This window comes from Pseudomonas helleri, from assembly GCF_045830615.1.
GTDB classification, from domain to species: domain Bacteria; phylum Pseudomonadota; class Gammaproteobacteria; order Pseudomonadales; family Pseudomonadaceae; genus Aquipseudomonas; species Aquipseudomonas helleri.
Map to the genome: position 1 here is coordinate 2798780 of NZ_CP174501.1, position 56817 is coordinate 2855596.

The following is a 56817-nucleotide window of genomic DNA, read 5'->3' on the forward strand; positions in this document are numbered from 1 at the left end:
AACCACCAGTAACCGCCGAACAACGCTTCGCAAATGGCCTTTTTGCGCAACGGTGCATCCAGCACCAGCCATGCCTTGCCGCCCTGCTCTTCCATCAACGGCTGGCCCAGCGTGGCCCCATAAACTTCTTCATTACAAAAGCGCTGCCCCGTGCGATTGACCACAATGCCTTTGTGCCAACTGTACGGCGGGTTAAGGAAGCGCCAGGCTGATACCCGTTCCAGCCGTTCGCCCTGGCCGCCGCAGCTTTGGCCCAGACGCAGACCACTGCCATCACAGCCGGTGGCGCCGACTTTGAAATTACGCACAAACTTGGGTGCGTGCTGTTCAAGCAACTGTCGGTTGAAGATGAACCCGCCTGTACTGAGGATGACGCCCTTTCGCGCCTGCACCCGTCGTGGCTGGGCGAAGTCACGTTCCAACTGGCGAACTTTGTGTCGCAGCTTGTTGCAATAACCTGGTGCAAAGTTCTGCAAACGTTCAGCCCGGGCCGCCAGGCGCGCATGCAATAACGCGGGTTTGCTGCCTGCGGGCAAACAATAGAACTCAACCCCCAGCACCCGGCCCTGAGGGTCGGTTACCAGCCGCCGCGCCGCTGCTTGCAACAACGGCCGGGCCCCGGCTCGCAGGCAGGCCGATTTGAGGTGGGCATACAGCACCGCGCCGCCCTGCCCCTTGCCCACCGTGCGGTGCCCCCGTGGCGCGGGTGCCATGGAACCGCCATACGCAGGCACCAACTCGTTGCCGGAGTAATACAGATAGTAGCCGTCAGACGGGTACGAGGTTTTGCCGCCGGGTGGCATCTGGTGAGAGTAAGGCGCGCCGTGGCTTTCCAACCAGGCAAGATTGCCCACGCTGTCAGCACAGAAGCGGCGCAAGGTGTCATCACTGATCACATTGTGCGTTTCGTGCTTGAGGTAATCGAACATGGCCTCGGGGCTGTCATTGAAGCCCGCGGCCAACTGATGCCGCGTCCCCCCACCGGCATAGACCACTCCGCCGCTTTTGGCGCTGGCACCGCCACCCGTAAACCGATCGGCGATCAGTACATCGGCGCCCCGGGCGCGAGCTTCCAGCGCGGCACAAGCTCCCGCCGCGCCCCAACCAACGACCAGCACATCACACTGCTCATCCCAATCGAGGCTGTTGCCATCCGCCACCTGCAAGGGCGGCAGCACCGGGCTAGCGAAACTGCTCTCACGTGTAGACATATCGCCTCCTAGCGCTGGCTGGCCAAGTGATTGGCGGCGATATAAGCAAAGGTCATCGCCGGTCCCAACGTGCCGCCAGCGCCGGGGTAACGGGTACCCATCACCGATGCCGAGCAGTTACCAATGGCGTATAGACCGGCAATGCTCGTGCCGTCCTCACGCACCACTTGCGCATGCTTGTTAGTCAGCAGGCCGCCTTTGGTGCCGATGTCGCCTGCGTCGAGGCGCATGGCGTAAAACGGACCTTTGCGCAGCGGCGCCAGGCAGGGGTTGGGCTTGATGTTGCAGTCACCGTAGTAACGGTCAAACACATTGGCACCGCGACCGAAATCAAGGTCAACACCTGTCACGGCATAGTCGTTGACCTTGCCGACAGTGGCTTGCAGCCCGCTGGCGTCGACGCCAATCTGCCGGGCCAGGTCGTCCAGGGTATCGGCCTTCCAGTACAGTGAGTTCAACCATTCCTTGCGCAAGCGGCTGTCCGGCATGACTTGGCCGGGCATCAACGGCCCCATGGCGTAGTTGAACCGAAAATGCGCGTCAAAGATCACCCAGGCCGGCACCGACTTGCCGTTGGTTTTTGCGTTGTCCTGGTACATCGCATCGACAAACTCCAGGTACGGCGCCGCTTCGTTGACAAAGCGCTGACCCTCGCCGTTGACCACGATGGCTCCAGGGAATGCCCGTTCGGCAAACACCGCACGGGGCTTGTCTTCACCCACCACGGCAATCGTCGGGGCCCACCAGGCCCAGTCCAGCAAGGCGGTGGCAGCACCTTGCTCCATTCCGGCAATCAATGCTGCACCCGTGTTGTTGCCCGGCGGTGTCGCGCACCAGGCCTGGCGGCTCGGGCTTGGCAGATAGCGATCGCGCAGGGCCTGATTTTGCTCGAAGCCACCCGAGGCGAGGATGACGCCGTAACGCGCATACAACTCTCGCTCGGCGCCATCCTGCTGCACGGTGATACCGGTGATGCGCTGGTTATCGTTGATCAGCCCGCTGAAGTCGGTGTTAAGCCACAACGGCACGTTGCGGTCCATCAGCGAACGACGCAGCGAAGCCACCAGCGAACTGCCCAGAGAAGCCCTGCGGTCCATTTTGCTTTTGCGCCGCCATTTAAAATCCAGCTTGTAGCGCAGCATCAGTTTCATGATCAGCAAGCGCCAGCCAAAACTGCGGGCCATGGCTTTGTGCGCATCCCGCGCAGTCCAGGCGATTCGCCCCATCAAGAGGGTTGAAGGCGACGGTTTACGAAGATTGGCCAGTTCGTCACCCAGCAGGCTGGTATCGAACAGCTCCGGGTCCAGGGTCCGGCCCCCGGCCAGGGCTCCCGGCAAATGCGGGTAGTAATCCGGGTATTTGTCCGCGACCGCATAACGCACCCGGCTGCTGCGGGTCAGTTGCTCGATCATCTTCGGCGCATTGTCCAGATAGGCGCGCAGGCGTTCCTCATCGACTGTTTCGCCCACTGCTGCCTTGAGGTAGGTGAGCGCCTTGGCATAGCTGTCGTTATCGCTCAAGCGGGCGAAATAGTGATTGTTGGGGATCCAGATACCGCCCCCGGAAATGGCCGAGGTGCCGCCGTACTGATTGCTTTTTTCCACGATCAGGACGTTAAAACCCTGGTCGGCCAGGAACACTGCCGAGGTCATCGCACCTGCGCCCGAACCGACGACAATCACATCGTAGTGGGTCTTAGACTGAACTTGAGCCGTCATTATTGTTATGCCATTAGCTGAGGTCAGAAAAAACCGCCAACGACGCAGCACCTGCGCTGGCGGAGTGCAACCCATGATCAGCGCTGCACAGGTTCGGCTCATCGTCAAAGCAGACTAGAAGACCGACCTGCGGCACCGCGCAAGGGCGCGCCGGGTCAGACCGGCGCGCGCCTGTCGGCCCAGGGGCTGGTTTGCTCCAGTTGGCTGGCCAGCCGCAGCAGCACGTCTTCGCCGCCCAGGCGGGCGGTGAACATCATGCCCACAGGCAAGCCGTTGTCACTCATGCCCAGAGGCAATGAAATCGCCGGTTGGCCACTGACGTTGGCCAGCACGGTAAAACCGGCACTGCCCATGGCATGGCCGACATAGCTGTCCCAAGGTTGATCAAGGGACAACAAGCCGAGGGTCGGTGTCAGGCTGCCGGTGACCGGCGACAGGATCACGTCGTAGCGGTCGAATTGCTGCTCCATGGTTGCGCCGATGCTCTCAAAGGTCTGCCGCGCCCGATAAAGGTCTTCACCGCGGGTGCCCTGTGAGCGCTCCAGGTTGACCCGCGTGATTTGCTCCAGGTCCTGCGCAGTGGCGGCGCGCCCGAGCACTTGCTCGCGGTCCTGAATCTGCGCCCGTACGGCGGTCCCTATGACCGTGCCGTGGGCACCGAACAACTGGCGCGGGTCGATGTTGAGGGTCAACTCGTCAAGCTCGTGCCCCAGCGCCGACAAATGCTTGATGGTCTGTTCCAGCGTGGCGGCAATTGCCGATTCCAGAGGTGCTTCGGTCAGCGACCGGCGCACAACAGCCACCCGCAGTTTGCCCGGATCACGCTGTAATTCGTCGACATAGGGACGCTCTAGCGGAGCGCACCAATAGGCACTTCCGGCCTCATGGCCTTGACCGGCATCAAGGAACAACGCGCTGTCGCGCACGGTGCGCGACACCACATTGGCCACGCTGGCACCAAACAAGCCTTCGAAATGCTGAGGCCCGCTGGGGGTGCGATAGCGGCTGGGCTTAAGCCCGATCACGCCACAATACGACGCCGGTATGCGGATCGAACCGCCGCCATCGGTGGCGTGGGCCACAGGCACGATGCCCGCGGCCACTGCAGCAGCCGAACCACCCGAAGAACCGCCCGCACTCATGGCCAGGTTCCACGGGTTATGGGTCTGGCCCCAGGCCAGGGATTCAGTGGTGGTGGTCAAGCCAAATTCAGGTGCCGCTGTCTTGCCAAACGGCACCGCCCCGGCCTGCTGGTAACGGGCTATTAGCGTGCTGGTGCGCTCGGCAGGCGGCGAATCCTTGAACAGCCGGCTACCGTTGCTGGTGATCGTGCCTTGCAGCGTGGTGTTGAGGTCTTTGAACAGCAACGGCACACCGGCCAAAGCGCCCTGGCTGCTGGTGCCCGCCACACGACGCTGGGCAAGTAAATTGCGTGCGTAAGTTTCGTGCAGCATGTTCACGGCCTGGATTTTCGGGTTAACCGCGTTATAGCGAGCCAGTGCGGCCGTCAGCAGGTCTTCGGGGCTTAGTTCGCCACTGCGGATCGCCTCGCTCATGGCCCAGGCATCCATGTGCTGGTAGTCGCTGGCAGCAAGCCCTTGAGCACGCGCATCGGCAAAGCGCCCCAGCAAGCCAACGCCAACAGCCACTGCACCGGCCTTGAGCACGCTGCGCCGAGGCCAGTCAGTGGCGGTGTTGTGTGGTGTGTTTTTAGGGTTGTCCATTGTCGTTATCACGCCCTGATTAATCATTTATTGGGAGTGGCCTGAAGACCACCTGTACGGTCATCAGTCGGCGGTGACACCGGCCAGCATGGTGGCGAGGTAGTGTTCGCCATAGGGCGGCAACAACCCCCATTCACGGCGCGGATCATGGGCCGAAGCCTTGAATACCGTGCGCATGTGGCTGAATTCAAGGAACCCTTCACGGCCGTGATAATGGCCCATCCCTGAAGCCCCGACGCCCCCAAAAGGAGCGTCGTGCAACGCAGCGTGCATCATCACATCGTTGATCGTGACCCCGCCGGACACGGTGTGCTCGAGCACCTGGCGCTGCTCATCCAAATCATCGCCGAAGTAGTACAACGCCAGTGGCCGGGGCCTGGCGTTGATATCGGCGATAACCTCAGCAACTTCGTCATAACTCAACACGACCATGGCCGGGCCGAAGATTTCCTCTTGCAGGATCTGGCTGTCCGCAGGCGGATTGACCACGACCCGCAGCGGTCGGCGGCGGTCGTCGACATCCACGGCCAATGGCTCAGGTAAACATTCGACCCGCGCACCGCGTGATTCGGCGTCTTGCACCAAACCTTCGACCCGCTCCAGGTGGCGCTGGTTAACCACTGCCACCACATCCGGGTTGCCCGCCACACTGGGGTTGAGTTCGCGATAAGCACTGCGCAGCGCATCCAGAAACCCTTCGAGATGCTGCCGAGGCACGTAGACCACGTCCGGGTTGATGCAGATCTGCCCGCCGTTGCTGGACTTGCCCGCGGCAAGGCTGAAGGCGGTCTTATTCAAGTCCGCCGAGCGAGAAACGATCACTGGCGACTTGCCGCCGAGCTCCAGGGTCACCGGGACCAGGTTTTTCGCCGCATTGCTCATCACCCGTCGACCAATCGCCGTGCTGCCCGTGAACACCAAATGATCAAAGGGCTGGCTGCTGAAGGCTTCGCCCAGTTCCGGCCCGCCGTTGAACATCGCTACGACCAGTGGGTCCAGGTGCTCGGTACAAAGCCGGGTCAGCAGTTCAGCAGTACGCGGCAGCACTTCTGAAGGCTTGAGAATCGCCCGATTGCCGGCTGCCAAGGCCGAGGCCAGCGGGCTGAACAGGGTATACAGCGGAGCATTCCAGGTGCCGAGTATGCCCACCGTGCCTTTTGCCTGGTACATCACCCACGCCCGGGCACCGAGTTGGTCGTAAGGCGAAAACACCTCGCGGGGCTCGTCTTGCATCCAGCCCTGCAAGTGGTCGCGGGCATATTTCAGTGAAGCCAGTGCACCCAGTACGTCGTTCATCAGGGAAAACCCGGCGGGCCGCCCGCCAAAGTCCTGGTCGATGGCTCGGGTCAATGCCTCGTGGTGATTGACCAGCAAGTCGATCACGTGCTGAAGACGCTGACGACGGGTGTCGGCACTGACGCTTCCAGCACGCGCAAAGGCGCTTTTCTGTTGCGCCAGCAGGCTGACGAGGTCCGGGACAGAAGCCGTGGCTGAACTCATTGTTATCCCCTTGCAGGTTGGCTCGATGGCCGGTGAGCGCCCTATGCGCCTGGCGCCACCCTAACCGCGCAAGCCCTTGCCGCGCCTCGTCCAATCGAACTAGGGCCCTTCATTAGTGTTAGTCCGTTGAGACGATGTTCGAGGCGGGTAAACCCTCAATACTGGCCATACGAAAACTCCACTCCATGAGGCCAGTCATGGCAATGCAAAACATCAGCTTCGACCCCCAGGCGTTTCGTGCCGCGCTTGGCACATTCACCACCGGGGTCACGATCATCACCACCCAGACCGAAGAAGGCGCGCCGGTAGGTATTACCGCCAACAGCTTCAACTCGGTGTCGCTCAACCCGCCCCTGGTGCTCTGGAGCTTGTCCAAGCAAGCCCGCAGCCTGCCGGTCTTCAGCAGTGGCAAACACTGGAACGTGCATGTGTTGTCCACTGAGCAAGAAACGCTTTCAGGGCGTTTTGCCACCCAGGGCGAGGACAAATTTGCCGAGATCGAACTCGATAATGGCGTCAGCGCGGCCCCGCTGCTGCAGAATTGCACCGCACGTTTCCAGTGCCGCACGGCCTTTCAGTACGAAGGCGGCGATCACGTCATTTTTGTTGGTGAAGTTCTTGCCTTCGATCACAGCGACCGCGCACCGCTGGCGTTCCAGAGCGGTCAATATGCGCTGGCTACGCGTAAGCCGCGCAGCGAGTTACGTCTGGCGACCACCCCGCCGCCACCGGAATGCAGCTACACCGAAGACCTGCTCGGTTACCTGCTGGGCCGCGCCCACTACCAGGTGCTCAACACCCTGCGCCAGTTGCTCAACAGCAAACAACTGGACGAACAGACATTTTTCATCCTGTCGATCCTGTGCATTCGCGACAACCTCACCCTAGAAGAAATCAACACCTTCGTGAGCTACACCGGGCGTGAGGTGACGCTGGCCAGCATGCGTTTTCTTGAGCGTCAGCGTCTGGTGGCTTTCGAAGGGTCAGCAGAAGCATTGCGCTTTGTGCTCACCGCTCAAGGCCGCGAAATGTCCTTGCACCAACTGGCGCTGGCCAAGGCCGTGGAAGAGGATCTGTCGAGCACGCTGGGCGCCGCGGATGCGCAAGCCCTGAAGGTATTGCTCAAGCGCTTGATCGTGGTCAGTGACCCGGGCTTGCCCGATTTGTGGGCCCCGCGATGACTGCTCGCGCAGGTGTACTACCCCCCGCCACGCTTGGCTGGGGCAGTCATGGCTTGCTGATGCTGTTGGCCCTGGTGTTTGCCGATAACTTTGTCGGCCGGCAAATTCTTGCGGTGATGGTCGAACCGATCAAAGCTGAGTTTGGCGTCAGCGACACCGCCATCGGGGTGATTTCGGGCCTGGCGTTTGCCGGGGTCTATGCCCTCACCGGTTTGCCTGCCGGGCGTCTGGTAGACCGCATGCCGCGTGTCCGCCTGCTGGCCATGTCATGCCTGTTGTGGGCGTTGGCGACAATGGCCTGCGGGTTGGCGGGCAGTTTCCTGGCGCTGGCCGTTGCCCGCATGCTGGTCGCTGTCAGTGAGTCACCCACGACCTCAGCATCGCTGTCGCTGATCGCAGACCTGTACCCGCCCCAACGGCGTTCGTTTGCAATCAGTTGTTTTACCGCAGCCCCCACCTTCTCTTCGATCATCGGCTTGAGCATCGGTGCCTGGGTAGTCGAGGTGTACGGCTGGCGCAGCGGCTTTATTGCACTCGGCATCCCGGCCTTGGTGTTTTGCGCGATCCTGGCCTTTTTTGTGCGTGAACCGCAGCGTGGCCGCTGGGACGTAGTGGCTCCCTCGCACACGGCGCCTGCATTGCTCGGCATGGGCGCCGAGGCGCGCAAACTATGGGCCATACCCGCTTATCGCTGCCTCGTGCTCGCCGGCGGCCTGACCACGCTCAGCTCTTACGCAATCGGCATGTGGAACACCAGCTTTCTGGTGCGCTCCCACGGTTTGTCGCTGCAACATGCCGGCTTGCTGGCCGGGGTGATTTGCGGGTCTTCGGCCGGATTTGGCGGCCTATTCAGTGGCTGGTTGAGTGATCGCCTGTGTCGCCGCCAGGCGCATTGGCAACTGACCATTCCGATCCTCGGCCACTTGATCGCGCTCTGTGCCCTGATCCCCTACCTGCTGTGGTCCGACAGCTTGCTAGTGCAGGTCGGCACTGTACCAATCCCGACCGCGATGCTCTGGTGTGCGCTGTATTCGTTCTTTGCCGTGTGGTGGGTTGCCCCCTCCTACAACCTCGTGACCCAACTGGTGCCGACAGGTCGTCGCGGCACCGCCATGGCGCTGCAAACCATCATCAGCACCTTGTTTGGGGTCGGTATCGGCCCATTGATCACCGGCCTGTTCAGCGATTTATTGCACCCGGTATTCGGATACGAGTCGCTGCGCTACGCCTTGCTGCTGGTGAACCTGCCAGTGATTTGGGCCGTGTTGCTGCTGATGCGCGCCATGCGTCATGCCTCCAGGACAGGTTATCGCTATGTCGAGACACCACTCGGCGCAGAGAGGTGAATAATTTGCCCTGATGCAGGCATGGCCTGCGTTCTTACTCCGTCATTAAAAGGCAGCTTTATGAACGATCTGATCCATAGCCACCAGCAAGGCGCCGTTCTCACCCTGAGCATCAACCGCCCAGACAAGCTCAACGCCCTCACCAATGCCATGTACACCCGCTTGGCCGACCTGCTGTATGCGGCAGACGAAGACCCGGCGATCACCGCCGTCATCATCACCGGGGGCGAGCACTGCTTTACCAGTGGCAACGACCTGCGGGATTTTCTCGAGTCGCCGCCCACCCACTTGAACAGCCCGGCGTTCCGCTTTATGGACGCGGTTATCCAGCTGGACAAACCCTTGATCGCGGCCGTCTGCGGCGCGGCCATTGGCATCGGTACCACCTTGTTGCTGCATTGCGATCAGGTGCTGGTCACCCGCCACGCAAAACTGCGCATGCCCTTCGTCAACCTCGGCCTGTGCCCGGAATTCGGCGCCAGCCTGCTGCTCCCCCGCCTGCTCGGCCATGCCAGAGCCGCCCGGCTGTTGCTGTGGGGGGACGGCCTGGACGGGACGCAAGCGGTCGCCCTGGGATTGGCCAACGAAGCTTTTGAAGACGGCGAGCAATGCCTGGCCGCAGCACAAAAAATGGCACAGCGCTTACTCACCCTGCCCCGTGAATCCGTGTTGCACACCAAGCGTCTGTTGAAACAGCCGCTGCTGGAAGCACTGAAAGACACCCTGCGCCGGGAAAACCTGCTGTTTATGGAACGCCTGAAAAGCGCCGAGGCCAAGGCTGTGCTGGAAGGCATGTTGCAGCGCAGTGCCGAGAAAGGCTGAAGCCGGTTTCATGACTGCCTACGCCATTAAATCTAGCCTTGCGCCAGCCCCAACACCCACTCGCGAAAAATCACCGCACAGGGCGACAACGGCCGATGCTTGACTGACACCAGATACTCGGCGCGCCCTGTCACGCATTCAAACCCGGTGACGCGCTGCAGCTCGCCTTTGGCGAAGGCTTCGTCGCCCATGAAGGTCCACGCCAGGCCAATGCCCATGCCTTGTTGCACCGCGCGAAAAGCCAAGGTCAGTTGGTTGAACACCGGGGCTTTTTCCGGGGCGAGGTAGTCGATGCCGAAATGCTCAAACCACTGCTCCCAGTCCAGGCAATGCCAGGCCGAGGTGTCAATCTGCACCAAATTGGTGCTGGCCAGTTGTTCCAGGGTTTCAATGCCGGTGACGTCCAATGAGGTATGAGCCACCGGAAAGACGATTTCCGGCATCAAAAAATCGCTGTTCAGCGCACCCCACTCGCCTTGGCCGTAGAGGATGCCCAGGTCGTAATCCTTGAGGCTGGCTTCATCGAATTCATTCATTGCGTGCACGTGCACGGCGATGTCGGGATAGGCCTTGTTGAATTCGATCAGTTTGGGGAACAGCCAAAACTGCGCCAGAGCGTGGGTCGCCAAAATTGAGACGGTGTTGGGTTGATGCACATTGCGGATCCGCGTCACGCTTTGGTGCAGGGTGGTCAGGAGTGTATTGACCGTTATCAGCAGTTCCTGCGCGGCAGGCGTGAGCATGACGCCGCGCGGTTTTCTTTCGAACAGCGGCACGCCAATGCAGTCTTCCAGCTGACGCATTTGTTTGCTCACGGCGCTTTGGGTCAGGAACAACTCTCTGGAAGCGCCGGTAAAGCTTGAGTGGCGGCCGACTGCTTCAAAGGTGATCAGGGTTTCCAAAGGCGGCAAGGCACGCAGGTAACGGTTGATGATGCAGTTCCTTGTGGCGATAAACAGCAAGATATTCCGCAGCGGAATGGATGACTGATTTTTTATCGCAGGTGGCGTTCAATTGCTACCGATAGAATCTCGCCAAAGTCATTATTTGAGTAGGCGTGATGAAAAGCGGGATTGTGTTTGCGTTGCTGGCCGGAGCCATTTGGGGCGGAGTCATTCTTGGGCCCTCCTTGCTGCCGGAATTTAATGCGGTACTGATCAGCAGCGTCCGCTTTGCGATGTATGGCCTGATTTCCCTGGCCGTTGCACTGCCCATGGCAGCACGCCTGCTGGCCAAAATCAGCCGCGCCGATGTCAGCATGCTGCTGCGTCTGTCACTCACCGGTAACGTGTTGAACTATGCGCTGCTGGGGGCCTCTGTGCAGCTCAGCGGGGTGACAGCGGCCTCGTTGATCAACGGCATCATGCCGGTGGCTATCACGTTTTTGGGCCGCGCCGATGCGGGCTCGTTGCCGATCAGCAAACTCAAGCTGCCTTTATTGATGGTATTCCTCGGAATCGTATCGATCAGCCTGGAACACACTGGCGCCCATTCATCGGGCACAGAGTTGACCACGCAACTGCTGGGCATCGCTTGCGGGTTCTGCGGTGTGATCAGTTGGTCGTGGTACGCCACCCACAATGCCCGTTACCTCAAGCACAGCGCATTCAACAGCAGCGAATGGTCTACCCTGCTGGGCATCGCTACCGGGACCGTCGCCGTGGTGTTTGGCCTGGTGGCCTGGTGGCTGTTCCCCAACCTCATGCCTGCCAACATCGACAGCAGCCGCTGGATGAACTTTTTGTGGGTTTGCCTGTTCCTGGCGTTCTGCGGCTCGTGGATTGCCAATGGGCTATGGAATGCCTGCTCACGGCGTATGGCAGCGTCGCTCAGCGCGCAATTGATTGTCTTTGAAACGCTGTTCGCCTGTATTTATGGCTTCTTTTACGCCCAACGCCTGCCCAGCCTCATCGAGTTGGTGTCGATTGCTTTGTTGGTGGGCGGCGTGGTCTGGGCGGCGAGGCGCCATCGACTGCCGGGCGTTAAGCTACCAAGCCCGGCCTGTCAGGGCTAAAGCGCTGTTACGCGTGCCAGCAGCGATACCAGCCGTTGTTTTCCGAAACTTGCAGTTCAGTTTGATACAGCGCCGAAAGCTTCTCGCTGGTGAGGATTTCGCGCTTGGGCCCGTCGGCAATCAATTTGCCCTGGCTGATAAGAATCACCCGGTCGATTTCCGGAATGATCTCGTCGATGTGGTGAGTGGTGATGATCATGGCGCGATCTTCGCCACAGAAATTACGCATCAGCGACAACAAACCAAGGCTGGCGCCCATGTCCAGGCCGCTGGTGGGTTCGTCAAGAATCAGCGCTTGCGGGTGATGAACCAGGGCGCGGGCCAGCAGCAAGCGGCGCTTTTGCCCGGTGGACAGGCGCTGGAACATACGCTGTTCTTCAATATCGCTGCCCAATTGCTGCATCAGGTTGCGGGCCAAGGTGATGTGTTCTTCATTGGGCTGCAAGTGAGCGTGGGCGCCCATGGCGCCAAAGAAACCGGACACCACCACATCCAGCGCCGAGGTGTACGGGGTGTAATCCTCTTGCATGTCCTGGGACACAAAGCCGATCTTGCTGCGCAGGGCCCACAGGTTAACGGTTTCATCGCCGAACAGCTTCAGGTAGCTGCCTTCACGCTCAACCGGGTAGATCTCGCGGTTGATTAGCTTTAACAGAGTGCTTTTGCCAGCGCCGTTAGGGCCAAGGATGGCCACGCGTTCGTTGTAGCCAATGTGCAGCGAGACGCGGTCGAAGACCTGTGTTTGCTGTTGAAAAGCGCTGACCTGGTTCAAATCGATCATGGTTATGCCTTGGTTGACCGTGGGTTCGTGCCGTAGCGACTAGCGTTTTGCCGCGCGAGACTGTACGACGCATTCTTGGGTTTTGAAACCCTTTTGCGGCCGGTAAATCCTCCACCCATGAGCGCAAGCACGCTGTGGCAATCTTCACTATGAATGGAAACATTTCTCATTTATATTTGCTGCCGCTCTGCACCCGCTCAGGCCGATCATGCCCTTCGACCCCGTCAAACCCTCACTGCTCAGTACACTGGTACGTCACTACGACGAGCTGGTTGATCATGTGCGTCGGCGTTTTGGCGATCGTGGCTTTGCCCGCGAAGTGGTCCATGACGTCTGCGTGCAATTGCTTGAAAAACGCGAAAAGGATAACGTCCACACGCCGTTGGCGTTGTTGCGCAAGATCTCCCACGATCAAGCGGTCAACCGCTACCGCAGTGAGCGACGCAGCCAGGCCTGGCTCATTGAGATGCCCGAACCGCTGGATGCTGTCTGCCCGGCGCCGTCACCTGCGCGCCAGTATGAGGCGGCACGGGAGCTGGAGTTGCTCACCCAGGCCATCAGCCAATTGCCGGAGCGTTGCCAGATGGTCTTTGTCATGCACAAGATTCACGAGTTGCCCCAGGCTGAAGTGGCCGCACGTATGGGCATTTCACTAAAAACCGTCGAAAAACACTTGCGTCTGGGCATCGCTGCCTGCCGCGCACACCTGAATCGTCCGCCCGGCCCTTTATGAACACGCCCTCTTCACCCGAGCAACCGCTGTCCGCCGAAGACCAAACCCTGGCCCGCCATCGCGAAGAGCTGCGCAAGCGCTTTCCGATGCCCACCCCCAAGCCGCGCAAACCGCGCACGCCGCTGGTGGTTGGAGCCCTGGTCGCGCTGGTGGGTGCAGGCCTGTTCTGGACAGACCCCAGCTATCGCATCGAGCAGTACAGCAGTGCACTGGGTGAGCGTCGCGTGCTCGATCTGGCAGACGGCAGCCGGGTGGTGCTAGACAGCGGCACCCAGGTTGAAGTCAGTTGGCACTTGCGTTCGCGTCGCGTGGCACTCAACAGCGGACAGGCCTTGTTCGATGTCAGCAAGACGCTGTGGCGCCCGTTCCAGGTGGATGCCGGTGCTGCCCGTGTGACCGTGTTGGGCACCCTGTTCAATGTGGCCCGCGAAGCGAATGCCGTGCACGTGGCATTGGTGCGCGGAAGCGTCAACGTGCAGTCAATTACCGATCCGGCACAGCAACAGCGGCTGATTCCGGGGCAGCAGTTGGCGGTCCTTGACGGTCAGCTACAGCCAACCCGTAACGCCGACCTGCCCGGCGTGCTGGCCTGGCAAGAACGCAAGCTGGTGTTCTCGCGCACCCCGCTGGCACAGGCCATTGCGCAGATCCAGCGTTATCGTCAGGCGCCGATCCGCCTCGAAGACCCAGCCCTGGCGCAATTGCCCATCAGCGGCGTATTTAACACCGACAACGTTGAAGACCTGCTCGACCTGTTTCCGCATATCTTGCCGCTGACGATGGCGCGGGATGCGGACGGTACGTTGCACATCACCCACAAGCCTGCAAAAAAATAATTCAGTGACGAGGTAGGGTTTTGCCGTGCGGGTGACGGCAATAGAACTAACCCTAACGTTCTCAGGAGCCCCGTCCATGAAACAACGCTTGCCGGCGCGTCAGTATCTGTCGCTGTCTGTACTCGCCACCAGCCTTCTGTTCGCCCTCTCGGCCAATGCCCAGGACAAGGACAAGGACACCTTCGACGTCGACTTGCCGAGCAGCAACCTGGAGCAAGCGCTGAATACGCTGGCCCAACAGTCCCGCGTGCAAATCATTTTCGCCAGCGACGTGGTCGGCAACAGCACCACCCCGGCGCTCAAAGGGCGCTATACCGCCGAAGAAGCTCTGTACCGACTGCTCGATAAACATGGCCTTAACGTGCAAAAGCGCGACGACCAGACGTTTTTTATCGTCGCGCAAGACACCCAGGCCAATACCCTCACCCCGCTACAGCCTGCTGAGCCGGTGGCTTTGGGCACCATGGTGATCAAAGGCGATGTGTTGGGTAGCGCCACCGACCCGCAAGTTCGCACCTACGCGGGCAGCCGTACGGTGATCGGCAACGAGCAACTGCAAAAAGCCAGCGTGCGCGGGGTCGATGAAGCCTTGCAACGTGTACCGGGGGTCAAGGTGTTTGACGAAACCGGCACCGGCGCGCTGCCACAAATCGCCGTGCGCGGCCTCTATGAAAGCCGCAGCGGCCGGGTTCAGGCTTTGTCCGACGGGATTCCGCTGGCATTGGCGCCCTATGGCCAGACCGGACTGTCATTGTTCCCGGTGACCATGGCGACGGTGGATCGTATCGACGTGGTGCGCGGGGGCGCGGCGGTGCAATACGGCCCGAACAACGTCGGCGGCGTGATCAACTTCATCAGCAAACCCATCCCCCGCGAGTGGCAAAACACGGTTCAAGAGCGCACCACCTTCAACCCCGGCGGCCGCCAGCTATGGGACACCTACGTGGGCACCGGCGGTTACCTGACCGACAATTTCGGCCTGCAACTGGACCTCAACAGCATCAACGGTGAAACCGGTCGTGAACACTCCGACACGGATATCCAGAACTACCGCCTGCGTGGCCAATGGAACATCGACGATGACCGTGACCTGAGCTTCGGCATTCAGCACTACCGCGCCGACATGGACCTGCCGGGCGCCCTCAGCGTGCGCGACTATAAAGACAACCCGCGCCAGTCGACCCGCCCGCTGGACAACTTCGAAGGCAATACAGACCGCGTCTGGGGCACCTACACCCAACAATTGGGCGCTATTGGCCCGTTCGACTCGGTGCAGTTCAGTTGGACCAACTTCGCCCACAAGAGCTACCGCAACTTTGTCGTGGGCCTGCCTTTCACCCCGGATGGCACCGCCGTCACCAAGCAGGATGGCCCGCGAGACTTCAAGGTCTGGGGCAGCGAGCCGCGCCTGAGCATGAACATCGACGGCGACCAGGTCAGCCAGACTTGGTTACTGGGTGCCCGCTACGTCAAGGAAGACATCGACTACAAGGTCGATCGCCAAAGCGTTGCCACGGGCAAAACCACGCCGTTCCGTGACTGGCAGTTCAATGACTCGGCCAAGGCGTTCTACATCAGCAACGCCATCGGCCTGTTCGACAACCGCCTGACCATCACCCCCGGTGCGCGTTATGAAAATGCGCGCATGGATTACGACGACGGCATCACTGGCTTTACCAACGAGAACACCTCCCGGGAGTGGTTGCCGGGCCTGACCGTCGGCTTCCAGGCCAGTGACGACTGGTACGTGTACGCCAACGCGCAGAAATCCCTGCGGCCGCCGCAAGTCACGCAGATCGTCAAGGAAGGTCAGGTCGGTGCTGAACTGGCGTGGAACTACGAAACGGGCGTGCGCTATACACCTTGGGACGGCCTGCGCGTCGATATGGGCCTGTACCGCATCGATTTTGAGGATCAGATCGTCTACAACGGCACCACCGACCGCTTTGTCAACCTGGGCAGCACCCGTCACCAGGGCATCGAAAGTGAAATCTTCTGGACCCCGCAAGCCCTGCCCGCCCTTGACTTGCACGCCAGTTATGCCTACCTCGATGCCAAGCAGCGTAACGGTATCTACAAAGGCAATGACGTGCCCTTCGCCTCGCGCAACCAATTCAGCGTCGACGGTCATTACCGTTTTGCCGAACACTGGAGCTACAGCCTCGATGGCCTGTACGTGAGCAGCGCTTACACCGACGCCGCCAACAGCGTAGACGAAGATGCCATAGCCTCGGTCGGCCGGCTGCCCGCCTACTGGTTGTGGAATACCGCCATCGAGCGCCAGTTCAAGTTGCAAGACCACAGCGTACTGACCGCCTCTGCGGGCATCAGCAACCTGTTCAACCGCGAGTATTACTTTCGCGGCATCGACACCAGCCCGTGGGGCCGCCAAACTGCACCGCAACGCTCGTTGACGTTGGGGCTGAACTATCAGTTCTGATTAACAGGCCCCCTCTCCTTCGGGAGAGGGGGCTTTTGATTTGCCCGCCCCCCATTCCCGTAGTAGCTGTCGAGCTTTGCGAGGCGACGTCCGTACGCACAGCAACCGCAAGGGGCAGAAACGCTTCAGCCTCAATGGAGCCTCCGATTGATGAAACTTTCTTCATAAAGGCATCTCGCCACACTTAAGGTATGCAGTTGCGGCATAGCCCATTCTGAAACGTCATAAACCTGTGTTTTGCTGCGTGGTAGTCTCGCTGAACCATGAACAGGCATAGATCGTAATTCGATGATGGCCAGAAACAGGAAAGATCATGCCCAAAAAGTCCCACACCGCCCTGCGCAATAACTTCCGCCAATTGCTTGCCACCCCTGCGTGTTTCGAAACGGCTTCGGTTTTTGACCCGATGTCCGCACGCATCGCCGCTGACCTGGGTTTTGAGGTCGGTATCCTCGGTGGCTCGGTAGCGTCGCTGCAAGTCCTGGCAGCCCCTGATTTTGCCTTGATCACCCTGAGTGAATTCGTCGAGCAGGCGACCCGTATCGGCCGCGTCGCTCAACTGCCTTTCATTGCCGATGCTGACCACGGCTATGGCAATGCCCTCAATGTGATGCGCACCGTCGAAGAACTCGAGCGTGCCGGTGTTGCCGCACTGACCATTGAAGACACCTTGCTGCCCGCACAATTTGGCCGTAAATCCACCGACCTGATTTCTATCGATGAAGGCATCGGCAAAATCAAGGCCGCCCTGGAAGCCCGTGTAGACCCGGCGCTCTCGATCATCGCGCGGACCAACGCTGGCGTGTTGTCTACCGAAGACGTGATCAAACGCACCCAAGCTTACGAAAAAGCGGGTGCAGACGGCATCTGCATCGTGGGGATCGATGACTTTGCACAGCTTGAACAAATCAGCGCGAAGCTCACAGTGCCGTTGATGCTGGTGACTTATGGCAACCCGAAACTCAATGACAGCCAGCGTCTGGCCAGCTTGGGTGTACGCATTGTCGTCGCCGGTCACGCCGCTTACTTTGCATCGATCAAGGCCACCTACGACAGCCTGCGTGCCCAGCGTCACCTGACCAACAGCACCAATAACCTCAGCGCTACCGAACTGACCCACACCTACACCCAGCCGGAAGACTACGTGGCCTGGGCCAAAGAGTTCATGGACGTAAAAGAGTGATTTACCCCCCGGTTGGATAACACGGCCGTTATCTCACCACCTTAATAGACCTGTGGTTGGACAACGACCGCATGGAGAGCGTTACGTCAGACGATGTCATCTACCACACCGCCGTCTACCCGCAGTGCCGCCCCTGTCGTCGCCGACGCCTGAGGTGAACACACGTAGACGACCATGTTGGCGACTTCTTCAACCGTTGCTGCGCGCTGAATGATCGAGCTGGGCCGATTGTGTAAAACAAATGCAGTCGCCACTGACTCCAGGGTTTTACCCGTACGCTCAACCTCGTCTTTCAGCATGTTTGCAACCCCTTCAGACAAAGTCGGTCCCGGCAATACGCTGTTAACGGTCACGCCGCTACCTGCAACCCGCTTGGCCAACCCTCGCGCCAACGCCAATAGCGCTGTCTTGGACACGCCGTAATGGATCATGTCAGCCGGAATATTGCGTGCCGACTCCGACGACATAAACACCACCCGCCCCCAACCTTTATTGACCATGGCCGGCAGCAACGCCCGGCTCAAACGAACCCCGGACATCACATTGGTTTGCCAATAGCTGTCCCAGACCTCGTCATCGGTTTCGTATAAGTCCTGAGGCCCATAGATACCGGCATTGTTCACCAGAATATCGACCTCACCCGCCTCGCGAACCAGCGCCGCAACACCCTCGGCGGTGCTCAAGTCAGCAGCAATACCCTGCACCGACGTACCCGGCACCGCTTTCGTCAACCTGGCGACGGCCTCAGCCACAGACTCCGTACTGCGACCATTGAGAACGATCTGCGCGCCCGCCTCTGCCAGGCCCTGGGCGATGGCAAAGCCGATACCGCCGGTGGAAGCCGTTACCAGTGCGCGTTTGTCATTGAATTGGATGTTCATCGCTTCTCCTTGTCATACGTGATCGTGCGGATGTGTGATGGGTACACCCAGTACGACCTTCAGCAAAGCGAATTGACTCCCGGACCATTCTAAAAACAAACTTTACCGCACAGTGGAAACTTATCGCTGGCTGCCATCAATTAACCAATTTGACAGTGTTGCGCGTAGAACCCGGCGATCCGGCTCCACATTTCGGTCGGGTTGGAGTACATAGGGAAGTGGCCGCAGGCCGGTATCTGCGCCAGTTGCACGCCCGCACGTTGAATGGATGACAGGTACGACAACGAGGCGTTCTGTTCGCCATACATAAACAGGCGCGGGCAACTCAGACTGAGGAATTTGCCCATCAGGTCGGCGTTATCAGACAAATCGACTATCGACTCGAATATCCCGCGCACCGCCTCAGCTCGTACCTTGTGGCGCAAGCTTGCTGAATACAGCGCGCTGGCAAATGCCGGAGCATGGCGGGTGCGTTCGATAAAGGCATTGAAAAACGCCTGCGGGTCCTGGGCCGGGTAATCCACGATCTGGCGGCTGAGAAAACAGTCTTCGGGGGCAATATTGCCTTCGATATCGACAAAGCTCAGCACCCGCTCAGGGTACTGGTGGGCCAGTAACAGCGCATTCAGCCCGCCCATGGAATGGCCGACCACGTGAAAGCGCTCAATACCGAAATGCTCCAATACCTGAAGGGCGGTTTGTAACTGGAATGGAATGCTGACCCGCGACAGGTCATCGCAGCGGGTTTCACCACACCCCGGTGCATCGAAGGCCAGGAATGGATGCCCGGCGAATGCTGGCTGCAGGGCAATGTCTGCGTAGTCTTCTTTGGTCGAGCCAAAACCATGCATGAACACAATCGGGGCCAAATGGCCTTCGCGGTGGATGGCGGCGACATTCATCGGCACGCCCTCGACACTGAGCGGCAACTGGTGGTGGGTAAAGCTGGTAAGGATTGGCACGTAAAACCTCTGGTACAAAAAACAAAGCGCCAATGTCGGGGCAATTGCTGCGGCTGTACATTCCTTATTCCGTTAGGTTTTTATAGGCCAAACCTATCAAAACCACAGACCCGGACTCATACCTTGTCGCGGAACCTGGCAATGATTTCATCGATCAGCGGGTTGGCACGCTCGGCATTCCAGGCCACCGCGGTGGTCACCACATTGAGCTTCTGGCTCAACGGGCGAAACACCACGTTGGCGGGGGCCAGCTTTTTCAAGGACGCCGGAACCAGCGCAATGCCCTGCCCATAACTGACAAAGGCAATCTGTGACGCCACCGAGCGTACTTCGTGCAACACCCGTGGCGAAAAACCGCTGGCCTTGCAGGTGGCGATCAGGTTGTCGAAATACACCGGGCTGACTTTGCGCGAGAACATCACCAACGGCTCATTGGCCAGGCTGGACAGGTTTATCCGGCTGCGCGAAGCCAAGGGGTGATCCGCGGCCATCGCCACCATCAGTCGGTCTTCGAGCAATGGCAACGACTTGATTGATGCGCCCAAGTCACCGTCCAGGCGGGCAAACGCCAGATCAATGTCTGACGATTCAAGGGCCGGTACGGCTTCAACACTGTCGATTTCACGCACCGAGACGGTCAGGTGCGGGTAGTCGTTTTTCAATTGTTCAATCAAGCCCGGCAGTACATCGAACATCGCCGTAGAAATTGCACCAATGGTCAGAACCCCCGACTGGCCGGCCACGGCTTCTTCAACGGCCAGTTCCAGACGCTCCAGTTGCTCGGCGAATTTACGTACCGCCGGCAGGATCGCCGCGCCCACGGGGGTTAATTTGGCACCGCGGCGGGAGCGATCAAACAACTTGACCTTAAGCGCTTGCTCAAGCACCTGAATCTGCTCGCTCAAGGGTGGCTGCGACATGCCCAGGCGCTTGGCGGCGCGGCCGAAGTTTTGTTCTTCAGCCACGGCCAGGAACAACCAGAGGTGACGGATCAGACGGAAATTGATCATGGCATATCCATAGGTTTGGCGTATCTAACGCTTATTTGATTCGTAATATACCTATCAAACACACTCCTCGACACTGGGCGCCTTCGTCACCACCGAGGTTCCCCCCATGAAGCCCCCCTGCTTGCTTGACCGTTTGGCCGCGTTGGACACCAACACGGTGTCTGATGCCCTCGATTTCCTTGGCATCAAAGGCGCCACTGCTGGCCTGCGGCCCTTGTGGAACTGCCCCAAAATCGTCGGCCGCGCCAGCACCGTGCTGCTCGGCCCCAAAGGCGACAACCTGCCCACCGTGCATTTGATCACCCCGGTGGTTGAACGTATCGACAGCGATGACCGGGTGTTGGTGATCGCCGGAGGCCTTGAGGGCATCTCGTGCTGGGGCGACACCCTGGCCAATGCCGCTGTCAGCAAACGTGTGCGCGGCACGGTGATTGACGGCTTCAGCCGTGACATCGACGGCAACGCGTCCATTGGTTACCCGGTGTTTGGCCGTGGCGTAACCATGATCAGCGCACGCAACCGGGTGGTGCAGATCGACTCGGCGGTGACGATCACGGTCGCAGGCGTCGAGGTCAGTGAAGACGACTACGTGATCGCCGACAACTGCGGCACGGTGTTTGTACCTCAAGCCGCCATTGAGCAGGTTGTGACGATCGGCGAGCGCATCACCCGCCGCCAAAACGCCATGGTCGATGCCATTCGCGCGGGCCGTTCAGTGGCCGAGGTCATGCACGACAGTCAGTTCGATGCCATCAATGCGGAGCACGCACAATGAATGATCAGCAGTTGGTAGCCCTGTTTGAAGGGCTGGACACCCCCGGCGTCTCTGATGCCCTGGACAAACTCGGCTTGCCCGGCCAGTGCCTGGGCATCGCCCCCCTGGCCAACTACACCCAGGTGGTTGTGGGGCCTGCATTCACCGTGCAATACGTTTCGGCCAGCGTTCCGCCGGGGACGGTGGGCGACTTTATTGATGACGTAGCCCCCGGCGACGTGGTGGTGATCGATAACGGCGGGCGCACCGACTGCACGGTCTGGGGCGACATCATGACCCAGTACGCAGGCAGCCGGGCCATCGCCGCCACGGTCATCGACGGGGTTTGCCGGGATGTCAGCAAAGCCTTGCATGACGGCTACCCGGTGTTCAGCAAAGGGCGTTTTATGCGCACCGGCAAAGACCGCGTGCAAGTGCAGTCGGTGAATCAGCCCGTGTCCATCGGCAGCGCCCGTGTGTGCGCCCGCGACATCGTCGTGGCCGACGCCAACGGCGTGGTCATCGTGCCGCGTGCCCGCGCCGCAGAAGTTGCCGCGTGCGCCCGTCAAATCGAGTCGGTAGAAGCCGAAATCCGCCAGCAAATCGCTCAGGGCAAATCCTTGAAAGACGCCCGCGCGGCGCTGGGCTATCACCACTTGCAGAGTAAGAACTGATGAGCCTCAGTACTGACATCCAGCGCCTGAACCAGCGGCTGGCCAGTGCCCAACCTTCGGCTACTTACCAGATCATGGACCGTGTGGCAGAACGTCGGGCGCAAGGGGCGGCGATCATCTCGTTGTGCGCAGGCGAGCCGGACTTCGACACCCCGGCGCATGTGCGCACCGCTGCCATCCAGGCCATCGAGGCGGGCCATACCCGTTACACCCAGGTGGCGGGCGTGCGTTCATTACGCGAAGCCGTTGCGGCCAAGTTCCGCCGTGAGAACGGCCTGCCCGTGAACTGGGCTGACACCCTGGTGTGCAGCGGCGGCAAACAAGTGATCTACAACGCTCTGGCGGCCACCTTGAATGAAGGTGACGAAGTCATCGTACCGGCGCCCTACTGGGTCAGTTACCCGGAGATGGTTCAGTTGTGCGGTGGTGTAGCCCGCATCGTCACCTGTGATGCCGAGTTTAAATTGACCCCGGCTTTGTTGGCCGCGGCAATCACGCCGCACACCCGCTGGTTGATCCTCAACTCGCCGTCCAACCCGACCGGCGCGGTGTACAGCCGGGCCGAACTGCAAGCGCTGGCCGAGGTGCTACTGGCCCACCCGCATGTGCTGATCCTGGCCGACGACATCTACGAGCATCTGATATTCGATGACCAGGCGTTCTTCACCCTGGCCCAGGTTGAACCTCGACTGGCCGCCAGAACCTTGACCATGAATGGCGTTTCCAAGGCTTACGCCATGACCGGCTGGCGTATTGGTTTTGCCACCGGGCCACGCTGGTTGCTGGAGGCCATGGAAAAACTCCAAGGCCAGCAGACCTCCGGGGCGTGCTCTGTGTCGCAACAGGCGGCGCTGGCGGCATTGGAGGGTCCCAAGAATTTCATCGGGCAGAGCCGGGCCGCGTTCCAGGGCCGACGGGATTTGCTGGTCGAACAGTTGAACGCCACACCCGGACTGGAATGCGCCATACCGGCGGGTGCGTTTTACGTGTTTGCCAACTGCGCGAGGCTGCTTGGCAGAACGTCTGCCGGTGGGCGCGTGCTGCACACCGACGAAGACGTCGCCCATGCCTTGCTCGACGAAGCCAATGTGGCGGTGGTGCCGGGCAGCGCGTTTGGCCTGGCGCCTTACATCCGCATTGCCTATGCACTGGATGAGGCGTCGTTGCTGGCCGCCTGCAAAGCGATTCGCAAGTTTTGCGACACTGTCAGTGGCTAACAATCCTGTAGGAGCGAGCTTGCCTCGCGATCTTTTGATCTTAAAAAGATCGCGAGGCAAGTGGCTGGGGTTAACGCACAAACAGTTGCGAGGTGGTGATGGCCATATCGCCACCGGGCAATTTGATGCTGCCCACTTGTTTCATGCTGTCAGCATCAAACACCGCAACGTCGTTGTAGGTCCCGGCGAGGTAGATTTTGCTGCCGTCCTTGTTGAATGCAATGCAATAGTACGAATGGTCCAGTGGCGCCGACTGCAAGAGCTTTTGTTGCTTGATGTCGTACTTGGACAAGCGGTTGAGCAAGCCAAACATCAGGTTCGGGTCTTTCGGTGATCGCATGCCTGTGAAGTAAATTTCGGTCAGCGGGCCAAAATCGGTGGTTGTCGCCTTGCCGGTTTTAAGGTCAACGCTGAGCTGGCCATACACATAGTCGGCAGTGGCCAGATCCTGTTTGTCGTCCTTGAACTTGGCCGCGGTGTAAAGCAGCGAGAAATCGTGCAGGTAGCTCTGATGGTTCCAGAAATACAGCACGTCCGGTGAGCTGTAGCCTGGGCGGTTCCAGTGGCGGGTGGGGAGCAGCACATCGAATTTGCCGGTCTGCGGGTTGACCTTATAAAGGTCTGGTCCGGCCACGTACAAGCTGCCGTCGTCACCCGCCTGCATGATGCTTAACTGCCGGGGCGCCGGAAAACTGCGGATCGGCTTGGCATCCAGACCGGCATCGGTGGCGTACACATCAAGCCGCGGTTGCTGCACCTCGTAATGGTCGTTGAGCATCAACGTCGGGTTGGCGATGGTGTACAGCTCCTTGCCGTCCGGGCTGAGGGTGAAGCTGAACATGGCGCGGGCCTTTTCCCCCGGTTTTTGCGTGATGCTGGCATGGAACACCTGCTTGCAGGTGTCCAGTTCGACGCCATACACATCGGCGTAGTGGTTATTGAGCACGTACGCAGTTTTGTGGTCCGGCGATATTTGCACCGAGCCCGGCCCGAATGCGTCCGGCATCTTGCAGGTTTTGAACAGCGTGTCGGTAGCCGCATCCACCACGTGCAGGTTGTTCGGGTAGTTGGTGAGCACCATGTACTCATGGCCGGTTTGCAATGCGCGATTGTCATCGGCCAACACGGTCAGCGAAAAGGCGCTGAGAACGGCAAGCGCGGCCTGGCCGCAGGTTTTGATGCTTGGCATGCTGGAATCCTTATTCTTGTTTACCCAGGCAAGTCATTTGTCTTTTGGAAAGACAGTCCCAAGGTTGCGCCAGTTTTCGTTGGACGCCTGAGCGTCCTTGTTCCAGTCCGGGTAGGTGCTCATCATGTCGGGCACCTGGGCTGGCCACCAGCACGGGTCGGAACAGCCGTACAAGTCAGACTCCATGGGCTGGCACAACGACGAGACGCCGCCAAACGCATCAATTTCCCAACCTGGGTCGGTGGTCGAGGTGCACCCCGCCACCGAGTTCATCGCCACCACTTCCTCGATCTGGTTTTCGGCCGCAGCCTCATCGAGTTTCAACGCTTTGTTATTGATTGCCTTGAGATGTTTCATATCAGTGAGCCTTGCGCGGAGTGATGTAACTGCTGATGAACGCAGGGTTTTGGGCCATGATCCGGGTGTACACCTCGATGCCGAAGTCGACCCAGTCACGCATCAGTTCGCAGTAGTGATAAGTCGGGTGCGTCGCATCGCCATAGCGGGCGTAACTCTCGTGGTAGCAGCCACCGGAGCACAGATTACGGATCTGGCAGTCATCGCAGCCCGTGTTGGTGCGGTCCAGGCGTTGCGACAAAAAGTCATTGAGTTCCACTTGTTTTACTGCGCTGTGCACGTTGCCAAACGTCGGCAAGGTCGAGCCGGTAAAGCGGTGGCACAGGTTGAGTTCGCCCTTGTAGTCGACGGCCAGCATTTTCAGGCCTGCGCCGCATGGCAGGGCTTTTTTGTGGCCCTCATGGATGTCGGTAATCAACTGGTGCAAGTTGGAAAAACCAATGTTGCGGTGCTCCAGTGCCGCCTCCAGATAACGGCGGCCCAGGCGCTTCATGCTGGCAAAGACTTCCACCAGTTCGTCATTGCTGAGGTTGAAACTGCTGATATCACCGGAGGTCACCGGGGCAAAACCGACTTCAGCAAATCTCAGCTCGTTGAAAAGGTGGTCCCAGATGGTTTCGACATCGGTGACGCCGGTGGTCAGCGTCACCCTGGCACCGACCGGGCGGCTGTTGTAGCGCGACAAGAGCATTTCGGCCTTGCGCCGCACCACGTCATAGGTGCCCTGCCCGCCCACGGTGATGCGGTTGCGGTCGTGCACGGTTTTTGGCCCGTCAATACTCACTGATAACCCGAAACGGTGAGCGTTGAGGTAGTCCACCGTGTCTTCATTCAGCAGCGTGGCGTTGGTGGTCATCACGAATTCCACCGACTTGCCCGCCTCGGCAAAGCGCTTCTCGCAGTAATCGACCATATGTTCGATCAGCTTGCGGTTGCTCAACGGCTCGCCGCCAAAGAACACCACGGTAAAGCGCTCTTCGTCCGGGGACTCGCGCAAGAGCATTTCCACCGACGCCACGGCGGTGTCGATGTCCATTTTCTTGCCCTCGGAGGGCTTGTCCAGGTCTTCCTTGTAGCAGTAGGTGCAGCTCAGGTTGCAGCCGGTGTTGACGTTGAGCACCACAGTGTTGATGGCCGTGCGCTCAACCCGTTTGGCGGCTATGTCCGGGGTCAGTGGCGAACCGTCGCTGACCAGTTCCAGGGACATCAGCTCACGCAAGGTTTCAGTGATTTCTTCACCGTTAAAGCGCGAAGCCAAGCGTTGGATCAGGTCATCCGATGAGCAGCCGGGGCCGCGTAGCGTATCAATGATGGTGCTGGTCAGCTCATCGCTGGCAAACAGCGATGAGCTGGGTATGTGAAACAGCATGCGGTCAGCATCCACGTGCACTTCGTGCAGGTTGCGTTCCACCAGATTCAAGATTGCGCCCATGCCAAACCTCCAGTGCGAGCCCCGTCGGCGGGACTTGCGGTCATTCCGAAAAGTGTTTGTCGCCAGTGCTTGCAAAGGCCTTGCTTAGGGAATGGGCGGATTGTTCCAGCGTTGCACGGTGACGATCATGTGTCCCTCGCCGGTCAGCGCGTTGCCTGCGTCGTCGACCGCAGCGATCACCTTGAGGTTGCCGGCATTGTTGGTGGACATTTTGCGTGCCGGGTTCGGCCCGGCATCGCCCGGGGTGAAGATGCCGGTTTCAGCCTGCATGACACCTGCGAACTTGACGTCTTCGTCTTCCTTGGCCTGTTCGTTGAACGGCTCTACATGCCACTTTGCAGGCACTACACCGATGCGGTAAGGCTTGCCATCGGCTCCTTTACCCCACGCTTCGGCGTCAAAGCGGCCCTGAACCTTGGGCGTCGAACCGCCGCCACCGCCAATCCGCGCCACCGAAAACTCGGGCACCACCTTGATCTCGGCAATCTGGTTGTACACCGCCAGAGCTGGCCCCTTGAGCACGCCCACGCTGACCTCACGCAAGCCCGGCTGCGCATCGGCGCCAGCCTTGACCTTCAGCTTGATACGCGACGGGCTCTGCTCCAGCACTTCTAGCACCTCTACGCCCTGGCCCAGGTTCGGGGTGCCGCTGAGGCCGCTGCCGACCAGGGTGATTTCGCTTTCACTGCCGGCTTTTACGTAGCCCGGCTGCACCGCAAGCACACGGTTGCTGCCCTCTTTGGCGGCGATAAAGTCCAGCCCGCGCTCGTCGTGATCGGCTTCAAACATGCGCCCTTGCAGGGTGTTGTCCTTGGCGGCGAACACCTGATGCATGTTGACGCCGTCGATCTTGACGTTGCCGCGCCACTCGTAGCCGCTGTACAGCAAGGCGCTGCCTTCGCCATTGAACGGCGCACCATCGGCGTATTGGCCGGTGATCTTGACCTTGAAGGTATCCTCGCCATCTGGCGCAACAGCCATCACCCCGGCCACTTCCCCTTTGCCCGGCAAGTGCCCGCTAAAGCTCCAGTTGCCTGCCAGGGTTTGGCTTTTGGGCGCAGTTTTCAGCCATTGCTGCCAGGCCGGGTTGTCCAGCGGATAACGCTCGGCCAGCATCGGCACCATTTGGGTACGCGCCAGATCAAACCAGTCACGGTCGCGGGACAAGGCCTGGTATTCCAGCGACGGCCATTGACCGAGGTGGAAGTTCACCAGCCGCTCCCATTCCTGGGCCGGACGCCGTTGCAAGGCAATCCGTGCGCCAGAGTGGCAACGGGCGCACATTTGCGTGGTTTGCTCGTCAAAATGCTCGACCGTGTTCAAGCGTCGCTCAAGGGCATAGCGCACGCCGTCCGTTTCGCTCGGCGCCAGGCCTTGAGTGTCGGCCAGGTATTTGACCAGCGTGCGGCGATCCTCATCGCTGATCTGCAAGCCGTGCATGGTCTGCATCCGGGCAATGCTCATCAGCCAGCCTTCCGGGGTTTTGCGCTGATGGCTGATACGGCTCAGGCCATTGTTGGCTTCGGGAATATGACAGCCCATACAGTTTTGCTGGAGGATGCTCTGGGCATCGCGGGCAGCCTGGCTGTCCGGTGCATGCAAGCCTGCGCAAACGGCCAGGGCCAGCAGGCTGGCGTTCAAGCCTGATCGGAGTTTTATCTTCATCAACGTCGGACCTCGCACGGTGCTTTCTTATTGTTGTGGCTTATCGTTTTGAAACGTCTTAACGGAGTAATACACGGAGCGTGCCAGCTTACGAAAAGCCCGGTAAATCAGCGAGATGGGCGGCGATACGAGTTTTGCCCCCCGTGTTTACAGGCATTGGGGCGTTTTATATCGAGACAGCTGTTGCACTCTGAGACGCGGACCGAGAGCGCCCTTGTTGCGAAAACCGTCTCAAGCCTGTCGCAGATTGCGACAACTTGCCAAGCCGGGCAGACGCTGTATCGCCTCAAAACCCTGCAAATACGGGGTAACAGCAAACTGGCACAACCGTTGCGAATGCCCTCGGACACTAACAAGACGAGGACTCATCATGTCGCTTGCTGCTCTGCTACCTGCCACTACGGCTTTTATTCAACGCGCCCCGCGCATGCTGGTTGGCGGCGCCTGGGTCGAGGCCGCAGACGGCCAGACCATGCCCTTGCACAACCCGGCCACCGGCGAAGTCCTTTGCGTAGTGCCCAAGGCCACACCTGAGGACGTTGACCGCGCCGTTCTGGCTGCCCGCCACGCCTTCGATGACTCTGCATGGACCCGCACACGGCCACGGGAGCGGCAAAATCTGCTGTGGAAACTGGCCGACCTGATGGAGCGTGATGCGCAGTTACTGGCGCAACTGGAATGCCTGAACAATGGCAAAAGTGCTGCCGTGGCCCAAGTCATGGACGTGCAGTTGTCCATCGATTTCCTGCGCTATATGGCCGGTTGGGCGACCAAGATCGAGGGTTCCAGCGTCGAGGTGTCGTTGCCGCTGATGCCCAACGATCAGTTCCATAGCTTTATTCGCCGTGAAGCGGTGGGCGTGGTCGGCGCTATCGTGGCCTGGAACTTCCCGCTGCTGCTGGCATGCTGGAAACTCGGCCCGGCCTTGGCAACCGGCTGCACCGTGGTGCTGAAGCCTGCCGATGAAACCCCGCTGAGCGCGCTCAAACTGGCTGAACTGGTGCAAGAAGCCGGTTACCCCGAAGGCGTATTTAACGTGGTGACCGGCACCGGGATCACCGCAGGCTCGGCGCTGACACACAATCCGCTGGTGGACAAACTGACCTTCACTGGCTCCACCGCCGTGGGCAAGCAGATCGGCAAGATCGCCATGGACTCCATGACCCGCGTGACCCTGGAACTGGGCGGCAAGTCCCCGACCATCGTCATGGCCGACGCCGACCTGAAAAGCGCCGCTGCCGGAGCGGCCAGTGCGATCTTCTTCAACCAGGGCCAGGTCTGTTGCGCCGGTTCGCGGCTGTATGTGCAGCGCAAGCATTTTGACAATGTGGTGGCTGATATTGCCGACATTGCCAACGCCATGAAACTGGGCAACGGCCTGGATTCCAGCGTAGACATGGGCCCGCTGATTTCCGCCCGCCAGCAGGAACGTGTGGCGCATTACATTGAAATGGGCCGTGAAAGTGGCGCCACCATTGCCTGTGGCGGCGAGCATTACGGACCCGGTTTTTTTGTTAAACCGACGGTGATTGTCGATGTGGACCAACAGCACTCACTGGTGCAGGAAGAAATCTTCGGCCCGGTATTGGTGGCGATCCCGTTTGACGACGAAGCTGACGCACTGCGCATGGCCAATGACAGCCCCTACGGGTTGGGTGCGAGCATCTGGTCAAACGACCTGGGCGCGGTGCACCGGATGATCCCGCGCATCAAATCCGGTTCGGTGTGGGTCAACTGCCACAGCGCCCTCGACCCGGCGCTGCCGTTTGGCGGCTACAAAATGTCCGGTGTAGGCCGTGAAATGGGTTATGCGGCGATTGAGCATTACACCGAGCTGAAATCGGTGTTGATCAAGCTGTAACTCATGTAGTCGCTGACGAGGTACGAGGCTGCGATGCGGGCCGCAGGACCGCCGCTTTGGGGTCGCTGCGCAACCCATCGCAGCCTCATGCTTCGGCAGCGACTACAGGATGGGTTCGTAGCCTTGGCTTACCAACCAGCTTTTGAGCGCGCGGGCTTGCTCTTGCGTGAACCCCGCCAATACGTTTTGCGCAGGCTCAGTCCGCAAACGCCGCAGCACAGGCGCGACTTCGACCCCTTGCACATGCCAGATCCCCAGTGGCTGGTCCGGGCTGATGACCACCTCGGCTTCATCGACAAAGCCATCACGCAACACCGGCGCCCGTTCTATTCGCAATGCGGCAAAAACTGCCTCGGCGTGGGCTGTCTGGCTGTCCGGCCAATGGCGACGTGCAGCCCAAAACGGTTGTTGCGCCCAGCGCTGTTCTTCGGTGTAGAAATCCCGGCCAATGCGCGCAAAGCGCATAAACAGTTGCTCGACCCGCTGCTGGTGAAAGCGCTGGGCCAGGGCCGCTCGTTCAGGTTTACGCAGGAGCGTGTTGATCACCGCCGGTGCCTGCAACGCCGATGACAAGGACTGGAAAATCCCGTTGCCCGACAGTGGGTCAACTGCCATCGCCGCATCCCCGACCCGAATCCAGTTTTCGCCGCACACCTGCGGGCTCAAGATTGCCGTGCTGCTGCGGGCATGCAGTTGCATATCGTGTTGCCCTGAATCGGAAAAAAATGCTCGAGCCAGCGGCGAGGCCATTCGCTGTTGCTGGCAGTACTCCAGCAATTGCGCCTTGCCCGGCAGTTCGGCACTGGCCACGTCCACGGTCCATTGCCAATAACATTGGCCGTCCGCCCGTCGTGCCATCCATGCCCAACCCTGCGCCAGGCTTTCAACGGCGCTGGCGGTGTGGCCAGGCGTCGCTTGCCAGCGATTAAGCAAACTCACCGTCTCCGGACCACGCAGGCCTTTGCCGGCGGCAGGCGCCTGACGACCTCGGGCTTCCACCAGAAAATCTGCCTGCAGCGGCTCGCGCCCTTCGAGGCTGATGCTGTGGCCGGTGGTTGATGACGCCACTGCCAACACGCGAGCCTCGATCACGTCTACCCCGGCCAGACGCAAGTCTTCACGCAGCCCGCGATCAAAACACGGTCGATCCAGCAACCACTCGATGTTTTGTGCGTGCTGCTGGCCGTTCCACGCCACTTGCCGCTGTGAAGGCATTACCGCGTCTGCCACTGCCCGCTGCAAACCCGCTGCACGCAAGGCCTCCAGCACCCGCTGGGAAATACCTTCCAGCGCGGCAAACCGGCGCCACTCGCTGACCAGCGTCACCGGGTAGCCCAATCGCCGCAAGCCCATGGCCACCGCCGCACCCGCGGGGCCTGCACCCAACACCACGATCGCGCTCATCAGCACACCCGCCTCTCAGGCCCGTGATAGTGGGCATTGGTTTTCAGCCACTCCAGCAATTGCGGGTTAGTTGCCTGCGGCTGTGCAAGCAGTTGGCTGGCAAGATGACCGCTCAAGGCCGCGCAACCGAGGCTCGCCCCCGATTGCCCGGCGGTGTTTGAACGTACGCAGGCGGCAAAATCCGCCTGTGCGGTATTCAGCCACGACCATTGGTCTTGCGTGCAACGGGCATCGCCGGTCACTCGCAGCACCTGCGGGTAACTGGCCGGGTACACGCCCTCGCCCTGCGCCGGGCTTGAGGCACACAGCAACACCCCGCGTGCCACCGCCAATTCACACGCCTCGCGCAACAGGCTGCGATCCTGGCGCAAGCCAAGGCTCAAGTTGATCAGCCGCACGTTTTGCGTCAGCAGCCAGTCAATCGCCGCCGCAATCTGCAAGGTGCTGGTGACCCCGCGCTCATCGAACACTTGCGCTACGCAAAACACGGCCGCCGGTGCCCGCCGGGCAATTGCCTGAATGACCGCAGTGCCGTGCCCCAAGGGATCGTTCTGCAGCTCGCTGCGCAACAGTTGCCCATCGAGCAGGGCAAACCTGCGCCCTGCCACCACCTGCGGCTGTTGCGCGGGGGCATGGCCGCTGTCGACCACGCCAATTCTGAGTTCAGGCTTCATGCAGCACCTTGTTTGCTGTCAGTTGGCCGGCCTGCAAATGCAAACACAGGTCGGCGTTGGCCAGGGTTGAAGGCCGGTGGCTGATCAGTATTCGTGTACGCCGCGCAAACAGGCGGTCGATGGCCTCAATCACTTCGCGCTCAGTGGCCTCATCGACAGCCGAGGTGGCCTCGTCCAGCACCAGAATTAACGGGTCTTGCAACAACGCCCGGGCAATCGCGATCCGTTGCTTTTGCCCGCCCGACAACTGCTGACCACGCTCGCCCAACGGGCTGTCGAGGCCTTCGGGCAGGTCGGCAATCAAGCTGTCGAGTTGCGCCAGCCTGGCAACTGCGGCCACCGCTTCACGGCTGGCCCCCGGTACCGCGTAAGCCAGGTTATCGGCCAGACTGCCGCGAAACAGCACGATGTCCTGGCTGACCACTGCAATCCGGCGGCGCAGTTCCAGCAAGTTCAGTTCACGCAGGTCAACACCGCCCAACAACACCCGACCGGACTGTGGGTCGTGGTGGCGTTGCAACAGGTCAACCAGGGTCGACTTGCCAACCCCGGAGCCGCCACTGAGGGCGACTTTGCTCCCGTAGGGAATATGCGCATTAATGCCGTTCAGGGTGCTGGGACGGCCGGGATGGCTAAAGTGCACGGCCTCGAAACGCAAGTCGCCCTCGTCTGGAAGCGGTTTGGGGTTCGAAGGGCTTAGCACGGCAGGCTGTTCGCCGCGCAATTCCATGACCCGGCCGAGGCTGACGGTCATCCGTTGAATCGCCACATACAGCCCGAGCAGGCTTTGCACCGGCCCGATGGCCATGCCCAGATACGTTGAAAAGGCGATTAGCGCACCGAGTTGCCAGGTGCCCTGCACGACCCAATAGCCGCCAATCAAAAACACGCAGGCCCGTGACAGCGAGGTCAAGGTGCCCGGCACGGCCTGGGTGAAAAACTCGGTGACTTGCAGGCGCAGGAGTTGGCTCATATAGCCTTGGCCCAGGGTTTCCAGGCGCTTGGCTTCGCGCTGCTGCTGACCGGCCGACTGAATAAACTTCATCACCGGCAGCGTCTCGACCATAAACGATGAGACGTCAGCCGAGCGCTCGCGCAATTGTCGGACATCACGCTCCACTTTGCGCCGCATCCAGCGCAGCCAGAGCACATCAAGCGGGATCAGGATCAAGGCCAGCAGCGACAGCTTCCACGACAAGGCCAATAACATGCCCAAGGCCACCAGCAAACCAATGATGCTGGACACTGCCGAGAACAATGAATCCACGGCAAATCGCTGAATTTCGGCGACATCGCCGTCGATCCGCGACATCAGGTCACCAATACGTCTCTGGCCGTAGAACCCCGGCGACAGGGTTTGCAGGTGCTGGTACAGGTCATCACGCAGGGCAAAAAGAATCCGCCCGGACAGCCGGGTGTGCAGGTAACGATTCACCCCCGAGAGCGCCGTGCCCAATAGCCCGGCAACGATCATCAGCCCGGCCACCGTCGCCAGCACCGGAAAATTGCGCGCGAGCAAGCCGTCATCAATCAGTTGTTTGGTCAGCCACGGCTGTACCAGTACCAGCAACGAGGCACACACCGACAAGCCCAGCAGCCCGGCAATCGCCAAGCGGTGCGGGCGAACAAAGCCGTACAGCCAGTGCAGCGCCTGATGCAACGCTTGCGGGTTGGGGCTGTCGATCAGCCCGACGATCAGGCGCCGCATCACACGCGCAACTGTTTGAGTTTGCGGTACAGGGTGGCCCGGCTGATACCCAGCGCTTCAGCAGCCGCAGACACATTGCCCTGGTGGTTGTCCAGGGATTGGCGAATCAGCTCCAGTTCGTTTTCGCGAATACTGCCCGCCGGTGGGCGCTCGCTGGCGCTCAGGTCATCGAGCAGGCTGTCGGGCAGATGCTCAAGGGTCAGTTCAGCCTCGTCAGGCTCGCGCATGGCCAGCAGCGTGCGCAGGACCATTTCCAGTTGGCGGATGTTGCCCGGCCAGTGATAACCGTCGAGCAAGGCTTGCAAGTCGGGGTGCAAGCTCACGTGCGGGGCCTGCAATTTGCCCAGCAAGCGGGCAATCAAGGCGCCGAAATCCTCGCGCTCGCGCAGGGCCGGCAGCATCACGCTGATGCCATTGACCCGGTAGAACAGGTCTTCGCGAAAGTGGTGTTCGTGCACCAGTTGTTTGAGATCACGGTGGGTGGCGCAGATCAGCGCGACGTCGATGTCCTGCTCTTCGCCTGCGCCCAAAGGAGCGACCTTGCGGTCTTGCAGCACCCGTAACAGGCGCGCTTGCAGGGCCAGCGGCATGTCGCCGATTTCATCCAGAAACAGGGTGCCGCCGTGGGCCTGTTGCAGGCGGCCGATCATGCCGCCACGGCGCGAGCCGGTGAAGGCCCCTTCGCGATAACCAAACAGTTCGGACTCAATCAGGCCTTCAGGAATTGCTGCGCAGTTAACCGCAACAAACGGCTTGGCGCTACGGCTGCCGGCCATGTGCAAGGCACGGGCGACCACCTCTTTGCCGGTGCCGGTTTCCCCCAGCAGCAACACCGGCAGCTCATTCGCCAGGCCCTGGCGCGCCATGAGCAAGGCCCGGGCGTAACGGGCGTTGCTACCGGCCAGCGCCTCCAGATCAGGCGCGGGCGGCGTGGTTTTCGGCGCCGTGCGTGGCGCCGTCAGCACATTCGGCAAACGTTGTGGCGCACGCAGGGTTTTGTAGAAGAATTCGCCCTGGGCGGTTTGCAGGCTGCCCAGGGCGCCTTGTTGCAGACGAGCCAGCAGTTGCAGGCCATCGAGCCCGAGGAACGCTTCGCAACGTTGCCCTACCAGCACCGAGCGTTCAGTGCGCAACAATTGGCAGGCCTGGCCACTGGCCGCGAGGATCTGCCCGCTCAGGCTGACCGCCAACAGGCCTTGCCACGGGGACTCCAGGTACTGGCGACGGCTGTGGAAGGCCAGCACGATGTGCTCCGAATAGCTGGTATTAAACACCCGGCTTTCAATCTGGCTGACAGCCATGCCCAGTAACGCGGTGCTGTCGTGCACGCGACCGAGCGGCCCTTCGCGGGTCAGGTCGAGCACGCCGAGGATGTCGCCTTGCGGGCAATGAATCGGCACTGAGGTGCAGGAAAAACGGCTCAGCCGATCCAGATAGTGCTCGCCACAATCGATCAACATGGGTCGGCCTTCGACCAGCGTGGTGCCCAGCGCGTTGGTGCCGCGTGCGGCTTCGCTCCAGCAGGCGCCGAGGGTAATGTCCGGCACCCCGCTGCCTTTGAGGCGGTCGGCGCGGCCCTCTACGGCCAGAATGGTGGCGTCGGCGTTGGCCAGAATGATCAAGCCATCCTTGCCCTGACGCTGGTTCAAGTAATCAATGGCCGGCATGGCCGCGTCGATCAGTAACTGGTTGTTGGCCAATAACAGGTCAAGGCTCGCAGTGGTTTGCAGGCTCAGTTCATGCTGGCCACTCACGGGCACACCGTGGTTGAGGCTGCGGCGCCATGAGGCGTCGATTTCGGCACGCAACACGCCACTGGGCACCAGACCTTCGAGGTGCAGTTTTTCCCGGGCCAGGCGAACTTCGCGAAGGGGCTTGGGCTGAAGTGTTTTTGTAAGAGTCATCAGGCGCTCCACAGCAGTGAGCTTTGCGATTTTTATTTTAGATCTGCGCACTGTTACCAATCTTTACGTTAACGTAAGGGGAATGGCAAGATTTGAAATCCAGTAAAGGACGATCACGGTATGCACCACATCTCCCCTTCCTTGCAAGACACCGCTGCGCCTGAAGGCGTTTGCTATGGCTGTGGCAGCAACAATCCCCATGGCCTGCACATCAAGAGCTACTGGCATGAAGACGGTGTTCACGTTGTAGCGGAACATTTGCCGGATGCGCGTTATTGCGGCTGGCCTGACCTGGTGTACGGCGGGTTGATTGCGATGTTGGTGGATTGCCACTCGAACTGGACGGTGATGGCGTATCACTACCGCGCGGAAGATCGCCAGCCAGAGAGCTTGCCGAGGATCAATTGCGTCACCGGCAACCTGGGCATCAAGTTCATCAAACCCACCCCGATGGGCGTCCCTCTGACCCTGCGGGCCTGGGTTGAGGGTGACGTCGGACGCAAGAGCCGGGTGATCTGCGAGGTGTATGCCGGGGACGTGCTGACGGCGGTCGGGGATTCGGTGTTTGTGCGGGTCGATGCCGGGAAACTGGCGGATAAGGCTCACGATCGCAGTTAACTCTTTACCTTAAATTTAATTTCTATCTATCTGATTTATATAAATATCTGTAGGAGCGAGCTTGCCTCGCGATCTTTTAAAACATCAAAAGATCGCGAGGCAAGCTCGCTCCTACAGGCTGTGTATTCATGAATTATTATTCATGTTCATGGTTGACGCATCGGGTGACCAATGGTCAGATGCGCGCCTGTTTCAGGTGTCCTTGGCCATCGCGCCCAGGGTGAAACGGGAAGCCGGTACGCCTTTTCAGGCCAATCCGGCGCTGCCCCCGCAACGGTATGCGAGCGAAATATTCAAGTAGCCACTGTGCTTTGGCATGGGAAGGCGAATGTTTCATGACCCTCGTGAGCCCGGAGACCGGCCTGATCCAACATATGGCACTCCGCGGTGGGCGGATGCAGGCCTTGGCGCGCGCAAAGTCCCTCCCTGCCCGTCATTTTTCTGCGTGAGTTCCCCTGAGTGCCCGTTTTGGTTCTATCTGACGGCGCCTCCATGACCCCTGCAACCCGACTGTCCGCTACTACCCCTTTTGTCTGGCCCGACCGTGAGGCTGCGTTTTATGCCGAGCATCTGGCCGCCTCCAACTATGTGGAGCGCGTGGGCGGTCGCTTGCTCGAGCTGCTCGGCCCGCAACAGCAATTGCTGGATATTGGCGCCGGCTCGGGGATTCTCGGTCGCCACTTGCTGATGCCCTGTGGGCAGTGGACGGTGGTTGAGCCCAACGCCTTTATGCGTAGCAGCATTGAGCAACTGGCAGCCCAGGCACCCAGTGTTGAACTGAGCCTGCACAACGGCCTTTGGCAGGACTTGCCAAATTTGCCGCTCACCCCGACCACAACCGTGTTGTGCGCGAATATCCCGGTGGCAGACGGCCAGGCCCTGGCGTTTGTTCAGCAGGTTCGGCCGCTGGCCACGCGCACCCTGGTGTGGAACCAGCCCGCGCAGGAAGGCCCGCGCACCTATTGCCTGTCCGGCTTCTTGCCGCCGCAACTGCACCGCAGTGACATGACCCCCGGCTACCAACTGACGCTGGCTGAGTTGCCGGATCGCTGGCAACCCGACCAGATCCATTTCACCGACTGGGCCTTCAGCACGCTGTTTGCCTCACCGTATGCGGCCTTGATGCACTTTATGGAAAAACTCGGCGCCCTGGATGGCGCGGCGCAAGGGCTGCTTGAACGCCACCTGCAAGACAACCTGCAAAAAGTGCCAGGGGGTTGGCTTGCCAGTGCCCCGAAACGGGCGGCCAGCTTGATCTGGCACGCGTAAATAACTCCTATAAAAATGCCTTCGGACTTCTCCATGCTCAACCTGTGCAACGCCCCCCTGCGCCATTCGTTCAGCGCAGCCGTGCCGCTTTGGCTCGGTGTCAGTCTTGCGGCCTTTGCCGCAGAAAACCCGTCGGTCCTGCACATGGACTCAACCCTGGTCAGCGCACCGCGCGCCGGTGAGTCGCTCAAGGATGTCACCAGCACCGTGCAGGTCATCGACAGTGATCAGATCGAGCGCTCCTCGGCACGCAACCTTACCGATTTGCTGGCCGAGAACGCCGTGGGCTTTTTCAGTGAATGGACGCCGGGCCAGACCTCGATCAACATCCGTGGCGGCAACACTGATGGCCAGGGCCGCGATTACCGCAGCCAGGTAACGGTACTGGTCAACGGCCGCCGCGCAGGTACGGCGAATATTTCCAAGCTGTCGCCAGCGCAAGTGGCGCGCATTGAAGTGATTCGCGGTCCGGCCTCGGTCATTTACGGCAGCCAGGCGATTGGCGGGGTGATTAATATCATCACCCGCAATGGCCGCAACACCCAAGGCGGTGGCGCAACGTTGCAAGGCGGTTCGTGGGGGCTGGCACAGGGCAGCGTGTACCAAAGTGGCAGTTCGGGCCCGCTGGATTACTACCTGGGCCTGGACAACGGTCGGCGCAATGACTACCACAGCGCCGATGGCACCCAGAAAAACACCTCGTGGAAACGTCGTGGCGGCCTGTTGGCGCTGGGGTACGAGCTGTCAGAAGACCAGCGCCTCGACCTGACCGTGCGTTCAGACGGCATCTATGACGCGGGCTTTCGCGGTTCGCAGTGGAACTATGGCAACTACGACAATCGCTACAACCAGTCGGTAGAGCTCGATTGGGTCGCCAAACCCACCGAGTGGCTGAACTGGTCTTCGCAGGCTTATGCCTTCCGTGACATTGACGATTTGCACTGGGGTTCGCCGGTGCTGGGCAATGGCAGCCCGGGATTCAGCAAAGACCACATCGAGCGTCGTCTTGAGGCTTACGGTATCAAGCTGACGCCGCAGTTTTTACTGACGCCAAGCACTGATCTGTTGGTGGGCCTGGACCTGGAAAAGAGCAAGCTGCGCAACGATCGCTTCCGTATTGCCGTCAACGGTTCTACCAGCAGTCAGGTGGCGCCCTACGACATCAACTCCGATGACCTGAGCGCGGCGCTGTACGCCGAAGTCGTGCAGCGGATGATGGACGACCGCCTGACCCTGCGCGCGGGTGCGCGCTACAGCTATGGCCAGTCGAGCACGGTCAAGACCGACTACATGCCGCTGCTGGACGAGAAAACCCGAGACTTCGACAAAGTCACCTACAGCCTAGGCGGCGCCTACGAGGCCATGCCGGGGGTCAAGCTGCGGGTAGGCGTTTCGACCGGGTTCCGTGCGCCGCTGGCAGGCGAGCTGGCAGCAGACTTCACCACCATCAGTGGCACACAGACGCTGGGCAACGCCAACCTCAAGCCCGAAACCAGCCTGCAATTCGAAACCGGCGTGACCCTGACCAATGCCAACCAGTTCTTTGACCTGGCGCTATTCCAGAACCGCATTCAGGACCGCATCACCACGCAGCCGGTGACCAAGAGCATCAGCCAATACGTCAATGGCGACGGCGACGCGGTGATCCGTGGCCTTGAAGCGCAATGGCAATACGATCTGGCCAGCGCCCTGGCCCTCGGTGACGAACGCATCCTGCGGCTCAACACCAATGCGGTGTGGAACTTCGACATGGACGACAAAGGCGCAGCGCCCACCTTGACCGGCCCGTACCGCGACAAGATCCAGCGCATGTATCAATACCAGGCCAGCCTGGCGCTGACCTATGGCCGCGAACGTGACTGGGATGTCGGGGTCAATGGCATTTTGCGCGGCCCGGTGTACTACCGCACCGAAGAAAAACTGCTCAACCCGGACACCAACTACGTGTACCGCAAGGCACCGTTCTGGGTCTTTAACCTGCGTGGCAATTACCACCTGAGCGAGCAATTGAGCCTGTTTGGCGGGGTCAATAACCTGTTCGATATCGAGCGCAGCACGCTGTTTATCGCCACCGGCAACGATTCGCCCTTAGCCGACCCACGCGCCTCCAATGGCGGTTTGGGCAACAGTAATCCGGGGCGTGAGCTGTACCTCGGCGCGCATTACCGGTTCTAAGCCGTATGCGCTGGCTTGTGCTGTTGTGTCTGCTGGTAAGCCTTGTATCCAGGGCCGATGACGACTTCCCGCGGACTGTGGTCGATGCCCTGGGCCGCGAGGTCACGCTGACGCACCCGCCCAAACGGATCGTCGCCATCTTCGCCAGTAACGTCGAGATGCTGGCGGCGATCGGCGCCGGGGATGCCATTGTCGGTGTCGAGGCGTTTACCCGTTACCCCGCCGACATTGCCGAACGGGCCAAAGTTGGCGGGCGTCTGGGGTTTTCTGTGGAGGCCATCGCCCGCCTGCAAGCTGATCTGGTGGTCATGACCCCGGCCCGGCAAGCGGCAACCCTGGTGGAGCCGCTGCAACGCATCGGCATACCGGCGCTGGTGCTCAACCACCGCGATCTGGAGGCCGTGCTGGCCAATATCCGTCTGCTGGGCCAGGCCACCGGCCATGAATTGGGCGCCGAGCAACTGATTGAACGCATGCAGGTGCGACTGGATGCCGTACAAGCGCGCTTGGCCGGGCAGCCTGCGGTGCCGGTGTACCTGGAGACCGGCAGCAATGATCGCGGCCACTACCTGACCTTGCGCGGGCACAATTACACCAGTGATATTTTGCGCCTGGCAGGCGGCACTAACCCGTTTGTTGACAGCCGCCTGAGCCAGGTGGGCGGCGAATCAGTGTTTCAGGCAAATCCAAGGCGCATTATCGTCGCGGGCAGCCCGCAACAGGCGGCCAGCCTGGCTGTGCGTCCGGGATGGCAAAGCATTCCGGCCGTCGCAGCCGGCCGTGTCGACAGCATTCCCAGTGCCTTGTTGCTGATACCCGGCCCGCGCGTGGTCGAAGGCGTCGAGCAGTTAGCCGCGCTGCTGCACCCTGAACTGTTCCCGCCCCTTGCCGAGACACCGCCATGAGCGCCGCCAACAGACGCTATCGCCTGCTGTGCCTGACCCCCTTGCCAGCGATTTTTATCGGCCTGTGGCTTGGCGCCGAACTGGCGCACTGGAGTGACTGGTGGGCGCTGTGGCGAGGCGATGAAACCCCGTTCGCGCAACTGCTGATGACCTGGCGCCTGCCCAGGGTACTGGCGGCCTTTTGCGTGGGCGCTTGCCTGGGCTTGGCCGGGGTGATCTTTCAGGGGGTGTTCCGTAATCCGCTGGCAGAGCCGTACTTGCTGGGCAGCGCGCCCGGTGCGGCGGTCGGCGCGGCCATCGCGTTGCTGGTGCCCTTGCCCTTGGCGATGTCGTTGAGTTTGCCGCTACTGGCCTTCGCCGGTGCCTGGGGCGCGACACTATTGGTGCTGCTGATCACCCGCTTGACCCGCATCAACGACACCAGCGGCTTGCTGCTGGCCGGGATTGCCGTGGCGGCGCTGCTCGGGGCCTTGCGCAGCCTGCTGTTGCTCGCCCTGTCCGATGAAACGGTGAATTTACAGGTGGTGCTGAGCTGGACACTGGGCGGGATTCACACCCCGGATTTCCCCGCACTGGGTTTGCTGGCCTTGCTGACCGGGCTGGCCTTGATCTGCGCACAGCGCCTGGCCCACGGCCTGGATCTGCTGGGTCTGGGCGATCATGTGGCCTACAGCATGGGCTTGCGACCGCAGCGTTTTATCAATGTGTCGCTGTTATTGGCCGCAGCCATTACCGCATTGGCGGTGTCCTGGGGCGGGCTGGTGGGTTTTGTCGGGCTGGTGGCTCCCCATGCGGTGCGCTGGCTGATTGGCCCCACCCATAAGCGCCTGATTACCGCCAGCGCCCTCACCAGCGGCGCCTTGCTGGCGTTGCTCGACGGCTTGGCGCGCAGTGTCTTGCCGCCTGCCGAAATCCCCTTGGGGTTGCTGACCGCCTTGTTGGGGGCACCGTTTTTTCTGCTGCTGTTAACCCGTGCGAGGCCCGCAGCATGAAGGTGAACCCGGTTTTACAGGCGCATGGCTTGAGCGTGCACCACGCTGGCAAAGCCGTGCTGCATGATTTTGATCTCGACTTGATGCCCGGCGAACTACTGGTACTGGTGGGGCCCAATGGTTCGGGCAAAAGCAGCGCCTTGCGTGCGCTGGCCGGTGTGCAGACGCTGAGTGCCGGCAATGTGCAGTTGCAGCAGCGGGCGTTTCAGCACTGGCCCGCGCCACAGCGTGCGCAAACGTTGGCGTATCTACCGCAAGACTTTCGCAGCCAGTGGGATTTGCAGGTCCAGGAACTGCTTGAGCTGGGTGCCCGGCGCAATGCCGCCCGTGTCGGGCAGCCGGTGTCGGCGCAATTGATTGAGTCGCTGGATATCGGCCACTTGCTGCAACGGCGACTGTCGCAGTTGTCGGGCGGCGAGCGTGCCAGGGCGGGCATAGGCTGGGCTCTGGCGGCGGATTCGCCGATTTTGCTTGCTGATGAGCCAACCGCGGCGCTGGACATAACCCATCAGCTCAACTTGTTGAGCTACCTGCGCAGCCGCTTGGCGCACTGCGCGCAATTGCTGGTGCTGCACGACCTGGGTTTAGCCATGCGTTTTGCTGACCGTATTGCGGTGTTGGCCGATGGGCGTTTACTGGGGCACGGCAGCCCGCGAGTGGTGCGGGAAACGGGCTGGCTGGAGCAGGCCTTCAGCCTGGAATTCGCCTGGCATGACAGCGCCCACGGGTTGTACCCGATTCCGCTGGGATGAGCCTTCCTGTGCGGCAGTTCAATCTGTAGGAGCGAGCTTGCCTCGCGATCTTTTAAAAGATCAAAAGATCGCGAGACAAGCTCGCTCCTACAGCATGTCGCTGATCAGGTTGAACACGGTCTGTTTGACCGCGCTGTTCAGGTCTACCCAGGCCAGGCCGGTGGTAGCTCTGTAGTCGTCCAATTCCAGGGGCCGGGAGACCACGTTGGCAGGCAATGCGCGGCCTGCGTTGGCCGGCAGCAAACCTATGCCCAGCCCGGCTGAAACCAGCGCCAGCATGGTGGTGAATTCGCCCAGCTCGGAGCCGATCTGCAATTGCACGCCCCGATTGCGCAGGGCTTGAATCAGTTCGTCGTAGAACCCCGGTGCGTAGCGTCTGGCGAGGATAAACACCAGGACGTTGGCCAACGCTGTCGCCGGAATGCTGGCACAGGCTGCCAGCGGATGATCGCTCGGCAACGCGACCACGAAGGACTCTTGCAATACCACGCGGGTATGGATGCCAGCGATCACCGCCGGTAAACGCATCAGCCCGAAATCCAGCTGGCCATTGTGCAAGGCGCTGGCCTGATCCGGGCCGGGCATGTCCTTGAGTTCCAGTTCGATACGCGGAAAACGTGCATGCAAGGTGCGGATCAGGGTCGGCAAGAGTTCCGGCAGTACCGATGAGACAAAACCAAAGCGCACCCGGCCAATCTCCCCTCGCCCGCAGGCTTTGGCGACATCGCTGGCGTGGGCGGCTTGCTGCAGGGTGGCGCGCGCTTCGGGCAAGAAGATCGCGCCCACCTCAGTGAGCATCACCGAATGCCGATTGCGTTCGAACAGGCGCACGCCCAGCTCTTCTTCAAGCACCTTGATCTGCATGCTCAAGGCCGGTTGCACGATGGACAAACGGTGTGCGGCCCGCCCGAAATGCAGTTCTTCGGCCAGGGTGACAAAGGATCGCAGGTGCTTGATTTCCACTCTCAAACTCCAAACAAAAGGCACGCTGACACGTGGTTATCAGCGTTTTTGATCACGAGATCATCAATGACGATTGGACGCACTGCAAGGCCTGGGGTGAACTGGCTAAAACAAGATCATCTCTGTCACCCACAAAGCCTGCATCGACAGAGATAACACACAGGTGGAATACAGCATGTCCTTCAATTTCAGCAGCTTTCGACTGGATGGCCGTCGCGCCTTGATCACCGGCTCTGGCAAAGGCATTGGCCTTGAACTGGCACGCGGTCTGGGGGCTGCGGGCGCTACGGTGGTCATCAATGATCGCAATATCGATAAAGCCCGCGCTGTTTCCAGCCAATTACGCGATGAGGGGCTCAAGGCCGAGTTCGCGGTGTTTGATGTGACCCAACGCGAGCAACTGCTCGACGCGATCAACGCCTTTGAAGCCGAGACCGGGGCCATTGATATTTTGGTCAATAACGCGGGCATTCAGCGCCGTGCACCGTTGGAAACCTACGACGCCAACGACTGGCACGATCTGATGCGGGTCAATCTGGACGGTGTGTTCTATGTCTCGCAAGCGGTTGCGCGGCACATGATGGGTCGTGGGCGCGGCAAGATCATCAATATCTGCTCGGTACAAAGCGAGCTGGCACGCCCGACCATTGCGCCTTACGCCGCCTCCAAGGGCGCGGTGAAAATGCTCACCAAGGGCATGTGCGCCGAATGGGCACGCCACGGTATTCAGGCCAATGGCCTGGCGCCGGGCTACTTTGCCACCGAGATGAACCGCACACTGGTGGACAACCAGGAGTTCTCAGAATGGCTGTGCAAACGCACACCGGCCGGGCGCTGGGGCCGTGTCGAAGAACTGTGCGGCGCTGCCGTGTTCCTGGCCTCCCCGGCTTCGGATTTCGTTAACGGTCAAACGCTGTTTGTCGATGGAGGCCTGACCAGCGTCGTTTAAACCTGCATCTAAAAAAAACAATAACAGGGGGAACCCCATGAGCACTCTCAAAGAACCCGCACTGCCGCTGACAGGTGGCCGTGAGCAAACGGTCAAGGCCAAGGGCTTTGCGCCCAAACGCTGGCTGTACCTGATCCCGATCATTTTCATCACTTACAGCCTCGCCTATCTGGACCGGGCCAACTACGGCTTTGCCAGCGCTGCCGGGATCGAGCATGACCTGGGCATTACCAAAGGCATGTCCTCGCTGATCGGCGCGCTGTTTTTTCTCGGGTACTTTTTCTTCCAGGTGCCGGGGGCGATTTACGCGCAGAAATACAGCGTACGCAAACTGGTGTTCTGGAGCCTGATTCTGTGGGGCTTTTGCGCCATGGCCACGGGGCTGGTGACCAACATCCCGATGCTGATGTTCATTCGGGTGTCGCTGGGCATCGTCGAAGCGGCCGTGATGCCCGCCATGCTGATTTTTATCAGCAACTGGTTCACCCGCAAGGAACGCTCACGGGCCAACACTTTTCTGGTACTGGGCAACCCGGTGACGGTGCTGTGGATGTCGGTGGTGTCGGGCTACCTGATTCAGGCCTGGGGCTGGCGCGAAATGTTTGTCATTGAAGGCGCTCCGGCCGTGCTGTGGGCCTTCGTCTGGTGGCGCATGGCGCGTGACAAACCCGAGCAGGTCAACTGGCTGACGCAACAGGAAAAATCCCAGCTGGCCGCCACCCTGGCCGATGAACAGAAAGGCATGCCGCAAGTACGCAATTACCGCCAGGCCTTCACCAGCCCGGTGGTGATTCAGTTGTGCTGTGTTCACGCGCTGTGGAGCATCGGCGTGTACGGTTTCATCATGTGGCTGCCGAGCATCATCAAACAGGCAGCCGCAGCTGACATCGTCACCGTCGGCTGGTTGAGCGCGGTGCCCTACGTGGCCGCTGTCGCCGCTATGTTGGCGGTGTCCTGGGCCTCGGACAAATCCCAGCAACGCAAACACTTCGTCTGGCCGTTGCTGGCACTCGGTGCGCTGGCTTTCCTCGGCTCTTATCTGCTGGGTTCTGAGCATTTCTGGCTGTCGTTCGTGCTGTTGACGTTGGCCGGTGCCGCGCTGTACGCACCTTACGGGCCCTTTTTTGCGCTGATCCCGGAGATCCTTCCCGCTAACGTCTTCGGTGGTGCCATTGGCCTGATCAATGCGTGCGGGGCCTTGGGCGCCTTTGTTGGCTCATGGATCGTCGGCTACCTGATTGGCCTGACCGGCAACCCCGGTGCGGCTTACATCTTCATGTTCGCCGGGGTGCTGTCCTCAGCGATCTTGATGGCGTGGGTCAAAGTGCGTCGCTGATCGCCAGCACGCGCAGTATTAATTGCGAATTGTTCTCACACGAGTGACAGGCACGGATCGAATGTTATAAGGTAACGCAACTTATGACATTCACCTGCCTGTGATCTCTTCAATGCCAAACGCAATTCAAGCCCCGCCTTCAGGCCAACGCCTGCTCTCCATCGACGCCCTTCGGGGCCTGGTGATCATCTTCATGCTGCTGGACCACGTGCGCGAGACGTTCTTTTTGCATCGCCAGGTGGCCGACCCTATGAACATTGATGTGACTGACCCCGCCTTGTTTTTCAGCCGGACCCTGGCCCACTTGTGCGCTCCGGTGTTTGTCTTGCTGACCGGGTTGTCGGCATTTCTGTACGGTGAAAAATACCAGGGCACCCGCGACGTCTCGGCTTTTCTGTTCAAGCGCGGGCTGTTTCTGGTAGTGCTGGAATTCACCCTGGTGAACTTCGCCTGGACCTTCCAGTTCCCGCCAAGCGTGATTTACATGCAGGTCATTTGGGCCATCGGCGTCAGCATGATTGCCCTGGCCGCGCTGGTTTGGTTGCCCCGCCCGCTGCTTCTGCTGCTCGCCGTGGTGATCATTGCCGGGCATAACCTGCTGGACAACGTGCACTTTGCCGCAGGTTCTGCGATGCATGTGCCCTGGGCGATTTTGCATGATCGCGGCTGGATCGAGTTTTCGGACAACCTGCGTTTGCGCACATCGTATCCGGTGCTCCCGTGGATCGGGGTCATCGCGCTGGGCTACTGCCTGGGGCCGTGGTTCGCACGCTCTGCCTCAGCAGCCTTGCGTCAGCGTTTTCTGCTGCTTGCGGGCACTGGCGCCCTGCTCGGCTTTGTCGCCCTGCGTTTGATCAATGGTTATGGCGAGGCGCAATGGGTGGGCTACAGCAACGTAACGCAAACCCTGATGAGCTTTTTCAACATCACCAAATACCCGCCTTCGCTGCTGTTTCTCACCTTGACCCTGGGTGTCGGCCTGCTGCTGTTGCTCGGCTTTGAACGCGCCGGCCAGCAACGCTGGATCCGCACCCTGGCGGTGTTTGGCGCCGCGCCGATGTTCTTCTACCTGCTGCACCTGTACGTGCTCAAAGTGCTGTACCTGATCTGCGTGGGCCTGTTTGGGTTAAATCAGGGCGATTTCTTCGGTTTCGACGGCATCGGCGCCGTGTGGCTGACGGCTATTTTGCTGGCCGCGGCGCTGTATCTGCCGGTGCGCTGGTTTGCCGGTCTCAAGGCCCGTCGCCGAGATGTTTCATGGCTGAAATACTTCTAATGCGGACGGCGCGGCGTGTTGCTCTAACATGCCGCGCATCCCGCGTTTGGGACCCAGACTCTATGGATAACCAGATATGCGTATTTCATCCCTGACCGTGCTGTTGACCACTTCCCTGCTTGCCCCTGCTGCCATGGCCGAGACCCATGAAGTCAAAATGCTCACTCGCAGCCCGACCGCCGGCATGGTCTACGACCCGGATTACCTGCAGATTGCCCCCGGTGATACGGTCAAGTTCGTGGCGGCGCAAAGCGGCCATAACGCAGCGACCTTACCGGCCATTTGGCCAGAAGGCGTTCCGACTTTTGTGGGCAAGATTGATCAGGAAATCGAACAGACCTTCAAGGTGCCAGGCCTCTATGGCATTCAGTGCACGCCGCATCTGGCCATGGGCATGGTGATGCTGATTCAAGTGGGCGAACCACCAGCCGAGGCGCCAGTTTTGCCTGCGTCACTGCCCAAGCGTGCGCTCGACCGCATGAATGCCGCCCTCGCCCGACAGGCCGCGCCATGACCGCCATACGTACCCGCTCAGCCATTTTGCTGGCCCTCGCCAGCCCCGCAAGCATGGCCGATTCGGCCCAGTCCCAGGCCAATGGCTTTATCGAAGACAGCACCTGGGCTGTGCTCAATCGCAGCGTCTACGACCGCCGCGATTACCAGCACGGCAGTAGCAACAGCAGCGCACGTAATGCCTACAAAACCAGGGCTGAACGCAACGATTACGCCGAGGAATGGGCGTACGGCCTGATGGGCACGTTGCAGTCAGGTTTCACCCAGGGGCTGATCGGTGTCGGCGTCGATGCCCACGCCTACCTCGGGGTCAAACTGGACAGTGGCGGTGGTCGTGCGGGCAAGGCCCGGTTGCTGGGGCTGGATAACGAGGGCTACCCCAAGGACGACTACGCCCGGGGCGGCGCCGCGATCAAGCTGCGCATGTCGAACACGGTGCTGTCGTACGGCGAGCAGCGGGTCAAGACCCCGGTATTCAGCTCATCCGACAGCCGCCTGCTGCCCGAGACCGCCACCGGGCTGTTTGTGACCAGCAACGAGTTCAATGCCCTGAAAATGGTCGGCGGGCACTTCACCGGCAGTACCGATCGCAACGCCAGCAGCCATAACCAGGAGTTTGTGGTGAACTACTCCAACGGCCGCAAAGGCGACGCGTTCGACCTTGCGGGTGTGGTCTATACCCCCAGCAAACAACTGAGCACCAGCCTTTATACGTCTCGCTATGAAAACACCTGGAACCAGCAATACGTGGGCGCCCTGTTCAACCAGCCGCTTGATGAAAAGCGCTCGCTGGCATTCAACTTCAACCTCTATCGCACCACCGATGAAGGCAAGGCGCTGTCGGGCACCATCAACAACACCACCTGGAGCTTGATGAGCACCTATGCCCAAGGCCCGCACAGTTTCAGCCTCGGGTACCAGAAGGTGCATGGCGACACGCCGTTCGACTACGTGACCCGTGGCGCGATCTTTATCAGCAACGCCGTGCAACTGTCTGACTTCAATGCGCCGAACGAACAATCGTGGCAAGCCCGCTACGATCTGGACATGTCGCCCTGGAACCTGCCGGGTTTGATGTTCAGTGCCGCCTATGTGCGCGGCAGCCAGATCAACGGCACGCAGGTTGATCCTAAAGGCGGCTATGCCTATTTGGGGTATGGCAAAGGCGGCAAACACTGGGAACGTGATCTGGAAGCGCGCTATGTGGTGCAAAGTGGCGCGGCCAAAGGCACCACCCTGTCACTGCGCTATAACGTGCATCGTGGCAATGCGGCGCAAGCAGAGCTGGACGCTGACCAGCTGCGGGTCGCGGTGGAATACCCGCTGACGGGGAGGTTTTAAGCAGAATCTGTAGGAGCGAGCTTGCCTCGCGATCTGGTGATTTAAAAGATCGCGAGGCAAGCTCGCTCCTACGGTTTGATGAGGGGGGATTAGTGCGCGGTGCCGTGATCGTGCATGTCCATTTCCATGTGCATCGTGTTCAGCGCACGTGCCTGGGCTTTGACTTCGATCGACTCTTTGGTGCCTTTGGCATCTTCGACAATCAAGGTCAGCGGCACGTGATCACCGTCTTTGATCTGACCTGTCAGGTCCATCAGCATCACGTGATAACCCTCGGGTTCGATGTTGACGGTCTTGCCGGCCGGCAATGCCACGAAAGGAACAGCGTGCATGCTCATGACGTCGTTCTTCATGGTCGACTCATGAATCTCAACGGTCTTGGCCACCGCGGATTTGACCTCAACCAGCTTGCTGTCGGCGCTCGCGGTGATGTGCATAAAGGCACCGGACGAAGGCTGGCCAGGAACAGTCGCGCGCACCCAGGCGTCATCGACAACGGTCTGCGCAGAAACGTTAAGGCTCAAGCCGAGCAACGACAGCAACATCAAGCGATTTACAGTTTTCATAAGACGGGCTCTTTCAAAGGAAGCGGAGATCAGCAGACCGACATCACCGTCAGCAGGTCTTCGGTGCACTGCTTGGCCGTCAGTGAAGGCGACAAGCCCAAACGCAGTACGCCACGCGTATCAAACACGAAGCTGGTGGCCGTGTGCGACAGGGTGTACGACGATCCGGTCGGGATCTTTTCGTAGAACACCTTGAACTCTTTGGCCGTGGCAGCGGTTTCTTCGAGGGTGCCAGACAACGCAATAAAGCTTGGGTCGAAGGCTTTGACATAGGCATCGAGCATTGCCGGCTTATCGCGTTCCGGGTCCAGGGTGATGAACACCACCTGCAAACGATCGCCGTCCGGGCCCATCATTTTCTTGATTTGCGCAGCGCGGGCCAATGCGGTCGGGCACACGGCCGGGCATTGGGTAAAACCGAAGAAAATCATCGGCATCATTCCGCGAAAGCTGCCGAGCATCATCTCGTTGCCTTCAGCGTCGCGAAGCTTGAACTTGCGGCCCAGAATCTCGTTGCTGAGGTCTTTGCCGTATTTGTACGACAAACCGCTGCCGGGGTCACAACCGGCCAGCAAGCCGAGACTGAGCAAGCCAAGACCGGCAACGACATGGCGGCGAGTCAGTAATGCATTCATGTCAGGTTCCTTTAAGCGGTCTGGCCCATAAGCCTGACCTTTGCCCTGCGCAGTCAGCACAGGTGTGCGCATGACTCGACCAATGGATCCGCCATTAGCAGCAGCGCACGATTGCTGTGGGGTAAACGCGTTTCATGGGCGCTGAATCTACCACTGTCACGCCCCTGTCGCACGGCAGGCACGCCCCGTTGTGGTGCGCATATAAGCCCAACGCCAGCAAATCCGGGCAACGTGGCGGCGGTGCGACAAATCGACTCAGGTAGACTGCTCACCCCCTGGTCGTCATAAGCGCCGCAGTGGCGATCAGGTTAATTAATGTAAAGGCGCGTGAAGTTTGGCTTTTTGACGCAAGAGAGAATCTATATCATTTGCCTTTAAGTTTGCACGGACGCCGACACTTCTCTCACTCTGCGCGGAATTCTGATGCCGACCACCCTCGCCCCGTTTCGTTTGACTTCACTGGCTGCCACCTTGCTTGGCCTGCTGGGTACCTCGCTGTGCAGCGTGGCTGCTGCCGATCAGGCCCCGTCCTCCGTGCTGACCCTGGACAGCACGGCCATTTCAGCCGATGAGTTACCCAAGAACGCCCTGCCAACCGTGTTCAGCGGCGGCCAGGTCGCACGGGGTGGTGAGCTTGGCGTGCTGGGCAATCAGGACATGATGGATGTGCCGTTCACTATGTCGAGTTACACCGCGCAACTGATCGAAGACCAGCAAGCAGAAAACATCGGCGATGTGCTGCTAAACGATTCATCGGTGCGCCAGTCCTTTGGCTACGGCAACGCGGCGCAGATTTTTGTGATTCGGGGCTTGCCTCTGAACAGTGACGATATTTCTTATAACGGCTTGTATGGCGTATTACCGCGCCAGGTGATCAGTACCGACAGTCTTGAGCGGGTTGAAGTGTTCAAGGGCCCCAATGCCTTTATTAATGGCGTAACTCCGACCGGCTCAGGCGTCGGCGGTGGCATCAACTTGCAGCCAAAGCGTGCCCAGGATACCCCGACCAGGCGCTTTAGCACCGATATCTCCAGCAGCGGCCGCGTGGGTGAACATCTCGATTTGGGCCAGCGCTTTGGCGACAACAATGAATTTGGCGTGCGCATGAACATCGCCCAGCGCGAAGGCGATACTGCCATCGACGATGAAAACCAGCGCACCAAGCTGTTTGCCCTGGGGCTAGATTACCGGGGTGATCGCTTGCGGCTGTCGACCGATTTTGGCTATCAAAAACAGCGCATCAATGGCAATCGCAACACGGTGTATATCCCCGCCACATTGACCGGCATCCCCCACGCCCCGGATGCCGACACCAATTACAGCCAGAAGTGGACCTTCACCGAGCTGGAGGACACCTACGGCATGGCCCGTGGCGAATATGACCTCAACGACCAGTGGACCCTGTATGCCGCCGCCGGGGCCAAGCACACCCGCGAAGTAGGCAACTATTCCACCCCGACCCTGCGCAGTACCGCAGGCGCGACCACCGCTTCAAGCATGTTTGTCGCCCATGATGAAGACAACCGCAGCGCCATGGCCGGCCTGCGCGGCACGTTGCAAACCGGCCCGGTGAGCCATCAAATCAACCTCGGGGTGACGGGTATCTGGACCGAGCAACGCTCGGCATATGAGTTGAGTGGCAGTTTCGCCAACGACTTGTACCACCCGATAGACGTGGCCAAGCCGACGGTTTACCCGTACGTGGGCGGCGATATCAACGACCCGGGCATCGTCGGCAAGACCATCAACCGCAGCATGGCGATTTCCGACACCCTGGGCTTTATGGACGACCGTATTCTGGTCACCTACGGTCTGCGTCGGCAAAACCTGAAAGTCGACGGCTGGAGCTACGCCGGCGCGCGCACGGCCACCTATGACGAGTCCATCACCACGCCGGTCTACGGCATCGTCCTCAAGCCATGGGAACACGTGTCGCTTTACGCCAACAGCATCGAAGGTCTGGCCAAGGGCCCGACCGCTCCGGCAACCGCTGGCGGTGCTGAAGTGACAAACCGCGGGCAGGCCTTTGCGCCTGCACGCTCCAAGCAAGTCGAAGCAGGGATCAAGTACGACAAGGGCACCTTTGGCGCGAGTTTTGGGGTGTATCGCATCGAACAGCCCAGCGACGGCTATGTTGACGCGCAAAACACCTACGTCCGCCAAGGCACCCAGCGTAATCGCGGGATTGAGCTGAACATCTATGGCGAGCCACTGGACGGCTTGCGTTTGCTGGCCGGTGCGACCGTGATGGACACCGAACTCAGCGGCACCAACAACGGCGCCAACAATGGCAATCGGGCGATCGGCGTGCCGAACTTCCAGTACAACCTGGGTGCCGACTGGGATGTACCGGGGCTTGAGGGCGTCGCGTTGAATGGGCGCATGCTGCGCACTGGCGGCCAATACGTCGATGCAGCCAACACCCAGAGCATCCCGGCCTGGAACCGCTTTGACCTGGGTGCACGTTACAGCTTCGAGGTTGAGCAGCGCGCCGTGACACTGCGGGCCAACCTGGAGAACGTCACCAACACCCGTTACTGGGCATCGGCCAATGGCGGCTACCTGAGCCAGGGCGAACCGCGCGCACTGAAAGTCTCGGCTACGGTCGACTTTTAACAAAGCTCCACCCTCTTTGTAGGAGCTGCCGCAGGCTGCGATCTCTTGACTTTCAACATCAAAAATCGTAGTCCGCTGCCGTTCCAGCCACTTTGCGTTTTTTCACATTGAGTTCACCTCCCATCCACCCGCAGCCCTCTAACGTGCCTTTAAACACACACGGCGCGATGCAGATTCAGCTCAGCGTAAGGTTGAGATCGCTAACATCAGCGATTGAAAGTAGCCGTCTAGTGATCCCCTATCTCCTCAGGCCAACCCTGAATGACCGTTATCCAACGCTGGACCTCAGAACACCGGGCGCTGCTGCTGTTGGTGGGTGACAGCGCTGCCCTGATGGCCTGGCTGGATAAAACCAGCGGCCATCACTTTGATCTAAAACGCACCTTGATCTTCGCCCAGCACCGCAGCGGCGACCCGTTGCCGCTGGGCTATTTGAGCGTGGATCATCAGGTGGTCAGCAGCCAGGTCGATAACGGCGACCGCCTGCTGCGCCGCCGCGAGACTGAAAGCGTCGCGTATATTCCCGCCGGGGGCGGGAGCTTGTAGCTGACCGCTGGATTCAAAGAATCCTGTACAACAGACGTTCGATTCGAACCCGGCTGACGCGGCGCAGGAACTTGGCCACGGCGGGCGGGTAGTCCGTCAGGGTATCAAGATCTTTGAAGTGATCGATGCGCTGGGTGTGGGCGAAGATCGCTTCCAGTTCCTTGCGCCGGGGTTCGAGCAATTCGCGACGCGGGTCGTCGATCAGCAGGCCGTTTTCCAGGTCCAGGCGGAACGCTCGCGGGTTAAGGTTGTTGCCGGTCAGCAAGGTGTAGCGGTCATCAACCCACATGCCTTTGAGGTGATAGGTGTTGTCACCGTCACGCCACAGGTGCAGGTTGAGCAAGCCGCTGTCGATCTGGCGCTGATGGCTTTTGGCAAAACGGCGCAAGCTCAGTTCGTACAGGTAAGGCAACGCCGCGATCACCCTGAACGGTTCACTCGGCGGGATATAGAAGTCGTTGGCAGTCTTGTCACCGACCACGATGTCGATCTTCACCCCACGCTCCAGCGCACGGTTGATCTCGCGGGTGACGGGCAATGGCAAGTTGAAATACGGCGTGCAAATGGTCAATTGCTGCTGGCTGCTGGCAATCAGCTCGCACACTACCCGGTTCAGCGGGTTGTTTTTGCCAACGCCCAGCAGCGGGCTGACGGACAGGCCAAAGTGCCCGACCGTGCCGTGTGTGGTGTCGTAACTGGCTTTTTTCAGGTGGCTGCGCAAGTTGCCGATGGCGCTGCGCAGGCTGCGCGTTGTCGGCAATGACGGCAGATCCAGACGGTGCACGGCCTTGGCTTCAATCAAGTCATGCTGCACAAAGTGCTGCATGGAATCCGCCAGTGCCTTGTTGTGCAGCACGTGATAACGGTCGTAGCGGTACTTGTCCAGCTTGTGCAAATACACGTTGTTCAGGCTGGCGCCGCTGTAGATCACGCAATCGTCGACAATAAAGCCCTTGAGGTGCAGCACCCCGAACAGTTCACGGGTTTGCACCGGCACGCCGTAAATCGGCACCTCGCTGTCGTGAGCCGCCGTTTGTGCCTGATACCAGGCCGCGTTGCCGGGCTGCTTGCCCGCGCCAATCAGCCCGCGTTGTGCCCGCAACCAGTCAACCACCACCGCAATTTCAAGTTCAGGACGTGCCGCTTTGGCAGCGTGCAAGGCGTCGAGAATTTCCTGACCGGCTTCGTCCTGTTGCAGGTACAAGGCCACCAGCGTGATCCGATGACGAGCGCCAGCGATATGCGCCAGCAGGCTGCGCCGGAACTCGGCAGCGCTGGGCAAAATGCTGAACGCATCGGCAGACAATGGAAAACTGCGCAGTTTGGGCAACAAGGAACGTTTGAAGAGCGACGGCATAGGGCTCGCAAGGGTCGAATGCAAAAGACCGCACAGCTTACACGATTCTTGGCAACTGCATTAACTGTAGGAGCGAGCTTGCCTCGCGATCTTTTTAAAGATCAAAAGATCGCGAGGCAAGCTCGCTCCTACAGAGGGCCGGTAGCGGTTACAGGGAGCGCAAGGTCAACAAACGGGCGATGTCGCGGGCGCGGTCGGTGAGCAATTGCGCAGCCTGGGCGCAGGCGTCTTCGAGGCTCATCGGGCCGCTGGTCAAGGCGAAGGCAGCGTGGATGCCATGGGCATAAAGGGCCTGATAGCCATCGCCCAACGTACCGGCCAAAACCACCACTGGCACGCCGTGGGCCTGGGCGATACGGGCAACACCAAACGGGGTTTTGCCACGCAGGGTCTGCGCATCAAAACGCCCTTCCCCGGTGATCACCAGGTCTGCGCCCTTGACCGCTTCGGACAAACCAACCAACTCGGCGACCACCTCGACCCCGGCACGAAATTGCGCGCCAAAGAAGGCTTTTGCGGCAAAACCAAGCCCGCCCGCAGCACCCGAACCCGGCTCATCACGCACATCCTTGGGCAAGATCTTGGCGCACTGATCGGCAAAGTGCCCGAGGGCTTGATCCAGCAGGCGCACTTGCTCAGGCGAGGCGCCCTTTTGCGGTCCAAAAATGGCGGACGCGCCATGCTCGCCGCACAGCGGGTTGTTGACGTCTGCCGCGATTTCAAAACGCACGTCATTCAAACGCGGGTCCAGACCAGCCAGGTCAATGCGTGCGACGTTGGCCAAGGCCAGGCCACCATGGTCCAGAGGTTGGTCCTGGGCATCGTACAAACCCAGACCCAACGCTTGCAGGGCACCGGCACCGGCGTCGTTGGTGGCGCTGCCGCCGATGGCCAGGATGATGCGCCGGGCTCCGGCATCCAGCGCGGCCTTGATCAACTCGCCGGTACCGTACGTGCTGCTGATGCAGGCGTCGCGCTCACTGCGGGCGACCAACTGCAAGCCGCTGGCCTCGGCCATTTCAATAATTGCGGTGCGGCTGTCTGGCAGCCAGCCCCAGTTGGCCTCGACCGCAGCACCCAAAGGGCCTTGCACGCGATTACGTCGCAGTTGCCCGTTACCGGCGGCGACAATCGCATCTACCGTCCCTTCGCCACCATCGGCCATGGGGCACGTGATCAACTGCGCATCCGGCAGCACATCGCTGAATCCGGCAGCAATGGCATCGGCGACTTTTTCAGCGCTCAGGCTGTCTTTGAACGAGTCGGGGGCAATCACGATTTTCATGGGGCGAATCTCCAGTTCTTATGCCTTCCATGCTGCCAGTAATCAGCTGCAAACACGCCGGTCTGGTGCACAAGCAATCACAGGGTTTGTTGTTCATTTCTACAACCGTAGCTGTGCAAGCTAGCTGTGTGGCAGCAATTGCACCCCCAGGTACAGCGCCAGCATGCCATTGAGGCTTAACGGATCGACCCCGCTCAACTCGGCAATACGCTCCATGCGGTAGCGCAGGCTGTTGCGGTGGATGCCCAGCGCATCGGCACATGGCTGGCTCTGGCCGTCGTGTTCGCACCAACTGCGCAAGGTTGAAATCAGTTGGCCGTTACTGTCTTTGGCCACCACTTTGTGCAGCGGCCCCAACAGCTCTTCGAGAGCATCATCGTTGCGATGGCGCCACAACATCACCGGCAAGCGATAACGGTTGAGCGTCAAGACACGGGTCTGTGGCAACACATCCCGCCCATAAGCCAGCAAGTCCCCGACCCGTCGATAACAGCGGCGCAAACCCTTCAAGCCATCAGCCTGACCGCCTGCGGCAACGCGCAAGACGTTCCAGCCCAGGCCATCAAGGCGTTCAAGCAAGCGCACGTCATCCAGCACGGTGGTCGAGGGGCGACACCACAACAACGAACCGGTGGCCGGGGTTACGCACCAGCTGTCCGGGTAGCGAGCCTGCAACCAGGCGCTCAAGGCTTCGGCGCTTTGCCCGGAACCCAGTTCAAACAAAAACGGAATGCGTGATAGCTGTGGCTTAAGCCCTAACTGTTGGGCTTCATCAATCAGCCGGGGCGAGTCGCCCGCATCACTGAGCAATAAAGCCACCAGGTCATCGCAACGCTGCCGCCGCCATTGTTGCTCTGCCTGCTGGTGACGCTGGCCCACGAGCATTTCAGCGGTCATGCGCACCAGCTCGGCATAGGTGCGCAACAGTTCTGGCTCGCCGGTCAGCCCGAGCACGCCAATCAGGCGCTGGTCGAGCAATAACGGCAGGTTGATACCCGGCTGCACGCCTTTGAGGTGCTTGGCCGTTTGCGTGTCAATCTCGACCACCCGTCCGTTGGCCAGGACCAGTTGTGCACCTTCGTGCCGTGTATTAATGCGCTCTGGCTCACCGCTGCCTAGAATCAGGCCCTGGCTGTCCATCACGTTTACGTTGTACGGCAAAATGGCCATCGCTCGATCAACGATGTCCTGCGCCAGATCATGATCCAGTTCAAACATGGGGTGACAATCCTTGGAAACATTTGTTCATGGGCACAGGCGGCTGGCCAAAAGACTGTGCATTGGCACAAAGACAGCAACGCCGAGGTGACCGAGACTCATGCAGCGATCAACGTTAACCTCGGATCGTGAAAAAACATAATAAAGAGAGACAAAAGATGTCACAGAGCGCCAACACGACGCTGACCAGCGATGACGACAAAAACGCCATCTACAAGCGCATCACCCTGCGTTTGATCCCCTTTATCTTCATCTGCTACCTATTCAACTACCTCGACCGGGTCAACGTTGGATTTGCCAAGCTGCAGATGCTCGACGCACTCA

The 56817-nt window shown here is 60.1% G+C and carries 48 protein-coding genes, 1 pseudogene and 1 riboswitch (2 of these 50 only partly in view); of the genes and pseudogenes, 26 read left to right on the forward strand and 23 right to left on the reverse strand.

Annotated features, from left to right (window positions below; translation table 11 throughout):
- The 4 genes and pseudogenes from ACJJU9_RS12570 to ACJJU9_RS12585 form a co-directional block, all read right to left on the reverse strand.
- A pseudogene (locus ACJJU9_RS12570) lies at nucleotides 1-1211 on the reverse strand (FAD-binding protein); it reaches 448 nt to the left of the window's first position.
- A gap of 8 nt (nucleotides 1212-1219) precedes the next feature.
- The gene (locus ACJJU9_RS12575; protein WP_048387585.1) at nucleotides 1220-2929 is read right to left on the reverse strand and encodes an FAD-binding protein; all 1710 of its coding nucleotides are present in this window, start codon (nucleotides 2927-2929) and stop codon (nucleotides 1220-1222) included.
- 155 nt (nucleotides 2930-3084) lie between these two features.
- Nucleotides 3085-4653 (reverse strand): amidase, encoded by a 1569-nt coding sequence (locus tag ACJJU9_RS12580; protein WP_407730930.1) that lies wholly within the window; start codon nucleotides 4651-4653, stop codon nucleotides 3085-3087.
- 63 nt (nucleotides 4654-4716) lie between these two features.
- The gene (locus ACJJU9_RS12585; protein ID WP_407730985.1) at nucleotides 4717-6180 is read right to left on the reverse strand and encodes a coniferyl aldehyde dehydrogenase; all 1464 of its coding nucleotides are present in this window, start codon (nucleotides 6178-6180) and stop codon (nucleotides 4717-4719) included.
- 170 nt (nucleotides 6181-6350) lie between these two features.
- Here ACJJU9_RS12585 and ACJJU9_RS12590 point away from each other — a divergent pair, with 170 nt between their 5' ends.
- From ACJJU9_RS12590 to ACJJU9_RS12600, 3 genes are read left to right on the forward strand one after another with little or no spacing between them, the layout of a single operon-like run.
- On the forward strand, nucleotides 6351-7334 hold the full coding sequence (locus tag ACJJU9_RS12590) for a flavin reductase family protein (RefSeq protein WP_153350760.1): 984 nt from the start codon (nucleotides 6351-6353) through the stop codon (nucleotides 7332-7334).
- Nucleotides 7331-8680, forward strand: a complete 1350-nt coding sequence (locus tag ACJJU9_RS12595) for an MFS transporter (protein ID WP_153355547.1) — start codon at nucleotides 7331-7333, stop codon at nucleotides 8678-8680. The genes ACJJU9_RS12590 and ACJJU9_RS12595 overlap by 4 nt, the downstream gene beginning before the upstream one ends.
- Before the next feature lie 60 nt (nucleotides 8681-8740).
- Nucleotides 8741-9502, forward strand: a complete 762-nt coding sequence (locus ACJJU9_RS12600; RefSeq protein WP_407730931.1) for an enoyl-CoA hydratase-related protein — start codon at nucleotides 8741-8743, stop codon at nucleotides 9500-9502.
- 32 nt (nucleotides 9503-9534) lie between these two features.
- Here ACJJU9_RS12600 and ACJJU9_RS12605 read toward each other — a convergent pair whose 3' ends face one another.
- Nucleotides 9535-10464, reverse strand: coding sequence for a LysR substrate-binding domain-containing protein (locus ACJJU9_RS12605; protein WP_407730932.1), 930 nt, complete (start codon nucleotides 10462-10464; stop codon nucleotides 9535-9537).
- Nucleotides 10465-10559: 95 nt separating this feature from the next.
- Here ACJJU9_RS12605 and ACJJU9_RS12610 point away from each other — a divergent pair, with 95 nt between their 5' ends.
- Nucleotides 10560-11516, forward strand: coding sequence for a DMT family transporter (locus ACJJU9_RS12610; RefSeq protein WP_407730933.1), 957 nt, complete (start codon nucleotides 10560-10562; stop codon nucleotides 11514-11516).
- A gap of 7 nt (nucleotides 11517-11523) precedes the next feature.
- Here ACJJU9_RS12610 and ACJJU9_RS12615 read toward each other — a convergent pair whose 3' ends face one another.
- Nucleotides 11524-12297, reverse strand: coding sequence for an ABC transporter ATP-binding protein (locus ACJJU9_RS12615; protein ID WP_123749224.1), 774 nt, complete (start codon nucleotides 12295-12297; stop codon nucleotides 11524-11526).
- A gap of 208 nt (nucleotides 12298-12505) precedes the next feature.
- Between ACJJU9_RS12615 and ACJJU9_RS12620 the strand changes: the two genes are divergently transcribed.
- The 4 genes from ACJJU9_RS12620 (at nucleotide 12506) to ACJJU9_RS12635 (ending at nucleotide 17489) form a co-directional block, all read left to right on the forward strand.
- The gene (locus tag ACJJU9_RS12620; protein WP_407730934.1) at nucleotides 12506-13030 is read left to right on the forward strand and encodes an RNA polymerase sigma factor; all 525 of its coding nucleotides are present in this window, start codon (nucleotides 12506-12508) and stop codon (nucleotides 13028-13030) included.
- On the forward strand, nucleotides 13027-13866 hold the full coding sequence (locus ACJJU9_RS12625; protein WP_407730935.1) for a FecR family protein: 840 nt from the start codon (nucleotides 13027-13029) through the stop codon (nucleotides 13864-13866). Before ACJJU9_RS12620 ends, ACJJU9_RS12625 begins: the two co-directional genes overlap by 4 nt.
- A gap of 76 nt (nucleotides 13867-13942) precedes the next feature.
- The gene (locus ACJJU9_RS12630; RefSeq protein ID WP_407730936.1) at nucleotides 13943-16306 is read left to right on the forward strand and encodes a TonB-dependent siderophore receptor; all 2364 of its coding nucleotides are present in this window, start codon (nucleotides 13943-13945) and stop codon (nucleotides 16304-16306) included.
- 313 nt (nucleotides 16307-16619) lie between these two features.
- Nucleotides 16620-17489 (forward strand): oxaloacetate decarboxylase, encoded by an 870-nt coding sequence (locus tag ACJJU9_RS12635; RefSeq protein ID WP_153372055.1) that lies wholly within the window; start codon nucleotides 16620-16622, stop codon nucleotides 17487-17489.
- Between the two features lie 86 nt (nucleotides 17490-17575).
- On the opposite strand, the gene ACJJU9_RS12640 is transcribed toward ACJJU9_RS12635, so the two are convergent.
- From ACJJU9_RS12640 to ACJJU9_RS12650, 3 genes are all read right to left on the reverse strand, one after another.
- Nucleotides 17576-18370 carry an SDR family NAD(P)-dependent oxidoreductase gene (locus ACJJU9_RS12640; RefSeq protein ID WP_407730937.1) on the reverse strand — a complete coding sequence of 265 codons (795 nt, stop codon included), beginning with the start codon at nucleotides 18368-18370 and terminating at the stop codon, nucleotides 17576-17578.
- Nucleotides 18371-18510: 140 nt separating this feature from the next.
- Entirely contained in the window at nucleotides 18511-19272 is a 762-nt protein-coding gene (locus tag ACJJU9_RS12645; protein ID WP_407730986.1) for an alpha/beta fold hydrolase, read from the reverse strand.
- A gap of 176 nt (nucleotides 19273-19448) precedes the next feature.
- Nucleotides 19449-20342, reverse strand: a complete 894-nt coding sequence (locus ACJJU9_RS12650; protein ID WP_407730938.1) for a LysR family transcriptional regulator — start codon at nucleotides 20340-20342, stop codon at nucleotides 19449-19451.
- A gap of 106 nt (nucleotides 20343-20448) precedes the next feature.
- Here ACJJU9_RS12650 and ACJJU9_RS12655 point away from each other — a divergent pair, with 106 nt between their 5' ends.
- From ACJJU9_RS12655 to ACJJU9_RS12665, 3 genes are read left to right on the forward strand one after another with little or no spacing between them, the layout of a single operon-like run.
- On the forward strand, nucleotides 20449-21117 hold the full coding sequence (locus ACJJU9_RS12655; protein WP_153355596.1) for an RraA family protein: 669 nt from the start codon (nucleotides 20449-20451) through the stop codon (nucleotides 21115-21117).
- On the forward strand, nucleotides 21114-21770 hold the full coding sequence (locus ACJJU9_RS12660; RefSeq protein ID WP_407728607.1) for an RraA family protein: 657 nt from the start codon (nucleotides 21114-21116) through the stop codon (nucleotides 21768-21770). The genes ACJJU9_RS12655 and ACJJU9_RS12660 overlap by 4 nt, the downstream gene beginning before the upstream one ends.
- On the forward strand, nucleotides 21770-22987 hold the full coding sequence (locus ACJJU9_RS12665) for a pyridoxal phosphate-dependent aminotransferase (RefSeq protein ID WP_407728608.1): 1218 nt from the start codon (nucleotides 21770-21772) through the stop codon (nucleotides 22985-22987). The genes ACJJU9_RS12660 and ACJJU9_RS12665 overlap by 1 nt, the downstream gene beginning before the upstream one ends.
- Before the next feature lie 70 nt (nucleotides 22988-23057).
- Here ACJJU9_RS12665 and peaD read toward each other — a convergent pair whose 3' ends face one another.
- The 4 genes from peaD to peaA all read right to left on the reverse strand — a co-directional run bounded on the left by peaD (nucleotide 23058) and on the right by peaA (nucleotide 27630).
- Nucleotides 23058-24176 carry a quinohemoprotein amine dehydrogenase subunit beta gene (gene peaD / locus ACJJU9_RS12670; protein WP_123749232.1) on the reverse strand — a complete coding sequence of 373 codons (1119 nt, stop codon included), beginning with the start codon at nucleotides 24174-24176 and terminating at the stop codon, nucleotides 23058-23060.
- A 33-nt stretch (nucleotides 24177-24209) separates the two neighbouring features.
- Nucleotides 24210-24533, reverse strand: coding sequence for a quinohemoprotein amine dehydrogenase subunit gamma (qhpC, locus tag ACJJU9_RS12675; RefSeq protein WP_407728609.1), 324 nt, complete (start codon nucleotides 24531-24533; stop codon nucleotides 24210-24212).
- Between the two features lies 1 nt (nucleotide 24534).
- Nucleotides 24535-25965: a quinohemoprotein amine dehydrogenase maturation protein gene (peaB, locus tag ACJJU9_RS12680; RefSeq protein WP_407728610.1), complete on the reverse strand. Its 1431-nt coding sequence runs from the start codon at nucleotides 25963-25965 to the stop codon at nucleotides 24535-24537.
- A gap of 84 nt (nucleotides 25966-26049) precedes the next feature.
- Nucleotides 26050-27630, reverse strand: coding sequence for a quinohemoprotein amine dehydrogenase subunit alpha (peaA, locus tag ACJJU9_RS12685; RefSeq protein WP_407728611.1), 1581 nt, complete (start codon nucleotides 27628-27630; stop codon nucleotides 26050-26052).
- 370 nt (nucleotides 27631-28000) lie between these two features.
- Here peaA and ACJJU9_RS12690 point away from each other — a divergent pair, with 370 nt between their 5' ends.
- Nucleotides 28001-29491 carry an aldehyde dehydrogenase family protein gene (locus ACJJU9_RS12690; RefSeq protein ID WP_314915680.1) on the forward strand — a complete coding sequence of 497 codons (1491 nt, stop codon included), beginning with the start codon at nucleotides 28001-28003 and terminating at the stop codon, nucleotides 29489-29491.
- 102 nt (nucleotides 29492-29593) lie between these two features.
- Here the strand turns inward: ACJJU9_RS12690 and ACJJU9_RS12695 are convergent, their stop codons facing one another.
- Genes ACJJU9_RS12695 through ACJJU9_RS12710 form a run of 4 tightly spaced genes read right to left on the reverse strand, consistent with a single transcriptional unit; the run spans nucleotide 29594 to nucleotide 35181 of the window.
- Entirely contained in the window at nucleotides 29594-30895 is a 1302-nt protein-coding gene (locus tag ACJJU9_RS12695) for an NAD(P)/FAD-dependent oxidoreductase (RefSeq protein ID WP_407728612.1), read from the reverse strand.
- Nucleotides 30895-31569 (reverse strand): S8 family serine peptidase, encoded by a 675-nt coding sequence (locus tag ACJJU9_RS12700; protein ID WP_407728613.1) that lies wholly within the window; start codon nucleotides 31567-31569, stop codon nucleotides 30895-30897. Before ACJJU9_RS12700 ends, ACJJU9_RS12695 begins: the two co-directional genes overlap by 1 nt.
- Complete coding sequence (locus ACJJU9_RS12705; protein ID WP_407728614.1) at nucleotides 31559-33277, reverse strand: ABC transporter ATP-binding protein; 1719 nt, start codon at nucleotides 33275-33277, stop codon at nucleotides 31559-31561. The genes ACJJU9_RS12700 and ACJJU9_RS12705 overlap by 11 nt, the downstream gene beginning before the upstream one ends.
- Nucleotides 33277-35181, reverse strand: coding sequence for a sigma-54-dependent Fis family transcriptional regulator (locus ACJJU9_RS12710; RefSeq protein ID WP_407728615.1), 1905 nt, complete (start codon nucleotides 35179-35181; stop codon nucleotides 33277-33279). Before ACJJU9_RS12710 ends, ACJJU9_RS12705 begins: the two co-directional genes overlap by 1 nt.
- 120 nt (nucleotides 35182-35301) lie before the next feature.
- Here ACJJU9_RS12710 and ACJJU9_RS12715 point away from each other — a divergent pair, with 120 nt between their 5' ends.
- The 6 genes from ACJJU9_RS12715 (at nucleotide 35302) to ACJJU9_RS12740 (ending at nucleotide 41892) form a co-directional block, all read left to right on the forward strand.
- Complete coding sequence (locus ACJJU9_RS12715) at nucleotides 35302-35799, forward strand: PaaI family thioesterase (protein ID WP_123749238.1); 498 nt, start codon at nucleotides 35302-35304, stop codon at nucleotides 35797-35799.
- Between the two features lie 177 nt (nucleotides 35800-35976).
- Nucleotides 35977-36180: riboswitch (cobalamin riboswitch) on the forward strand.
- A gap of 111 nt (nucleotides 36181-36291) precedes the next feature.
- Nucleotides 36292-37068, forward strand: a complete 777-nt coding sequence (locus ACJJU9_RS12720; protein WP_407728616.1) for a class I SAM-dependent methyltransferase — start codon at nucleotides 36292-36294, stop codon at nucleotides 37066-37068.
- A gap of 33 nt (nucleotides 37069-37101) precedes the next feature.
- Nucleotides 37102-39243 (forward strand): TonB-dependent receptor, encoded by a 2142-nt coding sequence (locus ACJJU9_RS12725; protein ID WP_407728617.1) that lies wholly within the window; start codon nucleotides 37102-37104, stop codon nucleotides 39241-39243.
- 5 nt (nucleotides 39244-39248) lie between these two features.
- A complete protein-coding gene (locus ACJJU9_RS12730; RefSeq protein WP_407728618.1) occupies nucleotides 39249-40148 on the forward strand; it encodes an ABC transporter substrate-binding protein in 900 nt (299 codons plus the stop codon).
- Nucleotides 40145-41140, forward strand: coding sequence for a FecCD family ABC transporter permease (locus ACJJU9_RS12735; protein ID WP_407728619.1), 996 nt, complete (start codon nucleotides 40145-40147; stop codon nucleotides 41138-41140). Before ACJJU9_RS12730 ends, ACJJU9_RS12735 begins: the two co-directional genes overlap by 4 nt.
- Nucleotides 41137-41892: an ABC transporter ATP-binding protein gene (locus tag ACJJU9_RS12740; protein WP_407728620.1), complete on the forward strand. Its 756-nt coding sequence runs from the start codon at nucleotides 41137-41139 to the stop codon at nucleotides 41890-41892. Before ACJJU9_RS12735 ends, ACJJU9_RS12740 begins: the two co-directional genes overlap by 4 nt.
- Nucleotides 41893-41979: 87 nt before the next feature.
- Here ACJJU9_RS12740 and ACJJU9_RS12745 read toward each other — a convergent pair whose 3' ends face one another.
- Nucleotides 41980-42855 (reverse strand): LysR family transcriptional regulator, encoded by an 876-nt coding sequence (locus ACJJU9_RS12745; protein ID WP_407728621.1) that lies wholly within the window; start codon nucleotides 42853-42855, stop codon nucleotides 41980-41982.
- A 175-nt stretch (nucleotides 42856-43030) separates the two neighbouring features.
- On the opposite strand from ACJJU9_RS12745, the gene ACJJU9_RS12750 reads away from it, so the two are divergent.
- The 5 genes from ACJJU9_RS12750 to ACJJU9_RS12770 all read left to right on the forward strand — a co-directional run bounded on the left by ACJJU9_RS12750 (nucleotide 43031) and on the right by ACJJU9_RS12770 (nucleotide 48270).
- Nucleotides 43031-43804: an SDR family NAD(P)-dependent oxidoreductase gene (locus ACJJU9_RS12750; protein ID WP_407728622.1), complete on the forward strand. Its 774-nt coding sequence runs from the start codon at nucleotides 43031-43033 to the stop codon at nucleotides 43802-43804.
- A gap of 37 nt (nucleotides 43805-43841) precedes the next feature.
- Nucleotides 43842-45140 carry an MFS transporter gene (locus ACJJU9_RS12755; RefSeq protein ID WP_153437878.1) on the forward strand — a complete coding sequence of 433 codons (1299 nt, stop codon included), beginning with the start codon at nucleotides 43842-43844 and terminating at the stop codon, nucleotides 45138-45140.
- 112 nt (nucleotides 45141-45252) lie between these two features.
- Nucleotides 45253-46416 carry a DUF1624 domain-containing protein gene (locus ACJJU9_RS12760; protein ID WP_407728623.1) on the forward strand — a complete coding sequence of 388 codons (1164 nt, stop codon included), beginning with the start codon at nucleotides 45253-45255 and terminating at the stop codon, nucleotides 46414-46416.
- A 76-nt stretch (nucleotides 46417-46492) separates the two neighbouring features.
- Complete coding sequence (locus ACJJU9_RS12765) at nucleotides 46493-46930, forward strand: pseudoazurin (RefSeq protein WP_262125075.1); 438 nt, start codon at nucleotides 46493-46495, stop codon at nucleotides 46928-46930.
- Nucleotides 46927-48270 (forward strand): OprD family porin, encoded by a 1344-nt coding sequence (locus ACJJU9_RS12770; protein ID WP_407728624.1) that lies wholly within the window; start codon nucleotides 46927-46929, stop codon nucleotides 48268-48270. Before ACJJU9_RS12765 ends, ACJJU9_RS12770 begins: the two co-directional genes overlap by 4 nt.
- 89 nt (nucleotides 48271-48359) lie before the next feature.
- Here ACJJU9_RS12770 and ACJJU9_RS12775 read toward each other — a convergent pair whose 3' ends face one another.
- Both ACJJU9_RS12775 and ACJJU9_RS12780 read right to left on the reverse strand, forming a co-directional pair.
- A complete protein-coding gene (locus ACJJU9_RS12775; RefSeq protein WP_407728625.1) occupies nucleotides 48360-48836 on the reverse strand; it encodes a copper chaperone PCu(A)C in 477 nt (158 codons plus the stop codon).
- A 29-nt stretch (nucleotides 48837-48865) separates the two neighbouring features.
- Nucleotides 48866-49471, reverse strand: coding sequence for an SCO family protein (locus ACJJU9_RS12780; protein WP_048372059.1), 606 nt, complete (start codon nucleotides 49469-49471; stop codon nucleotides 48866-48868).
- 423 nt (nucleotides 49472-49894) lie between these two features.
- Here ACJJU9_RS12780 and ACJJU9_RS12785 point away from each other — a divergent pair, with 423 nt between their 5' ends.
- Nucleotides 49895-52087 carry a TonB-dependent receptor gene (locus tag ACJJU9_RS12785; protein ID WP_407728626.1) on the forward strand — a complete coding sequence of 731 codons (2193 nt, stop codon included), beginning with the start codon at nucleotides 49895-49897 and terminating at the stop codon, nucleotides 52085-52087.
- A 261-nt stretch (nucleotides 52088-52348) separates the two neighbouring features.
- Nucleotides 52349-52633, forward strand: coding sequence for a hypothetical protein (locus ACJJU9_RS12790; protein ID WP_407728627.1), 285 nt, complete (start codon nucleotides 52349-52351; stop codon nucleotides 52631-52633).
- A gap of 13 nt (nucleotides 52634-52646) precedes the next feature.
- Here ACJJU9_RS12790 and pssA read toward each other — a convergent pair whose 3' ends face one another.
- The 3 genes from pssA to ACJJU9_RS12805 all read right to left on the reverse strand — a co-directional run bounded on the left by pssA (nucleotide 52647) and on the right by ACJJU9_RS12805 (nucleotide 56493).
- A complete protein-coding gene (pssA, locus tag ACJJU9_RS12795) occupies nucleotides 52647-53990 on the reverse strand; it encodes a CDP-diacylglycerol--serine O-phosphatidyltransferase (protein ID WP_407728628.1) in 1344 nt (447 codons plus the stop codon).
- A 148-nt stretch (nucleotides 53991-54138) separates the two neighbouring features.
- Nucleotides 54139-55275, reverse strand: a complete 1137-nt coding sequence (locus tag ACJJU9_RS12800; protein WP_407728629.1) for a glycerate kinase — start codon at nucleotides 55273-55275, stop codon at nucleotides 54139-54141.
- Between the two features lie 120 nt (nucleotides 55276-55395).
- Nucleotides 55396-56493 (reverse strand): sugar diacid recognition domain-containing protein, encoded by a 1098-nt coding sequence (locus ACJJU9_RS12805; protein WP_048387652.1) that lies wholly within the window; start codon nucleotides 56491-56493, stop codon nucleotides 55396-55398.
- A gap of 158 nt (nucleotides 56494-56651) precedes the next feature.
- Between ACJJU9_RS12805 and ACJJU9_RS12810 the strand changes: the two genes are divergently transcribed.
- On the forward strand, nucleotides 56652-56817 hold the 5' portion of the coding sequence (locus ACJJU9_RS12810; RefSeq protein WP_407728630.1) for an MFS transporter. The gene runs 1148 nt beyond the window's last position; the window shows 166 of its 1314 coding nt (coding positions 1-166); its start codon is at nucleotides 56652-56654; its stop codon lies beyond the right edge, outside the window.

What these genes read in the sequence shown, in the direction of transcription:
- ACJJU9_RS12575 (WP_048387585.1), bottom strand. Translation starts at nt 2,929, where the DNA reads ATGACGGCTCAAGTTCAGTCTAAGACCCACTACGATGTGATTGTCGTC.
- ACJJU9_RS12580 (WP_407730930.1), bottom strand. Translation starts at nt 4,653, where the DNA reads ATGGACAACCCTAAAAACACACCACACAACACCGCCACTGACTGGCCT.
- ACJJU9_RS12590 (WP_153350760.1), top strand. Translation starts at nt 6,351, where the DNA reads ATGGCAATGCAAAACATCAGCTTCGACCCCCAGGCGTTTCGTGCCGCG.
- ACJJU9_RS12595 (WP_153355547.1), top strand. Translation starts at nt 7,331, where the DNA reads ATGACTGCTCGCGCAGGTGTACTACCCCCCGCCACGCTTGGCTGGGGC.
- ACJJU9_RS12600 (WP_407730931.1), top strand. Translation starts at nt 8,741, where the DNA reads ATGAACGATCTGATCCATAGCCACCAGCAAGGCGCCGTTCTCACCCTG.
- ACJJU9_RS12615 (WP_123749224.1), bottom strand. Translation starts at nt 12,297, where the DNA reads ATGATCGATTTGAACCAGGTCAGCGCTTTTCAACAGCAAACACAGGTC.
- ACJJU9_RS12620 (WP_407730934.1), top strand. Translation starts at nt 12,506, where the DNA reads ATGCCCTTCGACCCCGTCAAACCCTCACTGCTCAGTACACTGGTACGT.
- ACJJU9_RS12625 (WP_407730935.1), top strand. Translation starts at nt 13,027, where the DNA reads ATGAACACGCCCTCTTCACCCGAGCAACCGCTGTCCGCCGAAGACCAA.
- ACJJU9_RS12630 (WP_407730936.1), top strand. Translation starts at nt 13,943, where the DNA reads ATGAAACAACGCTTGCCGGCGCGTCAGTATCTGTCGCTGTCTGTACTC.
- ACJJU9_RS12635 (WP_153372055.1), top strand. Translation starts at nt 16,620, where the DNA reads ATGCCCAAAAAGTCCCACACCGCCCTGCGCAATAACTTCCGCCAATTG.
- ACJJU9_RS12640 (WP_407730937.1), bottom strand. Translation starts at nt 18,370, where the DNA reads ATGAACATCCAATTCAATGACAAACGCGCACTGGTAACGGCTTCCACC.
- ACJJU9_RS12645 (WP_407730986.1), bottom strand. Translation starts at nt 19,272, where the DNA reads ATGAATGTCGCCGCCATCCACCGCGAAGGCCATTTGGCCCCGATTGTG.
- ACJJU9_RS12650 (WP_407730938.1), bottom strand. Translation starts at nt 20,342, where the DNA reads ATGATCAATTTCCGTCTGATCCGTCACCTCTGGTTGTTCCTGGCCGTG.
- ACJJU9_RS12655 (WP_153355596.1), top strand. Translation starts at nt 20,449, where the DNA reads ATGAAGCCCCCCTGCTTGCTTGACCGTTTGGCCGCGTTGGACACCAAC.
- ACJJU9_RS12660 (WP_407728607.1), top strand. Translation starts at nt 21,114, where the DNA reads ATGAATGATCAGCAGTTGGTAGCCCTGTTTGAAGGGCTGGACACCCCC.
- ACJJU9_RS12665 (WP_407728608.1), top strand. Translation starts at nt 21,770, where the DNA reads ATGAGCCTCAGTACTGACATCCAGCGCCTGAACCAGCGGCTGGCCAGT.
- peaD (WP_123749232.1), bottom strand. Translation starts at nt 24,176, where the DNA reads ATGCCAAGCATCAAAACCTGCGGCCAGGCCGCGCTTGCCGTTCTCAGC.
- qhpC (WP_407728609.1), bottom strand. Translation starts at nt 24,533, where the DNA reads ATGAAACATCTCAAGGCAATCAATAACAAAGCGTTGAAACTCGATGAG.
- peaB (WP_407728610.1), bottom strand. Translation starts at nt 25,965, where the DNA reads ATGGGCGCAATCTTGAATCTGGTGGAACGCAACCTGCACGAAGTGCAC.
- peaA (WP_407728611.1), bottom strand. Translation starts at nt 27,630, where the DNA reads ATGAAGATAAAACTCCGATCAGGCTTGAACGCCAGCCTGCTGGCCCTG.
- ACJJU9_RS12690 (WP_314915680.1), top strand. Translation starts at nt 28,001, where the DNA reads ATGTCGCTTGCTGCTCTGCTACCTGCCACTACGGCTTTTATTCAACGC.
- ACJJU9_RS12695 (WP_407728612.1), bottom strand. Translation starts at nt 30,895, where the DNA reads ATGAGCGCGATCGTGGTGTTGGGTGCAGGCCCCGCGGGTGCGGCGGTG.
- ACJJU9_RS12700 (WP_407728613.1), bottom strand. Translation starts at nt 31,569, where the DNA reads ATGAAGCCTGAACTCAGAATTGGCGTGGTCGACAGCGGCCATGCCCCC.
- ACJJU9_RS12705 (WP_407728614.1), bottom strand. Translation starts at nt 33,277, where the DNA reads ATGCGGCGCCTGATCGTCGGGCTGATCGACAGCCCCAACCCGCAAGCG.
- ACJJU9_RS12710 (WP_407728615.1), bottom strand. Translation starts at nt 35,181, where the DNA reads ATGACTCTTACAAAAACACTTCAGCCCAAGCCCCTTCGCGAAGTTCGC.
- ACJJU9_RS12715 (WP_123749238.1), top strand. Translation starts at nt 35,302, where the DNA reads ATGCACCACATCTCCCCTTCCTTGCAAGACACCGCTGCGCCTGAAGGC.
- ACJJU9_RS12720 (WP_407728616.1), top strand. Translation starts at nt 36,292, where the DNA reads ATGACCCCTGCAACCCGACTGTCCGCTACTACCCCTTTTGTCTGGCCC.
- ACJJU9_RS12725 (WP_407728617.1), top strand. Translation starts at nt 37,102, where the DNA reads ATGCTCAACCTGTGCAACGCCCCCCTGCGCCATTCGTTCAGCGCAGCC.
- ACJJU9_RS12730 (WP_407728618.1), top strand. Translation starts at nt 39,249, where the DNA reads ATGCGCTGGCTTGTGCTGTTGTGTCTGCTGGTAAGCCTTGTATCCAGG.
- ACJJU9_RS12735 (WP_407728619.1), top strand. Translation starts at nt 40,145, where the DNA reads ATGAGCGCCGCCAACAGACGCTATCGCCTGCTGTGCCTGACCCCCTTG.
- ACJJU9_RS12740 (WP_407728620.1), top strand. Translation starts at nt 41,137, where the DNA reads ATGAAGGTGAACCCGGTTTTACAGGCGCATGGCTTGAGCGTGCACCAC.
- ACJJU9_RS12750 (WP_407728622.1), top strand. Translation starts at nt 43,031, where the DNA reads ATGTCCTTCAATTTCAGCAGCTTTCGACTGGATGGCCGTCGCGCCTTG.
- ACJJU9_RS12755 (WP_153437878.1), top strand. Translation starts at nt 43,842, where the DNA reads ATGAGCACTCTCAAAGAACCCGCACTGCCGCTGACAGGTGGCCGTGAG.
- ACJJU9_RS12760 (WP_407728623.1), top strand. Translation starts at nt 45,253, where the DNA reads ATGCCAAACGCAATTCAAGCCCCGCCTTCAGGCCAACGCCTGCTCTCC.
- ACJJU9_RS12765 (WP_262125075.1), top strand. Translation starts at nt 46,493, where the DNA reads ATGCGTATTTCATCCCTGACCGTGCTGTTGACCACTTCCCTGCTTGCC.
- ACJJU9_RS12770 (WP_407728624.1), top strand. Translation starts at nt 46,927, where the DNA reads ATGACCGCCATACGTACCCGCTCAGCCATTTTGCTGGCCCTCGCCAGC.
- ACJJU9_RS12775 (WP_407728625.1), bottom strand. Translation starts at nt 48,836, where the DNA reads ATGAAAACTGTAAATCGCTTGATGTTGCTGTCGTTGCTCGGCTTGAGC.
- ACJJU9_RS12780 (WP_048372059.1), bottom strand. Translation starts at nt 49,471, where the DNA reads ATGAATGCATTACTGACTCGCCGCCATGTCGTTGCCGGTCTTGGCTTG.
- ACJJU9_RS12785 (WP_407728626.1), top strand. Translation starts at nt 49,895, where the DNA reads ATGCCGACCACCCTCGCCCCGTTTCGTTTGACTTCACTGGCTGCCACC.
- ACJJU9_RS12790 (WP_407728627.1), top strand. Translation starts at nt 52,349, where the DNA reads ATGACCGTTATCCAACGCTGGACCTCAGAACACCGGGCGCTGCTGCTG.
- pssA (WP_407728628.1), bottom strand. Translation starts at nt 53,990, where the DNA reads ATGCCGTCGCTCTTCAAACGTTCCTTGTTGCCCAAACTGCGCAGTTTT.
- ACJJU9_RS12800 (WP_407728629.1), bottom strand. Translation starts at nt 55,275, where the DNA reads ATGAAAATCGTGATTGCCCCCGACTCGTTCAAAGACAGCCTGAGCGCT.
- ACJJU9_RS12805 (WP_048387652.1), bottom strand. Translation starts at nt 56,493, where the DNA reads ATGTTTGAACTGGATCATGATCTGGCGCAGGACATCGTTGATCGAGCG.